Below are 57,671 nucleotides of genomic sequence, written 5' to 3'. Positions count from 1 at the left end.
CCTTTGATAGATTTCCTGCCGCATCACCCTACCTCCTTTTAGTCCTTATGAAAGAATGTCGGCGTCTTCTTCTTTGAAGGAAACTGTTGTTTCACACCTTGATATTGCCCGATCAATTGCTTGATATTTTCAAGCGCTCCATTCAAATGATGGATATGGCCCTGCAGTTTTTGCAAATCTAACTGATTTGCCATTCCCATCACCTTGTTGAACATTTCTTTTCCTGTCTCTTCTGATTCCTTTTCTGTTTGCTCAGCCTCTACCTCTGTTTCTGTTTCTGTTTCTGTTTCTATTTTTGCATTCTGTCCATTTTTATATGCTTGCCAGCTCGGATCCTCTTCACCCAACAGCACCCACTTTTCATAGTATGGCTGCCAACCTGCCTGATTCTGCCTAACTTCTTGAATCAGCTTAGGGTGCTGCTGAACAAATTGTCTGAATTCCTGAATAGAAGGATGCAAATTCGTATCTGACATTACATTCATCTCCTAACCAGATAAATACCCTCTCTGACCAATGTATGAAAGACTTTAGGAAATGACACAAAAAAACGGGATTCCTCAGCGGAAACCCCGTTATTGTAAAAGAAAATTCTGCGTATAGTAGTAACGATACACGCCTACACCAAGCTCTTCATATGATGCGTCGAGCATTGTTTTGCGATGCCCTTCACTATTCAGCCAGCCAATCATTGCTGCAGGAGCATCTGTATAGCCAGCGGCGATGTTCTCACCTGCACTTTGGAATCTGACTTGACCGTCAGCCAACCGATCTCCAAGTTCCTCACCACTTGGCGTCACATGAGAGAAATACTGTTGCTTCTGCATGTCTTCACTATGGCCAAGCGCAACAGCGGCTACCTGATCATTCCATTCGAGCGGCGGGACATCAAAATATGACCGCATAACATTCGTTATATCAATGACCTGCTGTTCCATTCCTTCCTGCACCTGCTGCCATTCTTCATCTGATAGCTGAGGCTGCTCAGGCAGCTGACCTGTATATGTTACATCATAAGGCCGCTCCATTACGAGCTGATCATCAGTCAGAACTCGCACTGCAGTCAGTTCATCCTCAAATGTATCGAAATAAAACTGAGCGAACAAACCATCACCAATCTGGGCAAGAGGCTGTATCTGCTGATCCTTTTCCTTCAGCTTGAATGTATATCGATTGCTATCATATCGGAATGAAACTTCTTCTTGAAGCGGATAATCCTGTTCTACTTCCTCCCGGCTCTCACCAAGCTTCGCTTTTGCAAGAGATGCTTCACCGACAGCAAAGGCAGAGATGACTCGCCCATCTTTTACACCATACTGTGCATAAGCATCACCTTTATCATATATATACCATTCATAACCATAAGAAGATTGATCAATCCGATCTGGTTCCCCTTGATCCTTTTCTAATGTATCAGGCGCTTGATTTATCCAGCGTTCTATATCACCATTCGGTTTCTGGGCAGCTTCCGCTTTTGGTGTTTGCTCTGTATCTCCTGACTTTGCATCCTGGGCAGGAGCCAGATAATCATCCTTGTTCCAAAAGAACAGCACGCCTGCTCCAACTACGAGTAACAATAATACGATTCGTAAGCTCTTCATGCATCCTGCCCCCTTTCCATAAGTTGCACTTATTATAATACAAAATCCAATTCGGAGATAGTCGACTCCTTCGACAAGCTTCACATACCATCTGCGGGAAGCAGTTGTCCATAAGTTCGGAACTGAATCAATCCTCCTACCTGACCAAGCTTTTTGAAGCCGCATCTTGTTAGGACTTCTTGCTTTTCTTCCTCCTCTGGCTTACAGAATGCATGTATTGTCTCGATGCCATGCTTCAGCAGCCAATCGCAAATGCTGATTATTGCTTCATCTTCGTATCTTTTACCTTGCATCTCCTCACGAATATCAAAATATAATTCAGCTTGAGCAGCATCTTGAGGAGGTTGTTTAATAAATACGTCCCCGACCATATCCTTTTGATATTTTGTATGTAAAATCCATGGTCCAAAACCAAAGCTTGTCTGTCCAGTTTCAAATTCCTCCAGATAAAGAGGCAGCTCTGCCTTCAGGGCATTTTTCGGCCAATCCGTCACATACGAAATTTCCTGTTCATAAAAGAAGGTAACGGGAAATCGAACGAGCTGCTTTCCCATCTCCATTGTTATAGCTTTCATAATTAAACGCGGTGTTTCCATATCCATTTACTTTCCCTCTCTCCGATGCACATTTATGGTTCTTATTCCCGCTACTTCCTACTACATAAACACAAAAAAACACCTCCATATGGAGGTGTTTTTTATTAGAATATCGCAGGAGTTGTGAAAACCACAAGTGCGATAAAGAAAATCATCAAGTAGTTCAGGCTAAAGACGAACATCCATGTCGCCCACTTCAAATCATTTTTCATAAAGAACCCAGCTATACCGATTGCAAGCCAGCCAACGTTTAATACACTGGCGATGACAACAAATACAGTTCCTAGAGAAGTTAGGTAGAATGGAAGCGGAAGCAAACATGCTGTATAAACGACAATCTGGCGCTTCGTAATACCAAAGCCGTATACAGAAGGCAGCATTGGGATATTAGCAGCTTTATAATCATCTGCTTTTTTCATAGCCAATGCTAAGAAATGCGGCGTCTGCCAGATAAACATGATAGCGAAAACGATCCAAGCTTCTGTGCTCAAACCGCCATCGATAGCCGCGTAACCGATTAGCGGAGGAACCGCACCGGAGAAGCTTCCGATTGCTGTATTAATTGTATAACGACGTTTAGACCACATCGTATAAAGTACAACATAAGCAAACCAGCCGAAAATACCAATCGCTGCAGCTTGCCAAGTTGTCAGGAATAGAAATCCTACGCCAAGGACTGTAAATCCAATTCCCATCGTAAGTACAACAGAAAGTGGAATCGTACCTGTTACCGTCGGACGTTTTTTCGTCCGTTTCATCACATGGTCGATATCACGATCGTAATAGTTATTGATTACACATCCGCCAGCAATGACCAAACCGCTTCCGAGCATCATGTAAATGAACGTCGGGATATGGTCGACGAATTGTTGGTTCGTCATATACAGCGCGAGCCAGAAACCGCCGAAAGCCGTCAATAGATTTGAATTTATAATACCAGTTTTTATAAGCGCCTTAAAGTCTGTCCACAGACTAGTAGTAGAATCGGCCTGTTCAGCACCGTTCAATACTTGTGAAGAAGTTGTTTCGATCTTTTCCACACCAGCACATCCTTTCTGCTTGGTTAACCATAATTCTTGTATTCTATCACACTTTTAATATTGTAACACGTCCAGCTGCGTCAATCGAAACGGTTTTTGACAATTTGCTGAACTAATACCTTATCTTCTCACTCCATTCATTGAAGTGGAAAAGCACAGGTCATAAAATTGACAAGAAATTTGTCCTTCTATAAATAGATTTCATGTTACGATAGGCTTAATGTTTTTATCCTAGCTATAAGTTTGTATATAAGAGGTGTTTATACGTGAAATTATTGAAAACCTTATCTGTGATCAGCACCATAGGTATGCTGTTCATCTTGCTTGGCGGTGCCCTTGTTACCAAGACGGGCTCAGCTGATGGCTGCGGACAAAGCTGGCCGTTGTGTGAAGGGGCATTAACCAACATTACGCCCGAGCTTATTATAGAAGTTGCCCACCGATTTGTTTCTTCAACAATGGGGATCGTCATTCTGTTACTGGCAATCCTCGCTTGGCGTAAAATCGGTCATATTCGAGAAGTTAAGTTCTTGTCCATCGTGGCAGTAGCCTTTCTTGTAATACAAGCATTAATTGGAGCAGCAGCTGTTGTTTGGCAGCAATCCGATACTGTATTGGCGCTGCATTTCGGGATCTCGCTTATTTCATTCGCTTCTGTGCTTCTGCTTACTCTCATAGTATTTGAAGTGGACAAGAAGTTCGATGCCCGCGCGCTTGTTATCCGAAAAGGAATGCGAATTCAATTTTATCTGCATACAATTTTCATTTATTTGGTTGTCTATACCGGAGCGCTTGTACGTCATATGAATGCAAGCCTTGTTTGCGGAGATTTCCCTCTATGCTCGAATGCAGATCCAGGTCTTTTCGGATTGAGCACAGCTCAAATGGTACAGATGCTTCACCGTGGCGCAGCTATGCTAGCGCTTGTCTGGTCCTTAATCATCATGATTCAGGTGCTTCGTCGTTACAAAGGACATGCGGTGATGACTAAAGGCTGGATCATCAGCTTTTGTCTTCTGTCCGCACAAGCAATCGTCGGTATGCTTGTCATTTTCACTGGAATGAATTTATTCGTGGCTCTCATGCATTCGTTGATTATCAGTGTCTACTTCGGAATCATGACTTACTATATCATGCTGTCCTTCCGAAGCGCGAAATACGAAAAAGAACTATAAAAAAATCCACTGCCATCTTAGCGGCAGTGGATTTTTTTTATTCAAATTCTACAAGCAAATCTCCAACCTGAATCGGTTCTCCATCTTTAACGTATACTTCTTTGATCGTTCCATCTAATGGCGCTTGTACTGTTGTCTCCATCTTCATCGCTTCTGTAATAAGGAGCTGTTGACCCTTTTGTACTTGCGCACCGCCAGCGACCAATGATCTGATAACTGTTCCAGGCATTGTTGCACCAATATGCTTCTTGTTCTGTTTATCAGCTTTTGGTGTCGTCTTTACTGTGGCCTGAACTTGTTCATCACGCACTAGAACCTCGCGAGGCTGTCCATTAAATTCGAAGTAGATCGTCCGCATTGCATCCGAACCCGCTTCGCCAATTGCGACAAGCTTTACGATCAAGGTCTTTCCTGGTTCGATTTCAATTTCGATTTCTTCATCCAGCTTCATACCATAGAAGAATGTTGGTGTTGTCAGTACAGACAAGTCACCATAAGCTTCTTTGAAGGCTGCGTATGTTTCAAATACTTTCGGATACAGTGAGTAAGCAGCAACATCCTGTTCCGTGATGTCAGCTTCCACTTTCTCATCCAATTCACTTCGCAGCTGATCAAAATCGACAGGAGGTAACAATTCGCCAGGTCGTTCCGTAATTATTTCACGATCCTTTACAATCACCTTCTGTAATTCTTTCGGGAAGCCGCCATATGGCTGTCCGAGGTAGCCTTGTGCGAATTCTATGACAGAATCCGGGAAATCAAGAGCTGCACCTCTCTCAATGACACTAGTTTCATCCAAGTCGTTTTGAACCATGAATAACGCCATGTCACCTACAACTTTAGAAGAAGGTGTTACCTTAATAACATCTCCGAAAAGATCGTTTACCCTTCTGTACATTACCTTCACTTCATCCCAGCGATCACCTAATCCAACTGCATTAGCCTGCTGCAGCAGATTGCTGTATTGCCCGCCTGGCATTTCGTGCAGATATACTTCTGCATGCGGAGCTTTCATGCCGCTTTCGAAGTCACTGTAGCGGTTGCGGACATCTTCCCAATAAGAACCAAGCTCGTCATAATTTTCAACATTGATGGACGGTCTGCGCTCCATCCCCTGCATTGCGTGATAAAAAGAGCTGGCGCTAGGCTGAGAAGTTAGACCAGCCATTGAACCTGCAGCAACATCGACGACATCAACACCAGCTTCTACAGCCTTCATATATGTCAAGACACCATTACCGCTCGTATCATGCGTATGCAAATGAATCGGAAGTGATACGGTATCCTTCAAAGCGCTGACCAGATCATATGCAGCCTGTGGTTTTAACAACCCTGCCATGTCCTTGATACCGATAATATGTGCACCTGCTGATTCGAGTTCCTTTGCCATCTTCGTATAATAAGCTAGATCGTATTTTGTCCGGCTCGGATCCAGGATATCTCCACTGTAACAAAGCGCAGCTTCTGCCACCTTATTTTGCAGTCGTACAGCTTCGATAGCGGGCTTCATATTTTCAATCCAGTTCAAGCTATCGAAGATACGGTATACATCAATGCCAGCTTCGGCACTTTCTTTGATAAATTTCTCTACAACGTTGTCCGGATAGTTTTTGTAACCGACAGCATTGCTTGCACGAAGCAGCATTTGGAATAACACATTCGGCATTTTCTCCCGTAGTTTAGTCAATCGCTCCCAAGGATCTTCCTTTAGGAAACGATAAGCTACGTCGAAGGTAGCACCGCCCCACATCTCGACAGAAAATAGGTTAGGCAATAGTTTCGCAGTTGGCTCAGCAATTGTTAATAGATCCTTCGTTCTAACACGTGTAGCAAGAAGTGATTGGTGAGCATCACGGAAGGTTGTATCTGTTAGCAAGACTTCTTCCTGCTCTCTCAGCCAGTCGGAAAGCCCTTCAGGACCATGCGCGTCCAGAATCTGCTTTGTTCCGTTTTGATAATCAAGCCCTTTTGAAAGCTTTGGAATTCTTGGATTCGGAAACTCAGGTTTCTCAGCCTTTCCACTGCCATCAAATCCATTAACAGTTGTATAGCCGATATACTGGAGCATTTTTGTTCCTCTATCCTGCCGTTTCGGGAAGTTGAACAATTCCGGTGTTTCATCGATAAAGCCGGTTGTATAGTCTGCAGACAAAAATTTGTCATGCAGGATCACGTTTTCCAAAAATGGGATGTTTGTCTTAATGCCTCGGATACGGAACTCTCGAAGGTTTCTTTCCATCTTGTACGCTGCTTGTTTGTAATCCGCTGCCCAAGTCGATACTTTTACAAGCAAGGAATCATAGTAGGAACTAATGACGGATCCTTGGAACGCATTCCCGCCATCTAAACGAACACCAAATCCGCCACTGGAACGATAAGCCATAATTTTCCCGGTATCTGGCATAAAGTTATTAAGCGGATCCTCCGTTGTCACACGTGCTTGAATCGCATAGCCGTTTGTTCTTATCTCTGACTGTGCAGGGATATGAAGGCGTTCATCTGAAAGGCTGTACCCTTGAGCAAGCAAAAGCTGTGTTTGAACGATATCTACTCCTGTAACCAGCTCGGTGATTGTATGCTCTACTTGAACACGAGGATTAACCTCGATGAAATAGAAGTTGTTATCCGCCACAAGAAATTCAACTGTTCCAGCATTCAAATAGGAAACATTTTTCATTAATTTAACAGCCGCATCACAAATAGCAATTCGAAGTGTTTCCGGCAAGCCGACACTTGGAGCTACTTCAATAACTTTTTGATGCCTTCTCTGTATGGAACAGTCGCGTTCGTATAAATGTATAATATTTCCGGCACTATCCCCAAGGATCTGTACCTCAATATGTTTTGGATTTTCAATAAGCTTCTCAACGTACACTTCATCACTGCCGAATGCAGCTTTAGCCTCTGATTTCGCTCGCTCATAAGCTTCGGCAAGTTCATCCGCCGAGCGTACGACACGCATGCCTCGCCCGCCGCCGCCCAAAGAAGCTTTGATGATGATTGGAAAGTTATGACTTTCGACGAAAGCTTTAACTTCGTCCAGCTCTTGGACTGGTCCATCACTTCCTGGGATGACTGGTATTTCTGCAAGCAACGCCTGCTGTCTCGCCTTCACTTTATCCCCAAACATGTCCAACTGTTCGCTGCGCGGGCCGATAAAGATGATTCCTTCTTCTTCACAGCGTCTTGCAAAGTGGATGTTCTCAGAAAGAAATCCATAGCCTGGGTGAATAGCGTCTGCACCGGAAGTTTTCGCAATTTCAAGAATATTTTCGATGTCAAGATAGGCATCAATCGGCTTTTTCCCTTCGCCGACTAAATATGCCTCATCCGCTTTGAAGCGGTGACTGGAGGATTTGTCCTCTTTTGAATAGATTGCAACTGTATGTATTCCAAGCTCGACACAAGCCCGGAATACACGTATCGCAATTTCCCCTCTATTTGCTACTAGAACTTTGTTGATTCCCCTTAGTTCGTCCATCGTTCTCCTCCTCTAGTCTTTTCCCTGGTTTGTGTAGTAGTACTAGTGGTGCGGATCCTCTGTCGATTGGAGGGACGTCTTCCCCGCTTATCTTGCGTGAAGGTGCTTTCTGACACGATCAGCTCTTGAGAACGTACATGCTTGGCAATGTTATTCAATATACCCATAGAAGCGAATAGAATCATCAAGGATGTACCACCGTAACTGACAAATGGCAGTGTAACACCTGTGATTGGCAATAGACCGGTGATTGCGCCCAGATTGATGAAGGTCTGGATCCCCACCATCGACGAAATGCCTATTGCCAATAAAGAACCGAAACTGTCTCGGCATTGTCTGGCGATATAAAAACCGCGTAATACAATGATCGCAAGCATCGCCAATACGGCAGCAACTCCGATAAATCCGAGCTCTTCCGCTATGACAGCCATAATGAAGTCTGTGTGCGGTTCCGGCAGATAACCTAGCTTTTGGATGCCTTGTCCCAATCCATCTCCGAAAATACCTCCATTTCCGATAGCTAGATAGGATTGTACAAGCTGGAAGCCTCCGTCTTGAACATTATCTTCACTGAATGGCTGATAAGCTCCAGTGAATCGCGAGATACGTTCTTCGTTGATCATGTGCGGCATTACAGCGAGTATAAGTCCGACACCTGCAGCAATCAGAAGGCTCAAATGTCTCAAACGTATACCTGCACTGACTATAATCGAGCAAGAAATTAGGAATACAATAGAAGCTGAACCAACATCCGGCTGAATAACAATCAGGCCAAGTATAAGCCCTAATGCAATAAGTGGCGGCAAAACACCTTTTGAGAAACTGTCCAGATATTTCTGTTTCTTCGCATATACTGCAGATAGATAGATGATCATACCCACTTTAGCCAGCTCTGCCGGCTGCAGGCTGAAGAAACCAAGATTAAACCAAGATCTGGATCCGTTCACTTTACCTGTGAACAAAACCAATACAAGCATAGCAATGATAACCAGCATGATCGGCTTAATCCATTTCTGGAACTTCTGATACGGAACAAAACAGAAAAATGCAAAGACTGGCATCGCTAAAGCAATCCAAATCAATGTTCTGATAAAGAAGGAAGTGGCTGGCTGATCAAATTTGACAACCGCTACCGTATAACTTGCACTATAAACCATTACTGCGCCAAATGCAGTCAGCAGCAGCGGAGTGAATAGCAAAGTAAAATCGAAATTACGCAATCTTTTTTTCATCTTAAAGCTCCCATAGTATGTATTTTACACTCGTTACAAATCGCCAGATTCATAGAATAATAAAAAAACCCCGCCGAATTAAAGGGCAATGGGGTTTCATCTTTCGTATGGGATGCCCGTACAAGCAATTGCAGGCGGTCTCCAGCGGTTAAGGACGCATAGACCGCTGTGCTGCCTCATGCAGCACATTCAACTGCCTTTCCAAGTTTTCAAGAAGCTCTTTTCCATCTTCTTCTTTCACGAGATTCAATCGAATTGCAAAATCTATCTCACGTGACAAACCAAACATTTGTGTATCGAGTACTTCTTCATAAAGCGGACATTGCGGCATCGTCAAATTGTCCATCTGTACTTTGATTAGTTTAAGTATTTTATCAGCATCCGCCAAAAGAAGGGCATATGCTTTCTCTTGATTACTAACGGTGATCTCAGATATCAATATTATCCCTCCGTTAAACAGACTTCTTCTATACAATTCTAGCGGTAGTCCTGCTAAATTGCAAGACACGTCCAGGTAATATTTTTGTCGAATCGTTGTCAATTGTCACAATCTTTATGTTAAGCTATATCTATAGATACTCTGGAAAAGGAAGTGTCGCTATATGGTAATCACCCTGACAGGCAGAGTGGATTTTCCACTCACACTTGATCCATCCGTCTGGATTTTTGATGATCGCAAAATCCTTTTTGAAAACGCTTTTAAAGAAGTTGAGTCAATTCCCGTTGCGGAAGAAAAGCACTGGGATCGCTCTATTTATCAGCAAAAGATGAAGCCGCCTATTAATAAGAGTCTTACAAAGGCTGAAAGAAAACTGGCACTCGAGAACAGTTATGTAATGCCTATTTCCGATTTTCTCAAAACAGCCAGTATACAAGAAGATGCCACGCATGCGGTATTTCTGACAGACTCTGGTGAAGAAATCGCACCTTTGGACGAGCTTAAGGCAAGTATGTTCCTTTTCGCAGTAGATGGGCGCAGTATTAAAGAATCCGGACCTGCTCACTGCTACCTGCCCAGCAGGAAGGAAGATCCTATCAAAGCAATTCGTCAGATAAAAATCTGCTAAGGTTCCTGTTTAGAATCTACTATGATCGGATATGACTGATAGAGACTTTCTGTAAGATACACACAATGGCTTATCGTATGGTAAACTGAAAAAGTATTATACTCTCCTGAGGTGATAGCATGCGTGTAAAATGTGTACTTTGCGATATAGTCGAAGAAATAGATGATGGAAGTCCGCATGCAAAGAAACTGCGGAATCGGCGCAATAGCATGCATATATGCAACGATTGCTCGGACCGTATCTCAATACGGACGAAGGAACGAAAAGCGACCGGGAATTTTAATTTATACCGGGAAAAGAAGACAGATGAACCTTTAATTTAATAAATGAGGTGAAACGATGTCAAAGGGATTAGCTTTACTGACTGCAATATTAGTAATTGCTTGCTTCGTAGCAGCAGGTGTGACGATCAGCTACCAAAACTATGGCTTAATGACAGTCGCGATCATCGCCGGTTTCTTCATTATGGGTGCCGGTATCTTCGCTAAACGAAAAGGACAGTAAAAAAGACGGGCTAACCCGTCTTTTTTTATTTCAATTCGATGTAATCCTTGATCAATTCCTCGTGGATGCTGCTATTGGCTGCGACTACTGTCGTCTTATTCAGGAAATCGACGGGCTCACCTGTTGCATCGGTCAGTTTTCCTCCTACTTCCTGAAGTATTACAAATCCTCCAGCATAATCCCATGGCTGCAGACTGAAGGTTAAGTAAGCATCCGTAATCCCCTCAGCCAGAAAAGCAAGCTCCAACGCTGCTGATCCATATGCACGAGTTCCCATTGCACGATAGACGAGCTGCTGCAGCTTTTCTTCATTCACCCGACGGTTCGGGCAGAGCCAGAAATGGTTCAGCTCGATAATCGATTGATCAAGCGTCTTTTCGGCAAGCTTTGGCAGCTGAAAATCACCTTTGAACGCTCCTTCGCCGCGCTTTGCGTGATAAAGCGTATCTTCCATTACATTATAAATTACCCCGATTTCCGCAATACCGTCATGTATGATTCCTATTGAAATAGCAAAATTTGATTTCTGATGGACAAAATTCATCGTACCGTCTATCGGATCGATTATCCAGACTGTACCTTTCGTTTCGGAAACAGCTTCTCCGATACCTTCCTCCCCTAACACTTTATGTGATGGGTAGTTTTCACGTATTTTAGCCAAAAAGAAAGACTCAACTGCTTTATCCATCTTTGTTACAAGATCTTTCGGGCTTGACTTTGTCATGATCTCCAATGGTTCATCCATCTTCTCTTTGATAAGCTGTCCTGCTTCCAGCACCCACTGTTGCGCTTGCTTATGCAATGTATGCTTCATTGATTGCTCCATCATGTGCCCCCCATTCTTTCCACTAGCTTATCACAAATAGTTCACGATTCGAACCGATTCAATTGCTCGCTGAGTACACGAAGCTTCGCTTTTGCTTCCTTCACAGCTTTGTCATCTTCCTTTTGCATAGCATCAGACAAAGTAACTAGAAAATAATCGATTTCAAGACGTATAGCAGGCACCTTCTCCTGTGCTTCCCTTTTACTTAAGGCCTCCATTACATCACCCATCTTGATCTCCTCCTATCTATTTATACCATCTATCAAGTTGTTTCTTTTTACCACTGCTATGCGGTTTGTAAACCTTTCCTCACTTGCATTTTAACTATTGGACGGGTATGATGAAAGGAGATTTCGGCAAGGAGTGACACTAATGACCGCATTATTCACAAAAGAAGATTTCGATGTTTTTACAATAGATGGTTTAGATGAAAGAATGGAAGTTCTGCGCAGCCGCCTTTCTCCAAAATTGGAGATGCTTGCAACAGAACTAGCTCCATACGCAGAGCAAGTGACAGACCATGATATGTATGTCCATGTCGCTAAGCATGCGCGACGCACGAAGAATGCACCGAACGACACATGGTCCGCCCTTGCTTCGAGCAAACGCGGATATAAGAAGTTACCTCATTTTCAGATTGGGCTGTGGGGTACACATGTTTTTGTCCAATTCGCACTTATTTATGAAAGTCCGTTAAAAGAAACTGTTGGCCAGAAGATGACAGAAGCGAAAAAGCATATTTTAGAATCTATTCCTTCTCACTACGTCTGGTCAATGGATCATATGAAACCCGATGCTGCCCCTATTTCAGATGAGCTATATGACAAAATTACAGATCGTCTGCAGCATGTCAAAAAAGCTGAACTAGTTTGCGGAATTCATCTGCAGCCTGATGATCCGGCGCTTGCTTCTAAGGAAGCTTTCCTTAAGGTGTGTCAGGATGTCCTAAAACATACAGGTATTCTTTACGAACAGGCTGCCTATGAGCCCGTATAACGCATAAAATCCCCTTCCTGTATAAAAGGAAGGGGATTTTTTACATATTGATTTTTGCACCCTGTGAAGCGGCCTTTGCTTTCTGAACTGCTCTATAGCTGGAGTAACCGGAATCTTTTTGAAACTTGGCATCCAGCTGCTTTTCTTCTGATTTAGAAGGTACAACTTGCTTGAAACGTTCGTATGCAAGCAGCAAATCTTCCCGTACAATTCCATCTTCATATGTACGCTCCACTAATGAGAAGAAATTCACTACGTCAATGATCTCTGCTTTCGACCACGTTTCATCTATTGGATAGCTGTAATTCATTCTATCCCTCCTTTTCCCTGGATAATAGTGTAACACGAAAATAACTTTCCATGCGATGCTAGTAATCGTGGTGCAGTTTTGCTATAATTCTTTTGTTTTTAACATATAAAGAGGTGTCAGCTAAGATGTTTTCACAAGAACAAGCACCACTATTCGAGGGTGTGCGTAAGCATGCCGCGAATAAACCATTGCAGTTTCATATACCAGGACATAAAACCGGAAAAGGCATGGATAAGGAATTCTCCGAATATATAGGTGAGAATGCCCTTTCCATCGATTTGATAAATATAGAACCTCTCGACGACTTGCATCACCCACACGGGATGATCCAAGAAGCACAGCAGCTTGCGGCCAAAGCCTTCGGAGCAGACTATACATTCTTTTCCGTACAGGGAACAAGCACTCCGATTATGGCAATGGTCATGAGTGTATGTAAACCAGGGGACAAGATCATTGTACCCCGGAACGTCCATAAATCTGTAACCAGCGCGCTCATCTTCTCTGGAGCGATACCTGTCTTCGTGCATCCTCAGCTGGATCACACACTTGGCATATCACACGGTATCACTCCGGAAGCTGTTGAAAAAGCACTGGAAGCAAATCCGGATGCAAAAGCTGTACTCGTCATCAATCCGACTTACTTTGGTGTTGCTGCCGATTTAGCACATATCGTAGAAATATCCCACCGTTACGAAGTCCCTGTTCTTGTCGACGAAGCACATGGTGTTCACATTCACTTTCACGATGAAATGCCAGTTTCAGCCATGGCTGCAGGAGCAGACCTCGCTGCTACCAGTGTCCACAAGCTTGGAGGTTCACTAACACAAAGCTCCATCTTGAATCTGCGTGAGGGATTGGTACGTCATGAACAGGTTCAGACGGTTCTTTCCATGCTCACATCAACGAGTACCTCTTATATTCTGTTAGCATCATTGGATGCAGCGCGCCGCCAGCTTGCTACCAAAGGCCAGGATATGAACACGCACAGCATACAGCTGGCAAACGATGCACGTCAAAGCATTAACGGCATAGAGGGCCTGTATTGTGCTGGTGAAGAGATTCTTGGCTCAGAGGCAGCTTTTGCTATGGATCCAACTAAGCTGCTTGTGTCTGTAAAACAGCTCGGTATATCCGGCAGCGAAGCAGAACGCTGGCTGCGAAAAGAAAAAAATATCGAGGTTGAACTTTCCGACTTGTATAACTTGCTGTTTCTGATTACACCAGCTGATACAGTTGAAGAAATCCAGCAGCTTATCGATGCATTGACAGATTTGGCAGACCTTCATCAAGCAGAAATTTCAGCTACCGAAATAGAGGTATCTGTACCAGAAATACCTGTCTTATCCTTAAGTCCCCGTGATGCTTTTTATGCAGATACAGAAGCAATCCCGCTTGCAGAAGCAGAAGGTCGAATCAGCGCAGAATCCATCATGGTCTATCCGCCAGGAATCCCGATTTTCATTCCAGGTGAAATCATTAGTGCCGAAAATATCAGCTATATTAAACGAAACCTCGATGCAGGTTTGCCGGTGCAAGGTTTAATGGATGAATCAATTGAATACATTCGCGTTATCAAAGAGCACCATGCCTTTCAATAAAAAAACTCCCCATATGGGGAGTTTTTTTATGAAGGTCGCTCAATTGTTTCCGGATCAACAAGCTCATAGCCTTTATCTCTCAAGCCTGTCACAATGTCCGGCACAGCTGCAGCTGTCCATTCTCGATCATGCATGAGCAAATTTGCACCATTTCCTAATAGTTCCGTGTTTACCATTATATCTGCTAAAGCGTCACTATCCTGGTACTGACTCTCCCAATCATATCCGTAAGTCCAGTTCATTACTGTCATTCCTTCATCTTCTGCCAGCTGCCTGCTGTAATCCGTATTCTCTCCAAAAGGAGCTCGGAAGAATTCGGGTTTCTCACCAATGACCTCTTCAACCTGTTCGTTCACTTTGATAATTTCTTCTTTTGCTTCTTCTTCAGTCAAATCATTCAGATTGGCATGACTGTATGTATGGTTTCCGATCGCAAACCCCATGTCATGGATTTTTTTCAGTGTTTCTTTCTCTTCATCAGTTGTCAGGAAGTGACCATTAACGAAAAAGATCGCTGGTGCATCGGCTTCCTTCAATGACTCTGCAATTTCTAAAGCATGCTTATCCGGTGCATCATCGAATGTCAGCAGTGCAACCTGTGAATTGGCATCATCGATCGGAACTATGGAAGAAACTTCAGAAACCTTATATTGCGGTTCTTGCTGCTCCTCCTGTTTCTCTGTCTGCTTCTCCTCAGCTTCCTGCGGTTCAGCGTTCTCTCCCTCCGCGTTCTCCTTCGTTTGTTCCTGCTCGGAAGATGCACTCTTCGTACTTTCCGTTTGTTCCGATTCACTGTTAGTCTCTTCTGTACTAGCACATCCGCTTATCAGTACAGCGGATAAGCAAATGAGTGTAGGAAATACTAAAAATCTCTTCACTAGAAACCCTCCAATTTGACATAATACTGCCATTATAGAGGAAAGTTTTGGAGTTGTAATGCAAGAAGGTCATATCGTGTCGAGTTTAGTAGAAATGTACTGGTCGGGGTTTACTAATTTGTCGTAATGGGTAGGAACATGAAGTAGAGATTGATATAATGATTATTTACGCAAATTATATGAGCTTTAAAGCAGAAAGGATCTTTTTATGAAGAAAACTACAAGCGTTTTTTGGTGGGGTATGGGTATCGTAATTGCTTTCTTGATTTGGGGAAGCATTCCAGCATCTGTACTTCCGAACGGAAACGTAAATAATGTAACGACAGTCGTCCAATCTTTCCTTGTGGATCGCTTTGGATGGTTCTACTTAATAACCGCGACGCTTCTCCTCGGATTTGCATTCTTCTTAATTTTTTCCAAATACGGGAAAATCACTTTAGGTAAACCAGACGATAAGCCAGAATATAGCTATTTGACTTGGTTCGCCATGTTATTTAGTGCCGGCATGGGTATAGGTCTTGTATTCTGGGGTGCTTCAGAGCCTATTAACCACTTTAATTCCCCTCCATCTATTGTAGATGAAGCTAGGACAGGTGAAGCAGGTACAACCGCTATTGCTTACAGCTTCTTTCACTGGGGTCTGCACCCTTGGGCAATTTATGCGATCTTAGCGTTAGCTATTGCTTATTTCACTTTCCGAAAACAATCCAGAGGTGGTGTCATAAGTGCTATTCTGGAACCTATTTTCGGAAAACGTGTATATGGACCGCTTGGTAAAGTGATTGATGTTATTGCCGTTTTTGCAACTATTTTTGGGGTGGCTACCTCACTAGGTCTTGGTGCAATTCAGATAAGCGGCGGTATTTCCTATTTGTTTGAAGGAATTGAACCAACATTCACTACGGAACTGCTTATTATCATTATCGTAACAGTACTCTTCATCGGTTCAGCACTCAGCGGTTTGGATCGAGGAATTAAGATACTCAGTAACGCCAATATTATCTTTGCCTTGTTATTAATGATTGCAGTTCTATTATTAGGTCCAACCAATTTCATTTTGAACTCTCTTGTCACTTCTTTCGGACAGTACGTTCAGCATCTTCCTGAATGGAGTTTGCGCCTGACACCATACGATGCAGACAATTCGTGGATTGGAGATTGGACTTTGTTCTATTGGGCTTGGTGGATTGCATGGGCACCATTTGTCGCCACCTTCATTGCCAGAGTATCAAGAGGACGGACAATAAGAGAATTTGTCACTGGCGTACTTCTTGTTCCGACAATCTTCGGTGCAATTTGGTTCGCTGTTTTCGGATCTACAGCTATCAACATGGAATACTTCCAAGGCATTGATCTTTATACCGATATATCATCACTTGGTGAAGAAGTAGGATTGTTCGCTATGCTAACACAGCTTCCTGGAGGAATCATTCTTTCCGTCTTGGCATTGCTGCTTATAGCAACGTTCTTCATTACTTCGGCAGATTCAGCTACATTCGTTTTAGGTATGCAGACAACCAATGGTGATTTAAATCCTTCTAAGACAGTTAAATTGATTTGGGGATTAGTTCAATCCGCGACAGCTGCAATACTATTGTGGGTTGGCGGAGCGGACGGTTTGGGCGCATTACAGACTGCATCGATTATTGCAGCCTTCCCATTTGCGATAATATTAATCTTAGTAGTCATATCACTTATTATCACCTTTAAAAGAGAAGCAAAACGACTAAACCTAGATAAAAAAACAGAACCACAGAGAAAGAAGACAGGAGATTAATTCTCCTGTCTTTTTCTTTTTGCAGGATTTCTCTCAATTTTTATTGAAGTTTAGATTGCAGAAGAGGTGATTTAATGGAACAAATACAAGCCGCTATCATTCAGGCTAGAGGAAATGCATATCAAATAGGAAAGAAAACGGCAGCTGCTTATACTGAGAATCCAATTCTCCAGCAATTCAGCCAGCTTTCTTTCCTGCGAAACGATTATGAAGAAATTAAAGCAATATTCTCGAATTATGCTCCACATTTATTAGATGAAGTGAAGGGTCTGGCAGATGGTTTAGGTATAACGCAACAGGAAGCGGCGGTATTGTACAGCGGCTATAATATGCCAAGGCCACAAGCTCTTGGATGTTCCGCTTATGTAGATCAGTATCAATATGTACGCAATTATGATTTTAGTCCTACTCTTTACGATCATTGCCTTAGCTTTATTGCACCAGAAGAAGCTTATGGATCAATTGGCTATAACCTTCAGCTACTTGGCAGACATGATGGAGTAAACGAAAAGGGATTGGCAATTGGTCTGCACTTTGTCAGTAATTCAGGATACCAAAAAGGCTTGTCTGCTTGGTCTGTTATTAGAATGGCACTTGATATGTGTGAGACAACTCAGCAAGTTATTGATCTATTCAAAGAGCTGCCCCATGCAGCTTGCTACAACTTCTCAGTTGGAGATGCAAAAGGTTCACACGCTGTCATTGAAGTCTCTCCAAAGAAGATTTGTGTGCGGTCTTCAATAGCCGGCTTAAGCTGCGTTAACCACTTTAAGCACGGCGATTTAGAAGCATTTAATCGACATGATATGACGAGTTCAGCTAAACGGGATAATTTCATTCTAAATACGGATACATCCAAAATGACACAGAAGGAATTATTTAATTTATTTGCTAATCCAGCTTCTCCCCTCTTTTTTGATGACTATGATCATCTATTCGGTACTTTACACACCTTCGCTTATTCTTTTCAAACGAGACAGTTAATAACAGCCTTAGCTCGAGGTAATCTGTTGGAAATAGACATAGAGGATTGGTTTGCGGGAAGAGATTTAAAGATTGATACATTATATGGAACAATAAAAAAGAGCCTACCCCCTGAAGGATAGGCTCTCTCTTATTATTTTACGATATGGATAGGTGTGCCGATTGCAACTTCAGCAGCTTCCATAGTGATCTCACCAAGAGATGGGTGAGCATGGATTGTAAGTGCAATGTCTTCAGCTGTGATTCCAGATTCAACCGCAAGGCCAAGCTCAGCAATCATGTCGCTCGCGTTAGGACCAGCGATTTGAGCACCAAGGACAACACCGTCTTCTTCACGAGTGATAAGTTTCATGAAACCATCACTGTCGTTAAGAGATAGCGCACGACCGTTTGCAGCAAACGGGAATTTAGAAGCTTTCACTTTGTAGCCAGCATCTTTAGCAGACTGCTCTGTATGACCTACAGAAGCAAGTTCAGGCTCAGAGAAGACTACCATCGGAATACCATTGTAATCGATAGCAGATGGTTTACCGCTGATTGCTTCAGCAGCGATCTTACCTTCGTAAGATGCTTTGTGAGCAAGTGGCGGGCCTTCTACGATATCACCGATTGCATAGATGTTCTCGATGTTAGTACGGCATTGCTCATCGATTTCGATAAGTCCGCGATCAGTCATCTTAACTCCAACGCCTTCTAGGCCAATTTCAGCAGTGTTAGGACGACGACCAACAGTTACAAGTACATAATCAGCATCGATAGTTTCTTCTTTACCTTTTGCTTCATAAGTAACTTTTACGCCGTCAGCAGTTTCTTCAACGCCTTTAGCCATAGCTTCAGTCACAATGTTAACGCCTTTTTTCTTCAGTTTACGGGAGACAAGTGATGTCATTTGCTTCTCGAAACCACCAAGGATATCTTTCAATCCTTCAAGGACAGTAACTTCAGTACCGAAGTTAGCATAAGCAGTACCAAGCTCGATTCCTACGTAACCGCCGCCGATAACAACTAGTTTCTTAGGAATCTCTTTAAGGTTAAGAGCACCTGTAGAATCTAGAACACGATCAGTGTACTTGAAGCTAGGAAGCTCGATAGGTGTAGAACCTGTCGCGATAATACAGTTGTTGAATGTATAAGTCTGAGAGCTCTTCTCATCCATTACTTTAACAGTGTTTTTATCAACGAAGTAAACTTCACCACTAACAACATCTACCTTGTTACCTTTCAATAGACCGCCAACACCAGAAGTAAGCTTGTTTACAACACTAGCTTTCCATTCTTGTACTTTAGAGAAGTCTACTTTCGCACCTTCAGTAGAGATACCAAGATCCGCATCACCATGAGCATATTCCACTTTGTGGCCAGCTTGGATCAACGCTTTGGAAGGAATACAGCCGACGTTCAAACAAACACCGCCAAGGTTTCCTTTTTCTACTACTGTTACTTTTTGCCCTTCTTGTGCAGCGCGGATGGCAGCTACATAGCCGCCAGGTCCCGCACCTACCACAAGAGTATCTAATTCGATTGGGAAGTCTCCTACTACCATTTGTTATCCCTCCATCATGATTAGTTGTGGATCAGCCAATAGACGTTTCAAGTGGTTCATTGCTGTTTGAGCAGTCGCACCGTCAACGATTCTATGGTCGAAGCTTAGAGAAAGTGCAAGCACTGGAGCTGCAACGATCTCGCCGTCTTTAACGATTGCTTTTTCAGCAATGCGTCCAACACCTAGGATAGCTGCTTCTGGGTAGTTAATTACCGGAGTAAACCACTGACCACCAGCAGAACCGATGTTTGAGATTGTGCTAGAAGCACCTTTCATTTCGTCCGGAGCAAGTTTACCATCACGCGCTTTAACAGCAAGCTCGTTAATTTCCTGGGAAATTGTGAAGATAGATTTGCGATCCGCATTTTTCACAACTGGTACAAGAAGACCTTTTTCAGTGTCAGCTGCAATACCGATGTTGTAATAATGTTTTGTGATGATCTCGTCTGTCGCATCATCGATGGAAGAGTTCAAGATCGGGAAGTTTTTCAATACAGAAACAAGTGCTTTTGCAACGTATGGAAGATACGTAAGCTTGATTTCTTTTTCAGCAGCAACCGCTTTGAATTTCTTACGGTGTGCAACTAGCTCAGTTACATCTACTTCGTCCATCAATGTAACGTGAGGAGCTTTAGATTTAGAGTTAACCATCGCTTTAGCGATTGCGCGACGGATTCCACTCATTTTCTCTCTGGATTCAGGGTACTCATCACCAGAAACAACAGGAGCAGATGTTTTCTGTTCTGCAGCTGGCTCAGAAGCTTCAGCTTGTGGAGCAGCTTTAGCAGCGCCACCGTTCTTGAAGCTGTCGATATCTTCAGCTAATACACGGCCGCCTTTACCAGAACCAGATACTTGTTTGATATCTACGCCTTGCTCACGTGCATATTTGCGTACAGAAGGCATAGCGATGATTAGATCGCCAGATGGAGCTTCGCCAGCTTCAGCTTTAGGACCTTCTTCTTTGATTTTTTCAACAGTTTCGTTGGATTCAGTACCATTAGCTTGGATGGAAGTCTGTTCTTGCTCTGCTGGAGCCGGAGCATCTCCGCCATCAGCATCGCCAGCTTCACCGTCGAAAGTGATAAGTGTATCACCAACGATTGCTACTTCACCTTCGCCTACAGAAATCTTGCTAACTGTACCCTCGTAAGGAGATGGAATCTCTACTACTGCTTTATCGTTTTGGACTTCGCAAAGTACGTCGTCCTCTGCTACTGTGTCGCCTTCTTTGACGAACCATTTTACGATTTCACCTTCGTGAATACCTTCACCGATATCCGGCATTTTGAATTCGAAAGCCAAAATAATTACCTCCTGATTCTGCTTTTAGAAATTGATTACTTCGTTTGCTTTTTCCACGATGTCGTTATGGTTTGGAAGCCATACTTCTTCTGCTTGTGAGAAAGCAAATACAGTATCTGGTGCCGCGACACGCATTACTGGCGCTTCAAGATGAAGGATTGCACGCTCTTGGATCTCAGAGATCAAGTGAGCTGCGATACCTGCTTGACGCTGTGCTTCCTGCACAACTACAACACGGCCAGTTTTCTTAACAGATGCAAGAACTGTATCTAGATCGATCGGGCTTACAGTACGCAAGTCGATAACTTCAGCGGATACATTGTTTTTCTCAAGTTCTTCTGCAGCTTTCAAAGAAGCTTGAACCATTGCGCCATAGGCGATTAATGTAACATCAGTACCTTCACGCTTAACAGCTGCTTTACCAAGTTCAACAGTGTATTCCTCTTCAGGAACCTCTTCACGGAATGAACGGTAAAGTTTCATGTGCTCAAGGTAGATAACTGGATCGTTGTCGCGGATCGCAGAGATCAAAAGACCTTTTGCATCGTAAGGGTTAGATGGGATAACCACTTTAAGACCAGGCTGTTGTGCCATAAGCCCTTCAAGGGAATCAGCGTGCAACTCAGGAGTGTGCACACCGCCGCCGAATGGCGCACGGATTGTTACTGGAGCGCTTTGCGTGCCGCCGGAACGGTAGCGCAAACGAGCCAATTGTCCGCTGATTGCGTCCATAACTTCATATACGAAGCCAAAGAACTGGATTTCAGGTACCGGACGGAAGCCTTCGATCGCAAGACCTACAGCCATACCGCCGATTGCAGATTCTGCAAGTGGTGTATCGAATACGCGGTCTTCGCCGAATTCAGCTTGCAGACCTTCAGTCGCACGGAATACGCCGCCGTTTTTACCAACGTCTTCCCCGAAGACCATAACGTTTTCGTCATTCTTCAGTTCCGTACGGAGAGCATCAGTGATTGCTTGGATCATTGTCATTTGTGCCATGACTTACTTCGACTCCTTTTCTTTGTACACTTCCAATTGTTCTTCAAGGTTAGAAGGAAGTACTTCGTACATGTTGTTAATCAAGTCGGATACTTTCATTTTCGGATAGTTATCCGCATCTTTGATCGCAGCTTTGATTTCTTCTTTCGCTTGATCGATCACTTTGTTTTCTTCTTCTTCAGACCATAGGCCTTTAGCTTCCAAGTACTTGCGGAAACGGACCAATGGATCTTGTCTTTCCCACTCAGTATCCATTTCTTCTGTACGGTAGCGAGTTGGGTCATCACCAGCCATTGTGTGCGGGCCGTAACGGTAAGTTAGTGTTTCGATCAAAGTAGGACCTTCGCCATTGATCGCACGCTCACGAGCTTGTTTTGTAGCTGCATATACAGCAAGTACGTCCATACCATCTACTTGGATACCAGGGATACCAACTGCAACTGCTTTTTGTGCCAACGTTTTCGCTTTAGTCTGTTTCTCACGAGGAACAGAGATTGCGAAGTGGTTGTTTTGTACAACGAAGATTGCAGGTGCATCATAAACTGCTGCAAAGTTCATACCTTCGTAGAAGTCACCCTCTGAAGTACCGCCGTCACCTGTGTAAGTGATCGCAACGGATTTTTTGCCGCGGCGTTTCATACCTAATGCAACACCAGCTGCTTGTGTGTACTGAGCACCAATAATGATCTGTGGGCTTAGCGCGTTCACACCTTCAGGGAATTGGTTTCCATGGAAGTGACCACGAGAAAATAGGAATGCTTGATAAAGTGGAAGACCGTGCCAGATAAGCTGCGGTACATCACGGTAACCAGGCAGGATGAAGTCTTCTTTCTCCAATGCGAAATGCGTACCAAGCTGGGACGCTTCCTGACCTGCTGTAGGAGCATAGAATCCTAGTCTACCTTGTCTATTCAATGCAATGGAGCGCTGATCAAGGATGCGCGTATACACCATTCTGTGCATTAATTCCTTCAATTCTTCATCTGACAAATCCGGCAAAGCTTCTTCGTTTACAACTTCGCCATTTTCGTTAAGGATCTGAAGCATTTCAAACTGTTCTTCAATACCTTCTAGCGTACGTTTCAAAGCTAGTCACCTATCCTTCCTAGAACTATATTTACTGTAATAGCCTTTCCAAAAACACAGGAAGTACCACAATAGTTTACTGTACCCGCTCCGTCCCCCGTTTAACCGGTTACAACAGAAGTACACAAAACTGTTACATAAATCATGATAACAAATAGTGATACAATTCATGTCCTGTTATAGTTTAGCTTATCTTGCCGGAAAACGTCAACATCTTAGATTAGATATTGCTAATAATTTATGAAAACGGTATTAAAGAAATCTTCAAAATTCTCGGATTCTCAACTGTACTACACATTATTTTAATACTGTATCAGTACAATTAAAAAAACCCTCCTCTCATTTCGAGAAAAGGGTTTTTCCTTATTCGTTCTCTACATTCAGACCCGCAGCTTCATAAAACTGCTGTTTTTGTTCATTAAACGCTTCTGTCTGTGTATTGAATTCCTCATTGGCCGTTTTGATTTCTTCATAACCTGCATTAATCTTTTCGATTTGGCTGGTTAATTCATCCTGCGTAATGTCATCTTGCTGGAACATGTCATACAAAGTGTTATCTTCATCCAACGCTTTCGTATATGCTTCATGGAGTTTGTCATATGCACTATATCGCGCCTCCATCGTATCATAAAGTGTCTGAGCCTTCTGCTTTGCATCATCACTTTCTAGCTCATCAATGATAGAATCCACTTCCTTAAACTCAGCTTCTGCCTCATCCAAGCTTTCTTTTTCCTTCGCAAGCGCATCTTTACGTTGTCCGATCAAGTCAATTGCTTCCTGGGACTTACTTTTGATTTGATCCAGTTCATCCGTACCCAGCTGCAAAATTTCGTTGTATAAGTCCTGTTCTTTCTTTTCCAAATCTGTCAAAGACTCTTGTTGCTCGACATATCCCGATTCCAGAGATACAGTCTCCTCTAAATGATTGTAGACCTGCTCCTCCGGTGATGCATTGTTACATGCAGTGAGTCCCACAGCGCTCCCCATCAGGAGTATGCCTAATCCTAACTTGCGCAAAACGTATCCTCCTCTGCCATGTTACACACAGCTTCTATGTATTCTCCTACATTGTATACCAAACACAAAATTCGCGAAAGAAATACGATAAACGATTCTGTAAACTGATTCTGGTGTCATACAGACATTCTTGTGATACACTATAGAACGGAAAAGTAACAGTGCAAGGAGTGATCAGCATGATTACCATGGAAGATATTATCCGAGAAGGCAATCCGATTCTTGAACAAGTTGCTAAAGAAGTGGAGCTGCCCGCATCGGATGAAGATAAACAAACGTTGACAGATATGCTTGAATACTTGAGAAATAGCCAGGATGATGATTTGGCCGCAAAATATGATCTTCGCCCCGGCGTAGGTTTGGCTGCACCTCAAATCGGTATTTCAAAGCGCATGATAGCTGTTTATTTTGAAGATCCTAACGGCACCTTTTATGAATATGGTCTTTTTAACCCAAAAATCGTCAGTCATTCTGTCGAACACACTTACTTGATGAGTGGAGAGGGCTGCCTGTCGGTTGATCGTGAAATACCCGGATACGTACCTCGCTATTCCCGTATTACAATTAAGGCAGTCACTCTGGAAGGCAAGGAAGTCAAATTGCGCCTGAAAGGCTACGCAGCTGTGGTCTTCCAACATGAAATCGATCATTTAAACGGAACAATGTTTTATGATCGTATTAATAAAGAAGATCCTTTCGCACAGCCGGATAACTCTAAACCGATAGAATTATAAAAAATGCGCACTCTCAAAGAGTGCGCGTTTTTTATATCAACCCAGCCTTTTTCAGACCAAGCGCAAGTCCGTCCTCATCCACATGTGCTGTCTGGATGTCAGCGAGCTCCTTCAATTCTGGTACTGCATTCCCCATCACAATACCAGTACCTGCAAATTCAATCATCTCCAAATCATTCAATCCATCTCCACAAGCATATGTTGATTGTACAGAAAGACCTGCTGCTTCCAGCAACTTTATAACTCCGATCTTCTTGGAACCGTCACCGGGCAGTACATCACAGGAGAGCGGATGCCATCGGATGAACCGTACATGCTTATGATGATCCGCATAAACATGTAGGTCATGCTCTTCACAAAATAGGAGCGCTTGGTAAATCGGTTCATGATGAAAATAGTCTTTATCAATTTCCGGATATGTAAACCCTAAAGATGCTAGACTGTCACGTACAAATCCATTATCAGTTTCTGAAGCCTTCATGATCGTATCTCCCATAAACACCATCGCATGCTCTTTCTCGGACGCTTCATTATATAAATGAAGCAAATGCTCCCGTTCTATCGGATTACGATGGATGACTTCCCCTTCGAAGACGACGTACTGACCGTTATAGCTTACAAAAGAAGTAATACCAAGCTCTTTACGGATATCCTCAAACATGAACGGGGCCCGCCCTGTCGCTATTGCAACGTAATGACCATTATCCTTCAGCGCTTGAACAGCTTCCTTAGTTGCCTGCGGGATTTCACCCTTTGTGTTCAGAATTGTGCCATCGATATCCAGGAATACGATTCTTTTCTCCATAGTTCATCCTCCTCTTAGTCTTTCCTGCCCTTGCATCTTTCTTCTCTACTTCTTATAATCGAGTATAAGTTATGCAGGTTCGTCGAAAAATATCTTTACATGAATCCCAAGAGAAAACAACCATCCCTTCCTTTTATCGGCAGTTTTTTTGAAAGTATGCTGTGTTTTTGTTTTCATCTTAGCGTTTTCATACTATACTGTAAGTAAGAGGGATTGGACGGGTAAACGTTTTTTCTTGCTTTTCTGCGAAACGAAAGGAGTTGCTTCGTGTGCTCAAGCGTTTGAAGGAAAAGTTAAAGAAACGGTGGAAAGATTTATTTGGCCAAAAACGACGAGTGCCTACTACGTGCGGACAAGATCTAACTGAATAGCAATACGTCAGCAATTCGGTTTTTACACAGACTTGCTCCGTTCGTTATGGATATAAAAGCAATTGTCAACCATAAGAATAGGAGAGATAGATATGGTATTTAAAGTATTTTATCAAGAAAACCCATCCGAAATTCCTGTACGTGAACGCTCTAAGAGCTTGTACATGGAAGCGGAAAGTATTAGACAGGTACGTAAAACACTAGCAGATCGTGATATCAACATCGAGTTCATCCAGCCGCTCGATGAAGCACATCTTGCATATGAGAAACAATCTGAAGACTTCAAATTGGAGCAAGCGAAATGAAATTCGTAAAAAATGACCAAACAGCTGTTTTTGCCATTGGCGGACTCGGAGAAATCGGCAAAAACATGTATGGTGTCCAATTCCAGGATGAAATTATCATAATCGATGCAGGAATCAAATTCCCTGAGGACGAGCTTCTCGGTATTGACTATGTTATTCCTGATTTCACATACATCGTGCAAAACCAGGATAAAATCAAAGGTTTATTCATTACTCACGGTCACGAGGACCATATCGGCGGCGTACCTTACCTCTTAAAAGAAGTGAACATTCCGATTTATGCAGGGAAACTTGCAATGGGAATGATCAAAAATAAATTGGATGAGCATGGCCTTTTGCGCAATGCAAAGCTTAACATTTATGGAGAAGATGACATTATCAAGTTCAGAAAGACTTCTGTTAGCTTTTTCCGTACAACGCATAGTATTCCAGAATCATTCGGTGTAGTCGTTAAGACCCCTCCTGGCAACATCGTGCATACCGGTGACTTCAAATTTGATTTCACTCCGGTCGGACAGCCAGCTGACATAGCAAAAATGGCTGAAATCGGCAAAGAAGGCGTACTTTGCTTACTATCTGACTCTACAAATAGTGAAGTACCAGGATTCACTATGTCTGAACGTGTTGTCGGTGAAAGTATCAATGATATTTTCAGACGTGTCGACGGCCGCTTGATATTTGCTACTTTTGCTTCCAATATCCACCGGTTGCAGCAAGTAATCGATTCAGCTGTGAAAACAGGCCGTAAAGTTGCCATCTTCGGAAGAAGTATGGAAACAAATATCAACCTCGGTATCGAACTTGGATTTATCAATGCACCGAAGGAAACGTTCATCGATTCGCATCAGATTAATCGTCTGCCTGCGAATGAAGTCGTTATTCTATGTACTGGTTCTCAAGGTGAACCAATGGCTGCACTTTCTCGAATTGCTAACGGCACACACCGTCAGATTCAGATTCAGCCTGGCGATTCGGTTGTCTTCTCGTCTTCCCCGATTCCGGGTAATGCGATTAGTGTAAGCCGTATTATCAACATGCTGTATCGCGCAGGAGCGGACGTCATTCATGGTGCATTGAATAACATCCATACTTCTGGTCACGGTAGTCAAGAAGAACAAAAATTAATGCTTCGTTTGATGAATCCGAAATACTTCATGCCGATCCACGGTGAATACCGCATGCTAGTCGAGCATATGAAGCTTGGCAAGCTTACTGGTATTAGCGAAGAGAATTCCTTCATCATGGATAACGGTGATGTATTGGCATTAGGCAAGGATAGTGCTGCCATTGCAGGTAAGATTCCATCTGGTTCCATCTATGTGGACGGCAGCGGTATTGGTGATATCGGTAATATCGTATTACGCGATCGCCGCATCCTTTCTGAAGAAGGACTTGTCATTGTCGTTGTAAGCATCAATATGAAAGAATTCCGCATTGCTTCTGGTCCGGATATCATTTCACGCGGTTTCGTTTACATGCGTGAATCAGAAGACCTTATCAATGAGGCACAAAAAATTGTTTCTGCCCATCTAAATAAAGTGATGGAAAGAAAAACAACTCAATGGTCTGAAATCAAAAATGAAATTACAGATACAATTGCGCCGTTCTTGTTTGAAAAAACGAAGCGTCGCCCAATGGTACTTCCGATCATCATGGAAGTATAATAAAAAGCCTGAGCTTATCGCTCAGGCTTTTCTTATTTCAAGAGACGTTTAACTGACTCTTTCATATTTGGAAGCTCTATTTTCCCGGTAGAGAAGAATTCTTTAATCAGATATTCTGTATATTTTACAGCCTGCTGATAGGAAATTTTTCCTGGCAGCGGCGCCATATCCTCAATTACCACATCAATTATCGCCGGTTTATCGGATAAGAATGCTTGTTTGATGCTTGTTTCCAAGTCTTCAAACTTCTCAACTCGGTAGCCCTCCCCTCCGCAGGATTGAGCGAATTGAGCAAAATTCATCTCTCCCATTTCAATTCCGTAGTTGGAAGAACCAATCGTCGCCTGTTCAAATTTGATCAAGCCAAGCTGGCTGTTATTAAGAACAATCACTTTCACTGGCAGATCGTATTTTACCGCCGTGACAAAATCCTGCATATTCATACTAAAGCCGCCGTCCCCGCATATAGCTATTGCCTGCTTATCTGGATATGCCATCTTAGCTGCAATGGCACCAGGCAGTCCGCAGCCCATTGTTGCAAGTCGACCCGATACAATGAATTCCTGTTGTGTCAAAGGCAGATATCGTGTAGTCCAAACAGTTACATTCCCTACATCAGATGAAATGACGGCATCTTTCTCTATATTCTTTTCTAAAGCATACATAATTTGAGGAGGCTGTATTGGTGACTCCTCTCTTTTCTTTTGCATTTGAAGCTGCGTGTGCCATTCCTTCATTTTTGCTTGATATTTTTCGATATAATCCGTCTCAACCTTTTCCTCTGTTGTTCTTGTCAATTCCTCTAACACTTCTTTAGCATCTCCTGGCAATCCGACCTCTACAGGATAGATACTTCCGATTGCACTTGCCTTATTATCGATTTGGATTGCAGGTAAGTTATCAGGCAGGAACGAACGATAAGGGAAGCTGGTACCTACAAGCAGCAGCAAATCAGCCTCATTGATTGCCTCATAAGAAGGCGTTGTCCCGATTTGACCATGCTGACCCAAGCAATAGCTATGATGGTCAGGAATGATTCCCTTTGCAAGAAGGCTTAAAATTATTGGAGATTTTATATGCTCTGCAAATGTGAGAAGCTCTGTACGAGCATGCTTCGCCCCTTTACCCGCTAGGATAATTGGTTTTTTCGCTTGATTGATCAGCTTGACTGCTTCCTCAAGATCCTGTCTAGCAGGAGCAATTCTCGGCTTTGCATAATTAGCTGACGTTTTACCGGGCTTTTCGGGATGCTTCTCAGCGAACAGGTCATCCGAAACTACAAGTACACTGACACCTGAGTTAGCATATGCTTCCCGGATTGCTTGATTCAAAAGATCGGGCAACTGCTCGAATGACTCTGCCCTCTCATTGAACACAGCTACGTCTTCAAACATTTGCTCGAGCTTAACTTCCTGGAAAGCGCCGGTACCCAACTCATTACTAGGTACTTGTCCAACAATAGCAAGAACAGGTGCCTTATCTTCCCGCGCATCATATAATCCATTCAGCAAGTGGACAGCTCCTGGTCCCGCAATCGACAAACAGACCCCAAGTTTTCCAGTAAGCTTGGCATAGGCAGCAGCTGCAAGTGCCCCGGCTTCCTCATGACGGACTTGGATGAATTTTAGTTCGTCCTCTTTCTTATGTAAATCACTGATGAATTCATTAACCGAATCGCCCGGTATACCGTATATGTGATCTACACCCCAATCAACTAATTGATCAGCAAGGACTGCTCCAGTTCTTCTTTCAAACATAATAACATCTCCCGTTTCAATTTTTTCCTCCTAATGTATGTAACCTTTTTTGGGCATAAAAAAACCCAAACAGTTCAACTGTTTGAGTTTAAAGGGTCAGTCATCTGCTAGGGAACGTTCAAATCGAGCCAAATCTCGATCTGCACCAATGACGATCAAGACATCTTCAGTATCAAGCTCTGCATCCGGCGAAGGGCTTACATTTATTTCACTCGCCTGCTTGATGGCAACGACGTTACAGCCATATGCGGCTCGAATGTCAAGTTCTATAAGAGTTCTGCCAGCCATTTTCTTACCGGCACGCACCTCCACGATACTATGCTCATCACTAAGTTCCAAGTAATCAAGAATGTTATTGCTGATGATTTTATGGGCGATTCTTCTTCCCATATCACGTTCTGGATGGACTACGTGATCGGCACCTATTTTACTCAGTACTTTTTCATGGTAATCATTTTGAGCTTTGACAGTTATTTTTTTGATGCCAAGTTCTTTTAGCATGAGTGTTGTCAATATACTCGCTTGGATATTCTCACCAATTGCCACGATCACATGCTCGATATTTCGTATACCTAGCTCTTTTAATACCTGTTCATCCGTCGTATCCGCAATAACAGCATGAGAAGCAATATTGCGGAATTCATTTACTTTATCCTCTTCGATATCAATTGCCAGCACATTGAATCCTTCTCGGCTTAATTCCATACAGATGCTGCCTCCGAAGCGGCCTAATCCAATTACTGCAAATTCTCTTTTCATCGTACTTCCTCCACTATTTCATAAACTAATCCTAGTCTATCATAAACAGTCAAGGTTGTATTATTTCTTTCCTTTTACATATTCTGCATCGAATAGGAACATCCGCATGACAAATATCAAGGAAGGAATCAGCATGAGCAAGCCACCACCGAAGGCAAGAAGAAGAGCTGTACCCATTGCCGGAAGTGTTGCGTCAGCTGTCACTTGGATCTGATCATATAGTATATATGGCATATGACCGATGCCATAACCAAGAAGTGCAAAGAAGAATTGCAGCATCACACAAATGAATGAAAGCCCATAGTTTCTTTCTTTGTAAATGAAATAGACTGCGCCCAAGAAAAATAGAACTGACAGACCGAACATCCACCATAGATCAAGCATATTGTTATAGTGCTCTGGATTTTGTCTGCTGATTGCAATGAACGCCGTCAAACTAGCAATGATTTGCGGGGCCGACCAGAAAAGAGCGTACGACCGCAATATTTTTCGTGCAGGTTCATCTCCTGCTTTATTAGCATAGTAAGTCAGGAAGTTAGCACTGATATACAGTACAGAGACGATTGCAAGAAATACGACAGCCCAGGAAAACGGGTTTGTGAGCAGCTCTGTATAACGTAAGTGTATACTGCCACCCTCCTCGCGTAAAAAGCCTCCTTCTGATATCGTCAGTCCTGTTGAAATGGCGGCTGGAATAAGCAATCCACTTGCACCATAAAGGAATGTGTACAGCAAGCTGCTGCGTGAGCCGTAATTCTCGAAGGCGTAAAAGGATCCCCTTATACCTATCAGGACGAGTATGATCGATCCTGGTATAAGCATGGCAGATCCGTAATAATAACCAGCATCCGGAAAGAAACCAGCCAGTCCATAATAGAAGAAGATAAAGAACACATTCGTGATTTCCCAAACAGGAGATAGATAGCGGGAAATCAAGCGGTTCAAGATATGATCCTTCTTCGTCTGCTTGGCATAATACGCAAAGAAACCGGCACCAAAATCAATCGATGCGATGATCAGATAAGCAAAAAGGAAAAACCATAATGCTGACAGCCCTAATACTTCGTAGCTCACCTCTGATCACCTCCAAACAATGTATCTGGAAATCGCTGTTCCCATTCTTTCTGAATCGGATTTTTCTTATACAGCCTGACAAGAATGAGAGTGACGAATGTTCCGAGCAGCACATATAAAACTAGGAACATGGCAAAGGCGTAATGCACATAAGGAGAAGAAACTGCTCCTTCTGCGACTCGCAAGTATCCCCGCATGATCCAAGGCTGTCGCCCTACCTCGGCATAAATCCATCCGAATTCGAGAGCAAGCATAGCAAATGGTGCATTCACTACAATTGCGCGTAATAACCACTTATTATATTGGTCTCTTTTTTTCCAAAACATGAACACAAGGAAAAGCATACTGATCATGATGCTATATGCTCCAAGAGTGACCATCAAATCGAACATATAATGTATCCACAGAGGTGGTATCAGATCAGCATCGACCCTATCCAAACCGATGACCTCACTATTGAAATCACCGAAGGACAAGAAACTGAGAATCTTTGGCAGATGGATTGCTCCCTTGATTTCATTGTCTTCTGTCAATCTCCCGAAGAGGATAAGATCTGCGCCTTTCTCCGTTTCGAAATGCCATTCAGCCGCTGCTAGCTTTTCGGGCTGATAAGTCGCTAGGAACTTAGCAGATGTATCCCCGGCTATGGCTGTGAATATGGAGAAGACCAATGTCACAATCATTGTCAGCTTCAATGCTTTCTTGTAGTATTTGTTATTGCCGTACTTTAGAATGAAAAATGCTGTTAGTGCAGCAAGAATGGCTCCGCACGTCATGTATGAAGAAGTTAGTACATGGAAGACCTTCGATGGTGTGGCCGGATTGAGTATCGCCGTCAGTGGCTCAACAGACGTGATCGTCCTGCCTTCAAGCGTGAACCCTTGCGGCGTATTCATGAAGGCATTCACACTTGTGATGAACACAGCGCTCATCCCACCGCCAATAATGACTGGCAAGGAAAGATACCAATGTGTATATCGTCCTTTAAAACGGTCCCACGTATAAATATAAGCGCCGAGAAAAATAGCTTCAAAGAAGAATGCAAAAGTCTCCATAAAAAGGGGCAAACTGATGACATGACCTGCTATCTGCATGAATGTCGGCCACAGAAGAAACAGTTGCAGACCAATTGCTGTACCAGTTACTACTCCTACAGCTACAATAATGACGAATCCTCGCGTCCACCTTCTTGCGAGTAAAATATAACTTGGATCTCGCTTCCTGATACCGACATACTCGGCAGCACTGATCAACAATGGAACGCCAACTCCGATTGTCGCGAAGATAATATGGAAGACGAGCGTCATCGAAGTAAGCATGCGGGCTAAAATGACACTATCATAAGCAAACAATGTGTATCCCTGCTTTCTGTAAAGATAATCGCTCCTCTTGTTATGCCCAGAGAAAATAAAATTACCCAAAAGAAAGAGCGTACCTCTTGCGAGATACGCTCTTTCTTATTTTTCGTCTGATTGAAATTGGGTTTTTACCAATTCGTAATACTTGCCTCTCGCATCCATCAGCGTCATATGATTGCCTTGCTCTAAGATACGGCCTTGTTCCAGTACAATGATATTATCCGCTTCCCTGATTGTGGAAAGACGATGCGCAATCATAATAGCTGTTCGCCCCTGCAGTAAGGTTTTCAATGCATGCTGAATTTTCAGCTCAGTTTCTGTATCAATGCTGGCTGTTGCTTCATCAAGAATGATGATGCGCGGATCTGCGAGCATAGTACGAGCAAAAGACAGCAGCTGCCTTTCTCCAGCTGACAGGATATTGCCTCGTTCTTCCACTTCTGTTTCATATCCATCGGCCAAGCGCTGGATAAAATCATCCGCCCCGACAATACGTGCAGCTTCCCTCACTTGTTCGTCTGTTGCTCCTGGATTACCAAAACGGATATTCTCCATGATAGTACCTGAAAAGACGAAGGTATCCTGCAAGACGACACTGATTTGCTGCCTCACATCCTGAAGTCTTACATCTCGTAAATCCTCGCCATCTATTTTCACAGCCCCAGCAGTGGGATCGTAAAATCTGCTGATTAAATTAGCGATCGTCGATTTCCCTGAACCTGTATGACCGACGAGTGCAACTGTCTGCCCTACTTCCATATGCAAATCGATTTCTTGAAGTGCAATCCGATCAGAGTTGTAAGCAAATACAACCTTCTCGAACCGTATATCCCCTTTTATGTTCGGAAGAGGCTTTGCATCCTTCCGATTCTCCACGTTCGGTTCTTCATCGAGAAATTCAAAAATACGTTCCGATGATGCCATTGCTACAAGCAGCTGATTATAAATTTGGCCTAAACGGGAGATTGGCTCCCAAAACATCCCTAAGAAGAAAGCAAAAGTAACGAAAGTTCCAATCTCAATTTGGTCCGACAGAATCAAATGAGCACCATATGCAATTAGGATAACTGTACCGACAGCATTACTCAGTTCTACGAAAGGACCGAAATACGCACTCTTTTTCGTCGCAATTCGTTCACTTTCGAAGTTATCCCGGTTAAGCGCTTCGAAATAATCTGTGTTTTCCGGCTCCTGGGCATAAGACTGCGTCACACGGATGCCTTGAATCGCTTCGTTCAAATGTGAATTCATGCGTGATTTTTGCATTCTTACTTGCTGCCAGGAACGTCTAATGCTTCTCCTAAGCCTTGTTGAGATGAAGAACATAAGTGGCAAAATGATAAGAACTGCCAGTGCCAGCTTCGGGCTGAGGAAGAACAAGATGGCTATGATACCGATCAGCATGACGGAATCGGTTAACAGATTGATAATTCCATTCGTGAACAGCTCTTGTAGGGAGTTAATATCATTAAGAACCCGCACAAGTATGGAACCTGCGGATCGGGTATCGAAAAAACGATGCGAAAGATGCTGGATATGACTGAACAATGTTTTTCGTAAATCAAAAATGACATGCTGTCCAAGGATGTTCACCCATTTGATTCGCAGTATATTAGCCACATAGTTAAGCACATACAGCACTCCGATAACAGCTACCAAATAGATAAGGAAGCGGGTGTCCCCTGATGAGATGGCCATATCAATCGCAACTTTACCGATAAGAATCGGAATGAGCAAACGTATAAGTGTGGAGAGCAGCATCGTAACAATCGATCCAGGCAACAGTGTTCTGCTATATGGTTTCATAAAACCAAGCAGCCGCCTGATTTGTGCCCAGTCGAAAGGCTTCTCCATCGCCTGATCCTGTGAATAATGAAATCTTTTTGTGTGCTTTTTCTTATTGTATTGCAGGTTTTCCATAGGCTCCCCTCCTTACTGCGCTGAGCGCATGATTGCTTTTTGATCCTGATACTGAATATCATAAATACGCTGGTATAAGCCGCCATTACGCAGCAGGTAATCGTGTGTCCCTCGTTCAGCAATTTCTCCTTCATCCAATACAAGAATCTCATCAGCATGTTTAACAGATGAAATACGGTGCGCGATAATGAACGTTGTACGGTTTTTCATTACTTCTTTCAGAGCTTTCTGTATCTGCACTTCTGTCTGCATATCAACAGCACTCGTCGCATCATCTAAAATCAAAATGCTTGGATCGATCAGCAGTGCCCGTGCAATTGCAATTCGCTGTTTCTGACCTCCAGACAGACCCATTCCTCGTTCACCAAGCAGCGTATCGTACTGATCAGGCAATTCCATGATAAAGTCATGGGCCTGCGCACGTTTGGCTGCATCCACTATTTGCTCGAAGCTGACATTATCCGGATTTCCGTATGCAATGTTCTCCTTAATTGTCGTCGAGAAGAGAAATGCCTCTTGTAGTACGAAGCCGATGTGCTGTCTCAGCGTTCTTAAATCATAATCCTGTACAGGCTTGCCATCTATGTAGATATCGCCTGATGTAGGTTCATAAAAACGAGTCATTAACTGGGTTATACTCGTCTTTCCTGATCCGGTACCGCCCACGAGTCCAATGATTTTTCCTGGTGGTGCATCGAAGCTGATATCCTTCAGAGCCAAATCATCATCCTTGGTATATTGAAGCGAAACCCTGTCAAAGGTTACATGCCCGCTTATTTGTCTCGTGCTGATTGGCTGTTCCAGCTGTTTAATATCCTCTTTCGCTTCTAGAACTTCCAGCAGCCTTTCTCCCGAAGCTTTCGCTTGAGAGAACATATTGATAATGAATCCAAGATTCGCTAGCGGGCCGAGGATATATGAGACAAGGCTGAAGAATGCGACAAGTGCGCCTAATTCAAGCTGCCCAGAAATCACAAGATACCCTCCATAAGAGATGAGAACCACCATACAAATATTGCCGATCAATTCCATGAGTGGGAAGAATTTCGCCCACACCTTGGATGTGAAAATATAGTTATCACGGTAGGTGGAATTATTATCTGTGAACCGATCAATCTCAAATTCCTCACGTGATAAAGATTTAACAGTATTCATTCCGCTGATATTTTCCTGTACCCGAGTATTAAGCACCCCAAGGGAAGTTCTGATATTACGGAAAGCAGGATGCACACGCCGATCGAAACGATAGACAACCACAGCTAAAAACGGCATGGAAATCATCGTAACAAGTGCCAGCGGAATGGAATAAGCGAACATCACAGCAAGGCTGATCACAATCAACAAAACAACTCGCAGGAATTGCCCTACCCCTGCCGACAGAAAAAAACGGATACCCTCTACATCTGCTGTCAGTCTGGACATCAGATCTCCAGTGCGCGCATTATCATAATACGTAAAGCTCAGTCTCTGCAGCTTCTGGTAAAGACTGTTCCGCATCCGGAAAACAGTTTGAACTCCGAATAAATCACCCAGATACTGCTGCAGGAAATTGGCTATCCCTTTAATAATCATTAATAAGACGAATCCAGCTGAGATAATCGGAATAAGATTGTACTGATTACCCAGAACTACGTCATCAATCGTAATTTGTAACATGATTGGATAAACAACTGTAATGGCTGTCACAATGGCGATGAATAGAAGCGATAAGTAGAAGTTGCGCCGGTATGGCCAATAAAAGTCCTTCAATTTCTTGAATATATGCAAACCCTTCTCCCCCTCCAAGATTAGTCGCATGTTCTAATATATCGGGTTCCGAACTAATTTACCAGCTTAAATTAACGATTATTTAAAAAAGTTTGAATTTATGTTAAATAAAAAAAGCATCGTTTACACGATGCTTCGATAATGCTCTTGCAGGAATCGTACATATCGCTCCAAATCCTCTGTCTGTTGAAAACTAGCTTGTGCCATCTGAGCACTTCCGCCACCCTTACCTCCAAAATCAGAGAGGGATGTACGGAATAGATTTCCGCTATGGAATTCATCTAAATTGTGCGTTAATACAAGTTTTCGTTCAGCAGAATCTGACAATATGACAAACTCCTTGCCTGCTTCGAGCAGCTTGGCTGCCATTCGCTGCAAAGCCTTAACATTTTTCCCTTCATAACAACGAGTTGCAATTGGAGCTTTTGTCTGGATGAGCTCTTTTAATTCTAATTCTTCAAGTCTTACTTCCAGCTCTTCCGCTTTTTTGACAGCGGATTGCAAATCAGCTGCTTGTTTCTGAATCCTGTCGAGAACTTCCTGGCTATTTGTTTGGAATTGGTCTGCAGCTTTTTCCACAATGCTAAACATATTTCTAGTAGTTTCTAAGGCGCGCTTACCGCATTGGAAATAAATACGCTGTCCCTGCTTTTGTTTTTCTGTTTTAAGGATTTTGATCAACCCTATTTGACCAGTTGATAAGACATGAGTACCGCCGCAAGGATTGTATTCCACTCCATCAATTTCAACAATTCGAACGTCTTCTGTTACAGATGGCTGCTTGACAACAGGCAGTTCGGCTAGCTGTGCAGCTGTCACATAGTAGCTGGTAACCAGACGGTTATCATAGATTAGTTCATTTACCTTTTGTTCTGTTAATTGCAGTTCAGCTTCTGTCAGTTTGTCACCAGATAAATCAATTGTCACAGCTTCCTGTCCTAAATGAAATCCGATTGTTGGTCGATCTAAAACGAGACGAAAAGCAGCAGAAAGAAGATGCTGTCCGGTATGCTGCTGCATTAAATCGAAGCGATAATCCCATTCTATCCGGCATTCGACCTTTCCTTTGATGCTGGACTCCAAACCGTAGTATGGCACAGCATCCTTGCTTTCAATAACTTTGACTTCCAAATCGGCTATTGTACCTCGATCTGCAGGCTGCCCGCCCCCACCAGGGTAAAATGCCGTTTCTTTTAGTGAAACATAATAGAGTCCATCTTTTTCATATGTATCGTCAACTTCCGTCTCCCACTTCTCACAAAACGCGTCTTCTCTGTATAGCAGCTTGCTCATATCGATCATCCTTTATGCTCTGATAGAGCAAGCTTACCATGAATCACTTATAAGTAGAAAGTCTGCTTAACTGTATCTTATCGCATCTAGCTGATTTGTCAGCATTGTCGTGAAATTACCGCCAGACTGTAAATGTCGTACCCTGCCCTTTCTGTCCAGTAAGACAATGCAAGGCAGTTTTTGTACTCTGAATGTATTCTTCATCTGATGTCTTTGATCGAGATAGACAGGCAGATCTATATTCTTTTGAAGCAAATAGTCATGTATTACTTGTATATCTAGGTCCGATGTTGAGCGAGGAACATGAACTAATAGAATGTCAAAAAACTGTCTTTCGTGTTTTGCGAAATCCAGAAAAACAGGCATTTTTTCTTTACAGATTGTACAGCTAACAGACCAAAAGTAAATGATTAATGGCCGACCGCCGGCTATTTGCTGAGGTGGATAAAGCCAATTTGATGCCTGCTGGTCAATTGCATCTGGTAGTTGTGGCATCATAATGGAGCATCCTCCCTCTCAAGCACCTCATCACCAGGCTGCCAATTCACACCACATGCTTCTCCTGTTTGAAGAGCCTCCAATACACGCAGCAATTCTGACGTCTCTCTCCCTACCAAATCAGCATGCATTAAATAATAACAAATCTCGCCTTCTGGATTGACGATAATCGTAGCTCGTACAGATGTGTAGCTTTTCCCCTCCAGCACACCGTAAGCTTGTGACACGTCACCCGTGAAATCCGAAGCTAGCGGATAGGTGATATGCTGAATGCCATTCTGCTCCCGAGGTATTTTCTGCCATGCAGCGTGAGACATGAGACTATCTGTAGAAATTGCAACTACCTCAGCATTTAATTCACGTACCGTATTAATCTGATCTGCTAAATCATTCAATTCGGTAGGACAAACTGTACTGAAATCACGAGGATAAAAAAAGAGCACTAGCCATTTCTTCGTATTCTGTTTCAAGCTGATGGTTGCCGTCTTACCATCAGGCATGACAGCTGGCAGCTCGAACTGAGGTGCAACACTTCCGATCATGGGCTCTCCCCCTTCATTTATACCTGTGTCACTATATGCATAGAAGCAGCATGTGTTACAGAGCGTTTCATCTTTGACTATTCCGGGAACTCTCCTAGGAGCAGAAAATTGTAAAAGGAGACATGGTATGAACTTTCTAACAGACGGACTACAATTCAACTACGATGGCTTAATCGAAAAATCCGTGTCAATCGGCCTGCAGCTGCTGCTTATCGTAATCGGTTATTTCGTATTGCGAGCTGTCGGAAAAAAACTGATAAGTACCAGCTTGAATAAAGCAAGTTCCAAACAGCGTATTTCAACAAGCAGAATGATAACTTTAGAGAAATTGCTTATCAATACATATGGGTATACCTTGATTTTCCTTCTCATTGTTATGATATTTGGAGTATTCGAAATCCAAATCGGACCGTTGATAGCAGGAGCTGGTATTATCGGACTTGCCATCGGTTTCGGTGCTCAAGGTTTGGTGAGTGATATCGTGACTGGATTCTTCATCCTTTTGGAGCGTCAAATTGAAGTTGGAGATGTTATTACCACATCTGGCTACAATGGTGTTGTAGAGGAAGTAGGATTACGGACGACGCAGGTGAGAAGCTTCGATGGTACGTTGAATTTTATCCCGAACCGTAATATCAACGGAATAAGCAACCACTCTCGCGGAAACATGCGCGCTATGGTTGATATCGGCATTAGTTATGAAGATGATATTGATCATGCTCTCAGGGTTCTGCAGGAAATATGTGATACCTTCCAGCATGACGAACGTTTCCGTGAAGGACCAGATGTTATTGGTGTAGAGGAACTGGGAGCCTCTGAAATCACATTGCGGATCATCGGTCATACAGCCAATATGGAACAATACGGAGCAGAACGTGATATGAAAAAGGCAATCAAGGAAGCCTTCGACAGAGAAGGAATCGAGATTCCTTATCCACATCAAGTTTTTCTGCAGCGAAAAGTAGAAAGCGCAAAGCAATAAGCTTTGCGCTTTTCTTATGCGTGATTTATATAAGCTAAAACGGCTTCGACTCCATATTCCAATGCCTTTTCATCAGGCTGCAGCTTACTATGATGCAATCCATAAGGCGAATTGACTCCTAACCAAAACATAAAGCCGGGAATTTCCTTCAACATATAGCCAAAATCCTCCCCAGTCATTGCCGGTGGAGCTTCCTTATACATCAAAGACGTTTTTGCTATAGCTCCTTGGAATGCTTCCACCTTGGTTCCGTCATTATACACCTGGTAATAATTCGAACCATAATCAATTTCAATCTGACAATTATGGCTGATCTCCAGTCCTCTTGCCTGCTGCTCGATATGCTGCTTCACCAAGGCAATAGCTTCCGGATCCATCGTTCTGATCGTTCCTTCTAAGCGAGCAGTCTCCGCGATTGTATTTTGCACAAATCCACTTTCCATCTTCCCGATTGTTATAACGGCACTTTGCAATGGATCCAAATTACGCGCTACTATCCCCTGCATATTAGTTACAAAGGTACTAGCCGCAACAACCATATCTTTCGTCAAATGCGGATATGCAGCATGTCCGCCTTTCCCTTTGAAATCAAGGAAAAGCTCGCTTGTATTAGCGAATAGCAAACCCGCTCTGGAGGAAACGGTGCCTACTGGCAGCTCCGGAGCAATATGAAGAGCGAATATTTCATCCGGCCACCACTCTTTCAAAATACCGCTTTGCATAAGCGGCAGAGCTCCTCCCGGACCTTCCTCTGCAGGCTGAAATATGAATACGATGTTTTGTGCAGGCTGATCTTTAGCACAAGCGGTCAATGAACCTAAAGCAATTGTCATATGCAGATCGTGCCCACAGGCATGCATACGGCCTTCATGCTCAGATTGATATAGAAGCCCGGTGGCTTCCGTAATCGGCAATCCATCGATATCAGTACGATAAGCGATCGTTTTTGATCCGACGGACCCGGCCACTCTTACGACAATACCAGTCCGCCATGTTTTTATTTCTAAATATTCCTGCGGAAGTTCGTGAATGTAATCCAGCAAATATGCCTGTGTCTTTTCTTCCTGGAATCCAAGTTCGGGTATACGATGCAAATCCCGTCTGATCTGGATCAATGTATCTTCCATGCAATCACCTGCTTTATTTGATAATAAAAAAAGGAGCAGCAGCTGCTCCTTTTTCCTTGTTAGTTCAATTTACGAAGTTCCTGACGAATCTCTGTTTTTGCTTTCGTCTGATCATCGATTTCTTTCAATACACGTGCTGGTGTTCCGCCAACAAGTGTATTTGGAGCTACATCTTCTGTCACGATTGCGCCAGCAGCAACAATCGCTCCTTTTCCTACTGTAACGCCTTCCAATACAACAACGTTAGCACCGATGACAACATCATCTTCAATTACTACTGGTTTTGCAGAAGGTGGTTCGATAACACCTGCCAAGACAGTACCAGCTCCGATGTGGCAGTTCTTACCAACAGTTGCTCGTCCGCCCATTACGACGTTCATATCGATCATTGTTCCTTCACCAATTACAGAACCGATATTGATTGATGCGCCCATCATGATAACAGCACCATCACCGATTTCCACTTGGTCACGGATGACAACACCTGGCTCGATGCGGGCATTGATACCCTTCAAGTCCAATAGAGGAATTGCAGAATTACGACGGTCATTCTCGATGACATAATCCTCAATTGCTTCTGTATCTTTCAAAAAGCCTTCCAACTCGCTCCATTCGCCGAATAGAACTGCTGTGTTCGCTTCAGGGAAAGCTTTTACGCTTTCTGGGTAAGCTAGAGTGTCCAGGCCTTTTCCTTTTACATATACTTTAACTGGTGTAGATTTTTTACTATTCGAAATGAAAGAGATGATTTCATTTGCGTCCATCATTTTCACGGTTTTTGCCTCCTATGTAACAACGTATGGAATTACTTTATCAAAACTTTTACTAATCAACAAGCTTTTTCGAGCATGACTGGCTGTACCGAAAACACGTCATCAGACATTGGTCTTATCGCCAGTTGGATGGTAATGCACTTGTTCGTGCAAGTACCTGTTCATTTTTTTGAGAATCGCCCTTCGAGTCAGAATGCCCTCGAAATATCCTTCCTCATCAAGCACACAAAGAAAAGCGTGGTTCACCACAGCCTTCAATGCTGTTAGAAATGAATCCGACTTCTTCAATACAGGTACATCTGGCAGCATCGTTTCCGACACTTTAATTTCGGAAAGCTTCTCCATCTCGAATCTCTCCATACCGAGAACTTCATTCAGGATTGCTGTCTTCGATATCATGCCCTGCAGTCTATACGTATGATCAAGTACGGGAATGACCGAATAACCTGATTTAACAAGCACGAGCAAAGCGTGCTCCAACGGGTTATTCAATTGAACGTGAGCAACTTTTTCAGACTCGATCATCAAGTCCTCTACCGTTATTCCGGTGAGTTCCTGCAACTCTAATTTTGCCATTCGATCTCTCCTTTTGTCAGCGGCAATAGAAGGAGGTCAATCACCTATACCAGTTTACCACAACCCACTGCAGGCTACCAATTTCGACAACGTCCGCAAAGTGTCACATTTGGGCATCTGCACCATAAAATATTTCCAGGATTGACTTTGTTTTTATGGTGAAAAGCTAGAAAAAGCATTATACTGAAACAAAGCAGAAATGAGGTAAATAATTGGAAACTTATATTTTCACGAAAAAAGAGGAAGCAGCCCACTCCATCACGCATGGGTTCGGTGCTTTACTGAGTATCGCAGCGCTCGTTGTTGCGGTAGTCTTGGCCAGCTTTACTAAGGATCCATGGATCATCGTCTCTGTTACGATTTATGGTACGACAATGCTGCTCATGTATCTCTCTTCGACAATCGTCCACGCTTTGCCTGAGGGAAAAGTGAAGGATATTTTCCAGATTATCGATCACGCAGCTATCTATCTTTTCATCGCCGGTACCTATACACCCTTACTGCTGATCGGCCTCAGAAGCTCACTCGGTTGGACCATTTTTGGCATCGTTTGGGGCATTGCACTTGGAGGAATTATCTTTAAGATTTTCTTCGTCAAGAAATTCTTGATCATGTCTACAGTCTTCTATCTATTGATGGGCTGGATGATCGTCCTCCTATGGGAACCAATGCTTGCAGCTCTGCCGCATCAAACGATTCTTTATCTGGCTATTGGCGGCCTTTTCTATACAATTGGTGCTGTGTTCTATGTTTGGCGAAAGATCCCCTACCATCACGTTGTATGGCATTTATTCGTGCTGGCAGGCTCGGCATTCCATTTCTTCGCCATCCTGTTCATTATCTAATTAAAAAAGGCATTCTCTCCATTGAATTGGGGAAGAGTGCCTTTATTACGGCTAAAAGAAGGTGCATGTTTGTTATGAATAAGAATTGGATTTCAGCAGCTGCGGGAACTATTGTTGCCGGAGTTGGCCTTGGATATATGTATGCACGACATATAGAACCAGCAAAACTGGTGACTAAGTCATATACACTGACTAGTGAAAGGCTACCGAAATCTTTCCATGGCCTAAAAATTGTTCAATTCAGTGATTTGCATTTAGGTTATCATTATTCCATTAGAAAGCTTAGACGTTTAGTTCGTCATATTCAAGAACAGCAAGCAGACGTCATTGTATTTACTGGTGATTTTGCCGATCGTCCGATCCGGCTGAAATGGAAGCAAGAGATTGTCGATTGCTTAACGACACTTCAGGCTCCATTCGGAAAGTACTGGATATATGGCAACCATGATTATCGTGACGAAAGTGAAGCAATTGTTGCGAAGTATATGGAAGCTGGAGGATTCACTGCCCTGCACAATACAGCTACATTCCTAAAACGTGGACAGGAACATATCGTTCTGGCTGGCATTGATGATGTCATCCGAAGTACACCGAACCTGCATGCAGCCACTCGTCATAGCGATGAAGATTCCTTTACCATCCTGTTGGCGCATGAACCGGATTTAGCTGAAAATATCAGACATTTACCTGTTGACGTTCAATTATCCGGCCACTCGCATGGCGGCCAGGTGCGAATTCCTTTTTACGGCGAAGTGATTGTACCTCCATATGGCAGACGATATGTGGATAGTCATTATGAAATCGGCTCACGGCCCTTGCAGGTTTTCGTCTCCAGAGGTGTCGGCACGACTAGGATGCCAATTCGTTTTGCATGTCCGCCGGAAATATCAATACTTACCCTGCAGCATGGACCAAAGCATGTCGAGCTTAAATAAGAAAGAGCTTGCCAAGCGTACAGCTTTTCTGTACTATAGTACCATTCTCCGATAGGGTCAATTCCTACAATAGGAGGTTTACTCGCATGAAAGTGAACTGGACATTAGAGGATATAGCAAAAGCGTTGTTCGTCGTCAATCGGCACGCAAAAACAGCTTCTGATCCAAGCCACTTATATCAATTAAAGAAACAAACAGTAGCAAAACTGCTGGAACAGAACAAAGCAAAGAAAATCGGCCTGCATTTCTCTGAACACCCGAAACTCAGTAGACAGCACTCCACTATGCTGGTACAAATAGCAGACTATTACTTTCATATCCCGGCTGCAAAGGAAGATTTCAAAACACTGCCGCATCTTGGAGAATTGGACAAGACTTTTCGGAACCCGAGGCCAAACCTCTCCCTTTCTCAAGCAAAGCGAATTCTTTCCAGTTATTTGAAATTACCTCAGCAGGATACAAGACCCAAACAGCAGACACCTGTGAGCAGATCGGCATATTATACACCATCCTCACTTGGTCAGTTTACCTGGCCAGAAAAGAACAAGCGTCGCAGCTAAGCTGTACGCTTGTTCTTTTTTTTTCCTAAAGTAGTAAATAACCTAAATAAGATAAGCACGCTGCAAATCAAGGTCATTACCAGGAGAAGATTTTCTTCTAAAGATTCCCACTGCAGCAAATCGATACGATGTAAATAACCCAATGCAGCATGCGCACATAATACAGATAAAATATAGTACCACTGCTTCCTTACAAGCCACCTGATACTGAAGAATATAACTGCAAATACAGACAGAATGCCTAACAGACTCATTATAGGTAAATTCATCAACGCCATACCTCCTTTCCATAGTTTCGACTAAAAATAAAGCATCTAAACAAAAAAAGAATCCCTTTAGCGGTCGGGATTCCTTTGTTTTCTAACACTATGTTATAATGTATCAATCGTTATTCCATATGATCAGTCGGAATGCCATATCTATCATCGAGCGACTCTTCAATCTTAAGCATTGCCTGATCGTCCTGTAATAACTCATTTTTGTTTTGCGTGATTAATTCTTCTAAAGAAAGCTTGCGGGGTCTCATAATTATTAGCCTCCCTATATATTTTCCTTTAGCTATTCCCAATACTATCACGTTATAATCAAAATTGTTTGAACATTATGTTAAGAAAGTATGACAATGGAGGATCTCAGATGGAACATCTTATCAATCCGCGCGTTACAAACATACAAATCTCCGGCATTCGCCGCTTTTACAATCTTGTTGCAGATAAAGAGGATATGATCAGTCTGACGATTGGTCAGCCCGACTTCCCTACTCCGCTTCATGTCAAGGAAGCAGGTATCGAAGCCATCCGTTCTGACAAGACGACGTATACACCTAATGCTGGTCTAATGCCTTTACGTCAGGCAATCAGTGAATTTTACACAAAATACGCTCCACTATACCGTCCGGCAGAAGAAATCATCGTCACAGTTGGAGCATCACAAGCTATTGATATCACACTGCGGACTATCCTGCAGCCAGAAGATGAAGTAATTTTACCCGGTCCAGTTTATCCTGGTTATGAACCGCTTATTTCGCTGGCAGGAGGAAAGCCAGTTCTGGCGGATACAACCGGAAATGGTTTTAAATTGACGGTATCCATATTGAAACAATACATTACACCGAAGACGAAATGTGTCATTCTCCCGTATCCATCCAACCCGACTGGAGTAACACTTACATATGATGACTTGGAAGAGATTGCGGACTTTTTAGCTGACAAGGATATATTCATATTATCAGACGAGATCTACAGCGAGTTGACGTACGATGACACTCATGTATCGATTGCCAGTTTCCCACAGGTTAGGGATAAGACGATCATTATTAACGGCTTGAGTAAATCCCATTCCATGACCGGCTGGCGAATCGGATTTACTTTGGCACCCGCATGGCTAAGTACGCATATGCTTAAAGTTCATCAATACAACGCTACTTGTGCAACTTCTGTCAGTCAGTATGCTGCAATCGAAGCGCTGACGAATGGTTTGGAAGATCCAGTCAACATGCGCGAAGCATATCGTGCACGCAGGGACTACTGCTTGGAGCGCTTGGAAAACATGGGATTGACTGTTGAGAAACCCAATGGTGCTTTCTATATTTTCCCGAAATTCCCGATCAAGGAAATGACGTCATTGGAACTTGGTTTGGCACTAGTGGAGAAAGCAGGTCTTGCTATCGTTCCAGGAGATGCATTTTCTCATCTTGGAGAAGGGTATATGCGGCTTTCTTATGCGTACAGTATGGAGCTGCTTCAAGAAGGCATGGACCGACTGGAACGTTTCCTATCTTCTAATAAGCTGCTATAAGAAAAAGGACAGGTCGGGGTACCTGTCCTTTTTTATATCTTTCTTTTTGCTTCATATAAATTCAGCAGCTTGTCCAATTCCTGGCTTTTTGCAATGGATTCACTGCTTGTAAAACCTTTCTCAAATGCTACTTCTGCCATTTGCTCACGCAGTACCTCAATCTGCTGCGTCAGCCTATTAAGATTGATTAGTTTGTTTGAGTGCTGCAGACAATATCTGGCGTGTTCAGGCAATATCATTTGATCACCATTATCCCTCATTAGTTACAAATCTTTTCCATTACTTATCATGCCAAAAGATCGAATGAAAGTAAAGTTTATCAAGCACTTTTCACACTTTTTACATAAGTAACTGACAAGCTTCCTCCTTCTTTCCTATCATTCGCCAAAAGACGACGGAACGAAATTAGATCTTTATTCATAAAGGCGGCAGTCGTCATGTTTACAGATCAATAATACGCGATAGAAATAGTATTGGAAAATGGGCTAACGACTATACCCCTTTTAGCTCTGCGCCATATAGTAAGATGTAAGCTTTAGGAGGTGAAACAGAATGGGTTACGGATACGGTGGCTTCGGCGGTTTCGGCGGCGGAGGCGGAGGTTACGAGTGTGGTTGTGAAAACAAAGGCGGCTACGGCGGCGGCAATGGTTGCGGCAATGGCTTTGCTTTGATCGTAGTACTTTTCATCTTGTTGATTATTGTTGGTGCAGCGTTCTACTGCTAATACCAAAAAAAAGACGGCATCCTACTAGGATGCTGTCTTTTTTTTTAACCAATTATGATTCGCTCTTTAGGATAGTGGAAGTTAGCTGTCTGTGAATTTCGCTGCAAGGAATACAAGAATGTCAGGATACCTACACGCCCAAGAAACATGAGCAACATCAAAACAACCTTACTTGCATCACTCAGCTCCGGTGTAATGCCTAGACTTAAGCCGACCGTCCCGAACGCGCTGCATACTTCAAATAGTATTTCAGTCAGCGAAAATGGCTCAATGGAGACAAGAATCACAGCTGAGGTGAATACTAATATCATGCCGAAGATCGTCACATTAATTGCCTTGAAAAGATCTTCCGGGTGAATCTCCCGCCGTAAGACAGTAATTTGCTTGTTCCCTCTGGCAAAATGGTAAAGCGCAATAACAACCAATGCCAAGGTGGTAGTACGGATACCTCCTCCTGCACTGCTTGGAGAAGCCCCGACAAACATTAGTGCAGACATGAACAGCTGATTTTGTTCTGTTAGCTGCGCAATGTCCATTGTTGCAAGTCCACCGCTTCGAGTGGTCACCGATTGGAAAAGGGAGTAGAACAGTACCTCGTGCCAGGATTTCCCCACAAAGAAATTCCTGGAATCAAGCAATGCAATAATGATTGCACCAGCAAAAATAAGTACCATGAAAGTAATTGTTGTTAGCTTTGCGAATAAAGAAAACCGGATAAAAGTGCGCTCATCCTTAGAAGCAAAGATATACTGCTTCACCTCAATCAGAACCGGGAAACCAATTGCTCCTAGAATTATGAGCAGCATATGTACGAATTGTACGAAATAATCATGTCGAAAAGGAATAAGTGACTGTCCAGTTATATCAAATCCACCATTGGTCGTCGCGCTAATTGAAGCAAATAAACCTTGAAAATAAGCTTCACCCGCTGTAGGGAAATATTGCAGATAATAAGTACCTAGCACAAGAAATCCAATCAGTTCTATCGACAAGACAACAATCAGGATCTGCCGCATCAGATTAACCGCTCCGCGAAACGATACTTGATTCTGATCAACCATGATCAGTCTCCGTTCCTTGAAACCGATTTTCTTACCGAACAGCAGCCATACAAACGTCCCTAGAGTCATGACGCCAATTCCGCCTAACTGCATCGTGAAGGCTATAAAAATGATACCAGTTGTGTTGAAATATTCATGAATCGGGACAGAAGCAAGTCCGGTAACGCTAATGGAGCTGACAGCCGTAAATACTACATCAACGAAGGATATATCAGTTCCTTCTTTATGAGCCACTGGCAATGCCAATAAGCACGTAGAAACAACTACAGCAGCTAAATAAAACAAGATGATCAATCTGGTTGGCGAAATGTTATTCAGCCATCGCCAACGCGGGTCATAGGTACGCATAAAAGAGCTCCTTTAATTGCACGTTTCGTTTCAAATGTAGTCTATTATAGCAGGCATATTGGAGAATAGCTCGCTTTTTCAAGCGCACTCACTCCGTGGTTCCGGCTCCGCTGGTCAAAATCTCTTCCTCTTTCATTCCTTCTTGACGCATCCTTTTTATTGAAGCGAACAGTTCTAATTTTTCTTCCCTTGCAAGCGTGCCCTTCATGATTACATTTCCTTCTTCACCTAAATCATTCACTTCCTGTACTTGAACAAGGAACATCGCCGGGCGGTTTTCTGGTTTCGTGATTCGCACTTGGGCAAGTAGTACTATGCGGTCTTCAGATATTTCTTGTACACTTTCCAAATCCGCTTTGCCGAGAACCGCTTCCAGCACCCATTCGTTATCTTCTTCCTTATTGATGATTAACCCCTCTGACAATTTCATTTCTTTCTCATTTAATGACACTTGATCTGTCGGATATAAAGTCAGCTCTACCAGTTTAAATGTTTTCATAAATAACCTCTCCTTTTAACATGTCCAATTAAGTCTTTTTCTCTATCTTATCAGAACATTTCCGATCCGTATGTATTGTGTATAGGATGTTTTCTGTGCAAAGAGCCCGGGTACAGAGTTAGGATATTGCCAGGAAGGATGATACTTATGCATAAACTTGATTTGATCGTAATAGGCTCGGGCGTAAGTGGCCACAGCACGGCTTCAGCAGCTAGAAAAAAGGGGTGGACTGTAGCCGTTATTGATAATAAACCATTTGGAGGTACATGTCCTCAATGGGGGTGTGATCCAAAGAAAGTGCTGATTGAAACAGTCAAAATCCAGGATGCTTTTGAGCGGATGAAGGGTTTTGGTTTGACTGGAGATGCACAGCTAGATTGGAGCAAGCTACGCGAACATAAGGAGACATTCACGAAACCTATTCCCGAATCGACTGTCGAAGAATTCGAAAATGACGGCATCGAGGTATACCAAGGACACGCACAATTTATTGATGATCATACAATTGAGGTTAACGGAGAAAGACTTCAAGCTGCGTATATTCTAATTGCTTCAGGGGCTTCCCCCACTAAATTGCCGGTAGATGGATTCGAAAATCTCGTTTCAAGTGATGCTTTTTTTGAGCTCGATGAGTTACCTCAAGAATTGGTGCTAATCGGCGGAGGATATATAAGTTTTGAATTCGCACATATTGCTGCCCGTTTTAATAGAAAAGTAACAATTATTCATCGTGGAGAACGTCCTCTGGAAGGCTTTGATGAAGACGTCGTCAATCATTTGGTCAACTACAGCAAAAAACTTGGCATCGATATTAGAACGAACACGGAGCTAGAAGCTGTAGAAAAGCAAGGGAATGCATTTATCGTTTCCATCCGTTCTGAAAACAACATAGAACAGCTAGCTGCTGACATCGTCATTCACGGTGCTGGCAGAGCACCGAATGTCCAAGATATGGGGCTGGATCAGACATCCATTTCTTATAGCAAGAAAGGAATCAAAGTAGATAAAAATCAGCAAAGTATATCAGCACCGCATATTTACGCTGCAGGTGATTGCGCTGATGACGGAAAGCTGCCCCTTACACCTCTGGCTTCAGAAGCTGGAAGCCGCGTTATTCAACACATGTTGGAAGAAAAACAACAGGATGATTTCAACCATGTTCAGCCTTCCGTTGTTTATACAATCCCCGGAATTGCTTCAGTTGGCGTAACAGCAGACGAGGCTGCAAAATTACAGGACAAGTATACTGTCATCAAACAAGATTTGAGCTCCTTCTTCACAAATAAAACGACTAGACTGGAAGAAGGGTACAGCAAAATTATTTTAGATAAAGAAAAGCAAACTATTGTCGGTGCGTATTTATATGCAGCTCATGCTGAACATTTTATTAATGTCTTTACATTGGCAATTGAGATGGAAGCACCGGTTAAAATGCTGCAGTCTTTGCTTTGGGCTTATCCGACAGCGGAGAGCGATATTCCTAGCATGCTTCAGTGAACAAGTAAAAACCGCCATATCTGGCGGTTTTCTTATGCTTTATATGCTTTTACATAATATACTTCTTCATTAAAGTCTCCTTGCGTCACTTCGAATCCAGCCTTAGTCAATTTATCTGCAAGCAGATCCGCGCTGTGATCTCTGCTGTAGCCGAGCGCTACCATAATACCCTTTTCAATAGTAACTCTGTACATTTCCTGTGCTGCAAGCTCGGGGTCATCTGTATTGTCCAGCACAAATGCCGCCAGGCCTCGTTGGAAGGAAGCGTCGGGAAAATTCAGCCTGCCTAATCCGCTAGGCATCCGGTCGATATTCGTCAGCGTTTCCTCCTCTGCACGAAGAGCTAATTCTTCTAATAAAGTTTCGTCTTTCTCCAGGGCTGTGACGCGATCTTTTGTTTTATGTGCGATAGGAATAACCAGTTCCCCATTTCCAGCACCAAAGACTATCACTTTTTCTCCGCCTTCTATTTCCAACAGCTCCACCACTTCTGCTGCGGAAACCTCTGTTGTTTTATTCGCCATACGACTCTCTCCTTTTGAATCAATTAGTTCTGTATTGCCCTTCCAATTCGAAAGCTAAACGTATCTTCCCTATGCTCTCACGTATTAACACTTTCTATCCTACATCTAAAAAGGACAGCTGATACATCCAGCTGTCCTTTCAACTCGTATATTTGCCAGTTTGAATTTTGCGGTCAATAAAGTAACATAGGTCTCCTATTTTCGGATAGCGTTCGAATTCCATATTAGCAGGAATCTCTGCATCAATCAGTGGGATATCCCAATAACGCAGCAATTCATAATAACTTCTCAAAAATAGCTCGCGATTACCATTATATATTTCAGACAAACCAGAAGCTGTCGTTTTGAAAGCATATTCAGGGAGTACATTCTCCGTATGTTTATCTATATATTTAACGACAGTAAGATAGATTTCGTATTCGATGCCTTTCATTTTGGCGACCTGACATAAACATTTCTTAGTTTTAACTTGATCCATATCAATAATATCTGCCATATTGTTTCCTCCTCACCCGGACTGGAAACCTCGATTTACATTCAGTTTATCACAACACACAGCGTCTGTAAGCCGATTTTCAGATAAATAGACATACTATATTGAATTTTTGTAATTATTATTGTTGGTTTTATTTTCTAGCCAGCGGGTAGACATTTAGTACATCAAATTAGCTAAAAAAGGAGAATTCAACATGAAACCATATTTAAAAGAGTACACAAACGATGAAAAGATCCAAGAAGACATTCAACTTTTAAGCACAAAAGGGGTAAACAAAGATAACATCTATGTATTGTCACATGATGATGACAGAACGAAACGTGTATCCAGTAAAGTGGATGCTAATACGATTGGATTATCCGAGATGGGAGCTAAAAGTGCTGTTGGCAGCATGTTCAGTAAACAAGGTGATGAACTACGTGCGAAATTGAAGGAAATCGGTTTTTCTCAGGAAGAAGCTGAGGATTTTGAAGAGGATCTCGATGAGGGGAAAATCTTCTTGATTGTCACAGAAACAGACAACGTCGAAGGCTTGCTAATCTAAATAGAAAGGCACTGTCCAATGAGACAGTGCCTTTTTTTATTTCTTTGGTAAGATGAGTTTCGGCTGAGCCAAAACCAAAATGAGAATAACGATAATGCTGGCTATAAAGCTTGGCAGCAAGTAGGAGCCATTGTATATAAGTGAGTATGCCCAAACCGTTTGCCCCGGAGCAGCTGCAGATCCGAAAAAGACCATTCCGCCTACAAAGTGCGAAGCGAACCGCCCGATACTGCCAATCAATGTTCCGATGATTAAGAATCCAATAAGCTTCGCTCGGTTATTCTCTTTTGCCGCTTTACGCGCTGAACCAGCCGTTACAGCTGCCAGTCCAACTAAAGTGAAGGCCAAAGGATAATCTAAGAAACCTTGGACAACATGTATTATATAAGGGCCGGTGACTAATTGCAGCAATCCTACAACTAACCCTGTCGTAAGACCGCCTTTCCACCCCCAGCGAAACGCCATTAAGAAAATTGGCACCATTTGCAAGGAGATACTGCCTCCCTGCGCCCACGCTTTAAATGAAAATAAGTCCAGTACGAATGCGAGTGCGGCGAATATTGCCACCTCTACTAAAAATAAAACCTTGCTTCTTGATTGCATATTTTTTCTCCTCTAATAAAGAATGCAACAAAAAAACAATGCTGCAGAGGGGTCCCTTCCGATGGCCCAGTGTGCATTGTTTCCCCATCAAAGAAGCTACATCCCTACGCGAGTGCTAACTCACAGGTTCAAAGGGTCTGGACAAATGTCCATCTCAGCCGAAATGGCTCCCCCTGCAGGCTTATTTTTACCGTTTTGTTTTCTGTTGTCTATCCATTATATAGAAAAATGAGAGCGCTAGCAAGAAATATTAATATTTCCTATATATGAAATATCATCCAAGTCCTAATTTTAGCAATTTTATTACTTTTACTTCATATAACGAAATTGTTTGAATTCGAGAAAAACTATGACGTATAATGGACAATGTTCTTTAAAAAGGGAGGATTAAAAATGGATACACCAGCTACAATCCCACAAGGGAAGAAGCATCCAAAGGGATTGTATCTTCTCTTCTTCACGGAATTGTGGGAAAGATATAGCTATTATGGAATGCGCTCTGTATTAATGCTTTACTTGACTGCTGCAGTAATAAGCGGCGGCCTAGGCATGGATACACAACATGCTGCCTTCATTTATAGTTTATACGGAGGAGTCATTTACTTTACGCCAATTATCGGCGGCTATCTTACAGACAAATTCATTGGACTTCGTACAGCAATCACGATCGGCGGTATTACAATGGCGATCGGAGATTTCACAATATTTCTATTCAACAGCCAATTAGGTCTATATATAGGAATACTTTTCTTGATCATAGGTAATGGATTCTTCAAACCGAATATTTCCACTTATGTAGGTGATCTATATGATCCAAGAGATAAACGGAAGGACGCTGCCTTCACAATCTTCTACATGGGAATCAACTTGGGAGCATTTTTCTCCCCATTAATAGCTGGTTTTCTTGCAGAAGATTTATTCCACTCAGTAGACGCTGATGGTATTGAACACTTTGGTTTTAAATGGGCGTTCTTGGCTTCTTCCATCGGTATGGTTGTCGGCCAGCTGATCTTCAGCTTGTTAGGTAAACGCTACTTAGGTGATATCGGGACAAAACCTGCTCGGACTAATGTAACAGCTAAGAACGTTCCTGCTGCAAAAATGACTAAAGCAGAAAAGAAACGGACAGGTGCTGTACTAATCCTGTTTGTCTTTGTTATCTTCTTCTGGGCTGGTTTTGAACAAGCCGGTACTTCCCTGACACTTTATACAAGGGATTTCATTGATAGAAATGTTGGCGGTTATACGATACCTGTCTCCTGGTTCCAATCTGTGAATCCGCTATTCATTGTTATCCTTGCACCAATCATATCTGCTGTCTGGTTGAAACTTAGTAAATCAAAACGCGGAGATTTGCGGACAACAACAAAAATGTCCCTTGGCATGATTCTCCTGGGAATAGGGTTCATGGTTTTGGTTCCAGCAGTACTTTATACTGGCAGTGACGAAACAGATATTGTACACAAAGCTAATATTCTGTTCATCATCTTTACCTATCTGTTCCACACTATAGGTGAGCTTTGTCTATCACCTGTAGGTTTATCGATGATAAGTAAAGTAGCACCTATCAAGATCGCTTCTCTATTAATGGGTGTCTGGATGGCAGCATCCGGTATCGCCAACATTATCGGCGGTCAGCTTGCTGCATTAACAGCAACACTCGGTTATGTGGAAATATTCAGTGTAATCGGTGCAGCGGCAATCGTAGTAGGTATCATACTGCTAACGATTTCCAAAAAACTTCAGTCCATGCTGGATGCAAGAGACTAAACTTCAGATACACATATACACAGTTCCTTTTTGGAGCTGTGTTTTTTTATATGCATTCCTCTTTCTTCGCTTTGAAAACTGCTTGCGAACGGTTTTGAGCTCCCAGTTTATCCAAAAGTTCTGAGAAATAATTCCGGACTGTTCCTGGTGATAAAAACAGTTCAGCTACTAAAGTGAGTATTGTCATAAAAAAAGACCACTCAATTGAGTGGTCTCCCTTATTTATTCTGCAGTCAATCTCAAGAATTCCTCGATGTCCTGCTTGCAAACTGCAATAGCTTTAAGCCAGAATGCCTTATCGGTCAAATCCTCCTGCAAATGCTTCATCGCTAAGTCCTCAACCGTCATGCGGCCAGTATCCTCAAGCAAAGCATTATAGGAACGTTCAAAGTCTTCCGGATTCTCTGCCGCTTTTGCGTAAATACCTGTGCTGAACAAATATCCGAATGTATACGGGAAATTATAGAACGGTACGTCGGTTGCGTAGAAATGCAGCTTGGACGCCCAGAATGTCGGATCGTACTCATCTAGCTGATCATTATATGCTTCTTTCTGAGCATCGACCATCAACTCACGCAAGCGTGCAGCGGATACGAGTCCATTTTTGCGTTCTTCATAGAATCTTGTCTCGAACAAAAAGCGCGCATGGATATTCATGAAGAAAGCAATGCTACGTTGGATTTTTTCCTCGATCAACGCGATTTTCTCATCCTTCGTCGCTGCTTCTCTTACTGCAGCATCGGAGACGATTAATTCTGCCAATGTGGAAGCTGTTTCTGCTACGTTCATAGCATATTGCTGGTTCAGCTGCTCTACATCATTCATTGCGTAGCTGTGATACGCATGACCTAATTCATGCGCAAGTGTCGACACGTTGGAAGCCGTTCCGCTGAAAGTCATGAAAATTCGGCTTTCTTTCTTGTCCGGGAAGCTAGTACAGAAGCCACCAGGACGTTTGCTATTACGGTCTTCTGCCTCAATCCACCGCTTCTCAAAAGCTTGCTGTGAGAAATCTGCCATCTGACTGCTATACGTGCGGAAATTCTTCACAATGAAGTCAGCTGCTTCGTCGTATGAAACATGCTTCGTTGCAGAAGAGAGCGGTGCATCGATATCATACCAGCTCAATTTTTCAAGACCGAGAATCTTCGCTTTGCGCTGCAGGTATTTTACGAATGAATCCTTCTCATCCGAAATCGCTCCCCACATAGCATCCAGCGTTTCTTGAGACATACGGTTGTAAGCCAGCGGCTCTTTCAACACACTGTCCCATTTGCGATGCTTATATGTCTGCAGACGGAAACCAGCCAGATGATTAATCGTTTCAGCAAAGAAATCTTCTTTTTCTGTCCAAGCTTCCTGCATTCTAGCAAACACATGCTGTCTTACCTGGCGATCTGGAGCATCCAATTTGTTGGCTGCTTGACCAACGGAATAGGATTTTTCCTCCCCATCGATTTCCAATGGCACTTGGATACTGCCGACAATTGTGTCATACATGCCTCCCCAGCCATGGTAACCGTCAATCGCCAAATCATTCAACAACACTTCCTGTTCAGGAGAAAGCTTTTCAGCAGCCTCTTTTTTACGTTCATCAAGAACGAAAGCATAATTGATTAATTCCGGCTGCTCCAGCATCTGCTCCCATGTCTGCTGCGGCACTTGTGTGATAACCTGATCCACTCCAGTAAGCGTTCCGCTGTAAGCAGCCATAAGTTCATCTTTCTTCCCAGACCATTGCTTAGCTTTTTTATCTGTAACATCCTGGGCTACCAGACACTCAACGAATGCAACAACCTCGAATACATGTTTAGCAGATGTTTCCCACTTCTCCACGATACGCACCAAGCCGGCCGTATCTTCGGCCTGATCCGGTACTTGAAAGGCTTCCAAAGCCTGTTTCCAATCTGTTAAGGCTTGATCTGCTTTCTCTGCGAATTCCGAAAGTGCAGAAGAATCACTGCCACCAGGGAAAATCGCATCCAGATCCCATGTTTGTCCGTACTTATTTGTCATATGTATACCTCCTTAAAACTACCTTTCTATTATACGCCTTGGTATATTGACTGAAAAGTTTTAGTGTTCGATATTTTTCAGCAATACTCTCAAAAGGAAAAGGCCCCAGCATCTAAGCTATGGCCTTTCACTATTATACAAAACGTGTACCATTCAGATTACGAGTTTCCGCTGATGCGGAAGTGATGCTTGAAACTGGGACTACGTTTACACTTATCGTGTACGTTACGGTTCCAGTTGTTGGAACCACGTCTACAAACGTGTTCGACACACTAAGTCGCTGGGTACCTGCATTCTGACCAGTTCTAGTAATAGTAACCTGATCAAGAATCGTAGCACCTCTTCGCAATGTAGTTGTTATATTTACTGACCAGTTGGCTGTTGTCACAAGAGAAATTTGCGCAACTGAATCCAGTTTTTCGTTGTTACCTGCCACTACTGTTGGTGTAATTGTATTGATTGTAGTATCCGTATTAAGGGTTAATGGAAGAGTTGCCGTCACTTGGTTTGCTGCAAGAGCGCTAACAGAAGGCAAAGCGCTACCTGTGTTTCCAGTTGCTCCGGTGATTCCGGTTGGACCTGTAAGTCCTGTTGGTCCTGTAATCCCTGTTAACCCTGTTGTTCCGGTGATTCCAGTTAACCCTGTTGGACCAGTCAGTCCCGTTGGGCCCGTTAACCCTGTTGTGCCGGTGATTCCAGTCGCTCCGGTTTCTCCCGTCGCCCCAGTAAATCCTGTTGATCCGGTTTCTCCTGTCACTCCCGTGAGTCCGGTTGATCCTGTTTCTCCTGTCACTCCCGTGAGTCCTGTTGATCCGGTTACACCAGTAAGTCCAGTGGACCCTGTTAATCCTGTCACTCCAGTGAGTCCTGTTGCTCCGGTTACTCCTGTGAGTCCCGTTGCGCCAGTTTCTCCTGTTATTCCGGTTAGTCCCGTTGATCCGGTTTCCCCTGTTACTCCTGTGAGTCCTGTTGATCCGGTTTCCCCGGTTACTCCTGTGAGTCCTGTTGCTCCGGTTTCTCCGGTTACTCCTGTGAGTCCCGTTGATCCTGTTTCTCCCGTTACTCCAGTAAGTCCCGTTGATCCTGTTTCTCCTGTTTCTCCAGTGAGCCCCGTTGCGCCTGTTTCT

58 protein-coding genes, 4 pseudogenes and 1 riboswitch (1 of these 63 running past the window's edge) are annotated in these 57,671 nt (G+C 43.1%); of the genes and pseudogenes, 20 read left to right on the top strand and 42 right to left on the bottom strand.

The window, feature by feature from the left end; genetic code table 11:
• From CHH58_RS02135 to cyoE, 5 genes are all read right to left on the bottom strand, one after another.
• Positions 1–24, bottom strand: partial view of a YlbE-like family protein gene (locus CHH58_RS02135; protein WP_095230991.1) — the beginning only. The gene continues 210 nt to the left of window position 1, outside the view; the window shows 24 of its 234 coding nt (coding positions 1–24); the start codon lies at positions 22–24; the stop codon falls past the left edge of the window.
• 14 nt (positions 25–38) lie between these two features.
• Positions 39–476, bottom strand: a complete 438-nt coding sequence (locus CHH58_RS02130) for a YlbD family protein (protein WP_170937494.1) — start codon at positions 474–476, stop codon at positions 39–41.
• A gap of 99 nt (positions 477–575) precedes the next feature.
• On the bottom strand, positions 576–1,601 hold the full coding sequence (locus CHH58_RS02125) for a CAP domain-containing protein (protein WP_170937493.1): 1,026 nt from the start codon (positions 1,599–1,601) through the stop codon (positions 576–578).
• An 80-nt stretch (positions 1,602–1,681) separates the two neighbouring features.
• Positions 1,682–2,203 carry a GNAT family N-acetyltransferase gene (locus CHH58_RS02120; RefSeq protein WP_095230994.1) on the bottom strand — a complete coding sequence of 174 codons (522 nt, stop codon included), beginning with the start codon at positions 2,201–2,203 and terminating at the stop codon, positions 1,682–1,684.
• Between the two features lie 98 nt (positions 2,204–2,301).
• Complete coding sequence (cyoE, locus tag CHH58_RS02115) at positions 2,302–3,237, bottom strand: heme o synthase (RefSeq protein WP_095217503.1); 936 nt, start codon at positions 3,235–3,237, stop codon at positions 2,302–2,304.
• A 266-nt stretch (positions 3,238–3,503) separates the two neighbouring features.
• On the opposite strand from cyoE, the gene CHH58_RS02110 reads away from it, so the two are divergent.
• Positions 3,504–4,412, top strand: coding sequence for a COX15/CtaA family protein (locus tag CHH58_RS02110; protein WP_283162793.1), 909 nt, complete (start codon positions 3,504–3,506; stop codon positions 4,410–4,412).
• A gap of 37 nt (positions 4,413–4,449) precedes the next feature.
• Here the strand turns inward: CHH58_RS02110 and pyc are convergent, their stop codons facing one another.
• The 3 genes from pyc to CHH58_RS02095 form a co-directional block, all read right to left on the bottom strand.
• A complete protein-coding gene (pyc, locus tag CHH58_RS02105) occupies positions 4,450–7,893 on the bottom strand; it encodes a pyruvate carboxylase (protein WP_095261954.1) in 3,444 nt (1,147 codons plus the stop codon).
• The gene (gene ftsW, locus CHH58_RS02100; RefSeq protein WP_095230996.1) at positions 7,881–9,125 is read right to left on the bottom strand and encodes a putative lipid II flippase FtsW; all 1,245 of its coding nucleotides are present in this window, start codon (positions 9,123–9,125) and stop codon (positions 7,881–7,883) included. Before ftsW ends, pyc begins: the two co-directional genes overlap by 13 nt.
• 148 nt (positions 9,126–9,273) lie before the next feature.
• Positions 9,274–9,564, bottom strand: coding sequence for a YlaN family protein (locus CHH58_RS02095; RefSeq protein ID WP_038559874.1), 291 nt, complete (start codon positions 9,562–9,564; stop codon positions 9,274–9,276).
• Positions 9,565–9,727: 163 nt separating this feature from the next.
• On the opposite strand from CHH58_RS02095, the gene CHH58_RS02090 reads away from it, so the two are divergent.
• From CHH58_RS02090 to CHH58_RS18285, 3 genes are all read left to right on the top strand, one after another.
• Complete coding sequence (locus tag CHH58_RS02090; protein WP_095230997.1) at positions 9,728–10,192, top strand: hypothetical protein; 465 nt, start codon at positions 9,728–9,730, stop codon at positions 10,190–10,192.
• A gap of 119 nt (positions 10,193–10,311) precedes the next feature.
• Positions 10,312–10,515: a YlaI family protein gene (locus CHH58_RS02085; RefSeq protein WP_095230998.1), complete on the top strand. Its 204-nt coding sequence runs from the start codon at positions 10,312–10,314 to the stop codon at positions 10,513–10,515.
• A 16-nt stretch (positions 10,516–10,531) separates the two neighbouring features.
• A complete protein-coding gene (locus CHH58_RS18285; protein ID WP_164072046.1) occupies positions 10,532–10,696 on the top strand; it encodes a DUF5325 family protein in 165 nt (54 codons plus the stop codon).
• Positions 10,697–10,721: 25 nt separating this feature from the next.
• On the opposite strand, the gene CHH58_RS02080 is transcribed toward CHH58_RS18285, so the two are convergent.
• Both CHH58_RS02080 and CHH58_RS02075 read right to left on the bottom strand, forming a co-directional pair.
• Positions 10,722–11,522, bottom strand: a complete 801-nt coding sequence (locus CHH58_RS02080; RefSeq protein WP_095261953.1) for an inositol monophosphatase family protein — start codon at positions 11,520–11,522, stop codon at positions 10,722–10,724.
• A 41-nt stretch (positions 11,523–11,563) separates the two neighbouring features.
• Positions 11,564–11,752 carry a hypothetical protein gene (locus CHH58_RS02075; RefSeq protein ID WP_095261952.1) on the bottom strand — a complete coding sequence of 63 codons (189 nt, stop codon included), beginning with the start codon at positions 11,750–11,752 and terminating at the stop codon, positions 11,564–11,566.
• 142 nt (positions 11,753–11,894) lie between these two features.
• On the opposite strand from CHH58_RS02075, the gene CHH58_RS02070 reads away from it, so the two are divergent.
• The gene (locus CHH58_RS02070) at positions 11,895–12,518 is read left to right on the top strand and encodes a YktB family protein (protein ID WP_095261951.1); all 624 of its coding nucleotides are present in this window, start codon (positions 11,895–11,897) and stop codon (positions 12,516–12,518) included.
• Between the two features lie 40 nt (positions 12,519–12,558).
• Here CHH58_RS02070 and CHH58_RS02065 read toward each other — a convergent pair whose 3' ends face one another.
• Positions 12,559–12,828 carry a UPF0223 family protein gene (locus tag CHH58_RS02065; RefSeq protein WP_095231002.1) on the bottom strand — a complete coding sequence of 90 codons (270 nt, stop codon included), beginning with the start codon at positions 12,826–12,828 and terminating at the stop codon, positions 12,559–12,561.
• A gap of 125 nt (positions 12,829–12,953) precedes the next feature.
• Between CHH58_RS02065 and CHH58_RS02060 the strand changes: the two genes are divergently transcribed.
• Entirely contained in the window at positions 12,954–14,426 is a 1,473-nt protein-coding gene (locus CHH58_RS02060; protein WP_095231003.1) for an aminotransferase class I/II-fold pyridoxal phosphate-dependent enzyme, read from the top strand.
• 26 nt (positions 14,427–14,452) lie between these two features.
• On the opposite strand, the gene CHH58_RS02055 is transcribed toward CHH58_RS02060, so the two are convergent.
• Positions 14,453–15,304, bottom strand: a complete 852-nt coding sequence (locus CHH58_RS02055; RefSeq protein ID WP_249275009.1) for a polysaccharide deacetylase family protein — start codon at positions 15,302–15,304, stop codon at positions 14,453–14,455.
• 208 nt (positions 15,305–15,512) lie between these two features.
• On the opposite strand from CHH58_RS02055, the gene CHH58_RS02050 reads away from it, so the two are divergent.
• The gene (locus tag CHH58_RS02050; protein WP_095261081.1) at positions 15,513–17,081 is read left to right on the top strand and encodes a glycine betaine uptake BCCT transporter; all 1,569 of its coding nucleotides are present in this window, start codon (positions 15,513–15,515) and stop codon (positions 17,079–17,081) included.
• 74 nt (positions 17,082–17,155) lie between these two features.
• On the top strand, positions 17,156–18,187 hold the full coding sequence (locus tag CHH58_RS02045; protein WP_095261950.1) for a C45 family autoproteolytic acyltransferase/hydolase: 1,032 nt from the start codon (positions 17,156–17,158) through the stop codon (positions 18,185–18,187).
• An 11-nt stretch (positions 18,188–18,198) separates the two neighbouring features.
• Here CHH58_RS02045 and lpdA read toward each other — a convergent pair whose 3' ends face one another.
• The 6 genes and pseudogenes from lpdA to CHH58_RS02020 form a co-directional block, all read right to left on the bottom strand.
• Positions 18,199–19,608 carry a dihydrolipoyl dehydrogenase gene (gene lpdA / locus CHH58_RS02040; protein WP_093879919.1) on the bottom strand — a complete coding sequence of 470 codons (1,410 nt, stop codon included), beginning with the start codon at positions 19,606–19,608 and terminating at the stop codon, positions 18,199–18,201.
• Between the two features lie 3 nt (positions 19,609–19,611).
• Positions 19,612–20,295: pseudogene (locus CHH58_RS18860) on the bottom strand (2-oxo acid dehydrogenase subunit E2); the annotation flags it as partial.
• Positions 20,296–20,381: 86 nt separating this feature from the next.
• Positions 20,382–20,913: pseudogene (locus CHH58_RS18855) on the bottom strand (biotin/lipoyl-containing protein); the annotation flags it as partial.
• A gap of 24 nt (positions 20,914–20,937) precedes the next feature.
• On the bottom strand, positions 20,938–21,915 hold the full coding sequence (locus CHH58_RS02030) for an alpha-ketoacid dehydrogenase subunit beta (protein ID WP_038559838.1): 978 nt from the start codon (positions 21,913–21,915) through the stop codon (positions 20,938–20,940).
• Positions 21,916–21,918: 3 nt separating this feature from the next.
• Positions 21,919–22,962, bottom strand: a complete 1,044-nt coding sequence (pdhA, locus tag CHH58_RS02025; RefSeq protein WP_170937536.1) for a pyruvate dehydrogenase (acetyl-transferring) E1 component subunit alpha — start codon at positions 22,960–22,962, stop codon at positions 21,919–21,921.
• Between the two features lie 402 nt (positions 22,963–23,364).
• On the bottom strand, positions 23,365–24,018 hold the full coding sequence (locus CHH58_RS02020) for a YkyA family protein (protein ID WP_095231008.1): 654 nt from the start codon (positions 24,016–24,018) through the stop codon (positions 23,365–23,367).
• A gap of 179 nt (positions 24,019–24,197) precedes the next feature.
• Here CHH58_RS02020 and def point away from each other — a divergent pair, with 179 nt between their 5' ends.
• A complete protein-coding gene (gene def, locus CHH58_RS02015; protein ID WP_095231009.1) occupies positions 24,198–24,752 on the top strand; it encodes a peptide deformylase in 555 nt (184 codons plus the stop codon).
• 31 nt (positions 24,753–24,783) lie between these two features.
• Here the strand turns inward: def and CHH58_RS02010 are convergent, their stop codons facing one another.
• Positions 24,784–25,557: a Cof-type HAD-IIB family hydrolase gene (locus tag CHH58_RS02010; RefSeq protein WP_095261949.1), complete on the bottom strand. Its 774-nt coding sequence runs from the start codon at positions 25,555–25,557 to the stop codon at positions 24,784–24,786.
• A gap of 463 nt (positions 25,558–26,020) precedes the next feature.
• Between CHH58_RS02010 and CHH58_RS02005 the strand changes: the two genes are divergently transcribed.
• Together CHH58_RS02005 and rnjA are read left to right on the top strand one after the other, a co-directional pair.
• The gene (locus CHH58_RS02005; protein ID WP_095231011.1) at positions 26,021–26,233 is read left to right on the top strand and encodes a DNA-dependent RNA polymerase subunit epsilon; all 213 of its coding nucleotides are present in this window, start codon (positions 26,021–26,023) and stop codon (positions 26,231–26,233) included.
• Positions 26,230–27,897, top strand: coding sequence for a ribonuclease J1 (rnjA, locus tag CHH58_RS02000; protein ID WP_038559819.1), 1,668 nt, complete (start codon positions 26,230–26,232; stop codon positions 27,895–27,897). Before CHH58_RS02005 ends, rnjA begins: the two co-directional genes overlap by 4 nt.
• Positions 27,898–27,929: 32 nt before the next feature.
• Here the strand turns inward: rnjA and CHH58_RS01995 are convergent, their stop codons facing one another.
• The 9 genes from CHH58_RS01995 to CHH58_RS01955 form a co-directional block, all read right to left on the bottom strand.
• Positions 27,930–29,654 (bottom strand): pyruvate oxidase, encoded by a 1,725-nt coding sequence (locus CHH58_RS01995; RefSeq protein ID WP_095232539.1) that lies wholly within the window; start codon positions 29,652–29,654, stop codon positions 27,930–27,932.
• 96 nt (positions 29,655–29,750) lie between these two features.
• Positions 29,751–30,413, bottom strand: coding sequence for a potassium channel family protein (locus tag CHH58_RS01990; RefSeq protein ID WP_095231013.1), 663 nt, complete (start codon positions 30,411–30,413; stop codon positions 29,751–29,753).
• Positions 30,414–30,473: 60 nt separating this feature from the next.
• A complete protein-coding gene (locus CHH58_RS01985) occupies positions 30,474–31,487 on the bottom strand; it encodes a cytochrome d ubiquinol oxidase subunit II (RefSeq protein WP_095261948.1) in 1,014 nt (337 codons plus the stop codon).
• The gene (locus CHH58_RS01980; protein WP_249275008.1) at positions 31,484–32,839 is read right to left on the bottom strand and encodes a cytochrome ubiquinol oxidase subunit I; all 1,356 of its coding nucleotides are present in this window, start codon (positions 32,837–32,839) and stop codon (positions 31,484–31,486) included. The genes CHH58_RS01985 and CHH58_RS01980 overlap by 4 nt, the downstream gene beginning before the upstream one ends.
• A 105-nt stretch (positions 32,840–32,944) precedes the next feature.
• Positions 32,945–34,765, bottom strand: a complete 1,821-nt coding sequence (locus tag CHH58_RS01975) for an ABC transporter ATP-binding protein (RefSeq protein ID WP_095231015.1) — start codon at positions 34,763–34,765, stop codon at positions 32,945–32,947.
• A gap of 12 nt (positions 34,766–34,777) precedes the next feature.
• Positions 34,778–36,532 carry an ABC transporter ATP-binding protein gene (locus CHH58_RS01970; RefSeq protein ID WP_095231016.1) on the bottom strand — a complete coding sequence of 585 codons (1,755 nt, stop codon included), beginning with the start codon at positions 36,530–36,532 and terminating at the stop codon, positions 34,778–34,780.
• Between the two features lie 123 nt (positions 36,533–36,655).
• Positions 36,656–37,825 (bottom strand): alanyl-tRNA editing protein, encoded by a 1,170-nt coding sequence (locus CHH58_RS01965; RefSeq protein WP_170937492.1) that lies wholly within the window; start codon positions 37,823–37,825, stop codon positions 36,656–36,658.
• A 66-nt stretch (positions 37,826–37,891) separates the two neighbouring features.
• Entirely contained in the window at positions 37,892–38,323 is a 432-nt protein-coding gene (locus CHH58_RS01960) for a TlpA family protein disulfide reductase (protein WP_095261947.1), read from the bottom strand.
• Positions 38,320–38,865 (bottom strand): peroxiredoxin, encoded by a 546-nt coding sequence (locus tag CHH58_RS01955; protein WP_095231019.1) that lies wholly within the window; start codon positions 38,863–38,865, stop codon positions 38,320–38,322. The genes CHH58_RS01960 and CHH58_RS01955 overlap by 4 nt, the downstream gene beginning before the upstream one ends.
• Positions 38,866–38,992: 127 nt before the next feature.
• On the opposite strand from CHH58_RS01955, the gene CHH58_RS01950 reads away from it, so the two are divergent.
• Complete coding sequence (locus CHH58_RS01950; protein ID WP_095261946.1) at positions 38,993–39,847, top strand: mechanosensitive ion channel family protein; 855 nt, start codon at positions 38,993–38,995, stop codon at positions 39,845–39,847.
• Positions 39,848–39,861: 14 nt separating this feature from the next.
• Here CHH58_RS01950 and CHH58_RS01945 read toward each other — a convergent pair whose 3' ends face one another.
• From CHH58_RS01945 to cbpB, 3 genes are all read right to left on the bottom strand, one after another.
• Complete coding sequence (locus CHH58_RS01945; RefSeq protein ID WP_095231021.1) at positions 39,862–40,974, bottom strand: N-acetyldiaminopimelate deacetylase; 1,113 nt, start codon at positions 40,972–40,974, stop codon at positions 39,862–39,864.
• Between the two features lie 59 nt (positions 40,975–41,033).
• A complete protein-coding gene (dapD, locus tag CHH58_RS01940; protein ID WP_170937491.1) occupies positions 41,034–41,747 on the bottom strand; it encodes a 2,3,4,5-tetrahydropyridine-2,6-dicarboxylate N-acetyltransferase in 714 nt (237 codons plus the stop codon).
• A gap of 102 nt (positions 41,748–41,849) precedes the next feature.
• Positions 41,850–42,323 (bottom strand): cyclic-di-AMP-binding protein CbpB, encoded by a 474-nt coding sequence (cbpB, locus tag CHH58_RS01935; protein ID WP_095217472.1) that lies wholly within the window; start codon positions 42,321–42,323, stop codon positions 41,850–41,852.
• 212 nt (positions 42,324–42,535) lie between these two features.
• On the opposite strand from cbpB, the gene trhA reads away from it, so the two are divergent.
• The 3 genes from trhA to CHH58_RS01920 all read left to right on the top strand — a co-directional run bounded on the left by trhA (position 42,536) and on the right by CHH58_RS01920 (position 44,663).
• Positions 42,536–43,168, top strand: coding sequence for a PAQR family membrane homeostasis protein TrhA (trhA, locus tag CHH58_RS01930; RefSeq protein WP_095231022.1), 633 nt, complete (start codon positions 42,536–42,538; stop codon positions 43,166–43,168).
• A 74-nt stretch (positions 43,169–43,242) separates the two neighbouring features.
• The gene (locus CHH58_RS01925) at positions 43,243–44,103 is read left to right on the top strand and encodes a metallophosphoesterase (RefSeq protein ID WP_170937490.1); all 861 of its coding nucleotides are present in this window, start codon (positions 43,243–43,245) and stop codon (positions 44,101–44,103) included.
• Between the two features lie 86 nt (positions 44,104–44,189).
• Positions 44,190–44,663 (top strand): YkyB family protein, encoded by a 474-nt coding sequence (locus CHH58_RS01920; protein ID WP_095231024.1) that lies wholly within the window; start codon positions 44,190–44,192, stop codon positions 44,661–44,663.
• Here the strand turns inward: CHH58_RS01920 and CHH58_RS01915 are convergent.
• Complete coding sequence (locus CHH58_RS01915) at positions 44,660–44,932, bottom strand: hypothetical protein (RefSeq protein WP_095232534.1); 273 nt, start codon at positions 44,930–44,932, stop codon at positions 44,660–44,662. The genes CHH58_RS01920 and CHH58_RS01915 overlap by 4 nt on opposite strands.
• A gap of 119 nt (positions 44,933–45,051) precedes the next feature.
• Positions 45,052–45,189 carry an FbpB family small basic protein gene (locus CHH58_RS01910; protein ID WP_095231026.1) on the bottom strand — a complete coding sequence of 46 codons (138 nt, stop codon included), beginning with the start codon at positions 45,187–45,189 and terminating at the stop codon, positions 45,052–45,054.
• A 110-nt stretch (positions 45,190–45,299) separates the two neighbouring features.
• Here CHH58_RS01910 and CHH58_RS01905 point away from each other — a divergent pair, with 110 nt between their 5' ends.
• On the top strand, positions 45,300–46,460 hold the full coding sequence (locus CHH58_RS01905) for an aminotransferase A (RefSeq protein WP_095232533.1): 1,161 nt from the start codon (positions 45,300–45,302) through the stop codon (positions 46,458–46,460).
• A 32-nt stretch (positions 46,461–46,492) separates the two neighbouring features.
• On the opposite strand, the gene CHH58_RS01900 is transcribed toward CHH58_RS01905, so the two are convergent.
• Positions 46,493–46,720 (bottom strand): aspartyl-phosphate phosphatase Spo0E family protein, encoded by a 228-nt coding sequence (locus tag CHH58_RS01900; protein WP_306452922.1) that lies wholly within the window; start codon positions 46,718–46,720, stop codon positions 46,493–46,495.
• Positions 46,721–47,108: 388 nt separating this feature from the next.
• On the opposite strand from CHH58_RS01900, the pseudogene CHH58_RS18850 reads away from it, so the two are divergent.
• A pseudogene (locus tag CHH58_RS18850) lies at positions 47,109–47,186 on the top strand (YjcZ family sporulation protein); the annotation flags it as partial.
• Positions 47,187–47,230: 44 nt separating this feature from the next.
• Here the strand turns inward: CHH58_RS18850 and CHH58_RS01890 are convergent.
• Entirely contained in the window at positions 47,231–48,595 is a 1,365-nt protein-coding gene (locus CHH58_RS01890) for a TrkH family potassium uptake protein (RefSeq protein WP_095261945.1), read from the bottom strand.
• Positions 48,596–48,683: 88 nt separating this feature from the next.
• Positions 48,684–49,094: a YwpF family protein gene (locus CHH58_RS01885; protein WP_095261944.1), complete on the bottom strand. Its 411-nt coding sequence runs from the start codon at positions 49,092–49,094 to the stop codon at positions 48,684–48,686.
• A gap of 147 nt (positions 49,095–49,241) precedes the next feature.
• On the opposite strand from CHH58_RS01885, the gene CHH58_RS01880 reads away from it, so the two are divergent.
• On the top strand, positions 49,242–50,591 hold the full coding sequence (locus tag CHH58_RS01880; RefSeq protein WP_170937489.1) for a dihydrolipoyl dehydrogenase family protein: 1,350 nt from the start codon (positions 49,242–49,244) through the stop codon (positions 50,589–50,591).
• A gap of 32 nt (positions 50,592–50,623) precedes the next feature.
• Here CHH58_RS01880 and CHH58_RS01875 read toward each other — a convergent pair whose 3' ends face one another.
• Together CHH58_RS01875 and CHH58_RS01870 are read right to left on the bottom strand one after the other, a co-directional pair.
• The gene (locus CHH58_RS01875) at positions 50,624–51,115 is read right to left on the bottom strand and encodes a class I SAM-dependent methyltransferase (protein ID WP_095231032.1); all 492 of its coding nucleotides are present in this window, start codon (positions 51,113–51,115) and stop codon (positions 50,624–50,626) included.
• Positions 51,116–51,254: 139 nt separating this feature from the next.
• The gene (locus tag CHH58_RS01870) at positions 51,255–51,611 is read right to left on the bottom strand and encodes a hypothetical protein (RefSeq protein WP_095231033.1); all 357 of its coding nucleotides are present in this window, start codon (positions 51,609–51,611) and stop codon (positions 51,255–51,257) included.
• A 193-nt stretch (positions 51,612–51,804) separates the two neighbouring features.
• On the opposite strand from CHH58_RS01870, the gene CHH58_RS01865 reads away from it, so the two are divergent.
• Complete coding sequence (locus CHH58_RS01865; RefSeq protein ID WP_095261942.1) at positions 51,805–52,155, top strand: general stress protein; 351 nt, start codon at positions 51,805–51,807, stop codon at positions 52,153–52,155.
• Between the two features lie 36 nt (positions 52,156–52,191).
• On the opposite strand, the gene thiT is transcribed toward CHH58_RS01865, so the two are convergent.
• Positions 52,192–52,758 (bottom strand): energy-coupled thiamine transporter ThiT, encoded by a 567-nt coding sequence (gene thiT, locus CHH58_RS01860; protein ID WP_095231034.1) that lies wholly within the window; start codon positions 52,756–52,758, stop codon positions 52,192–52,194.
• Positions 52,759–52,842: 84 nt separating this feature from the next.
• A riboswitch (TPP riboswitch) is annotated at positions 52,843–52,942 on the bottom strand.
• 209 nt (positions 52,943–53,151) lie between these two features.
• On the opposite strand from thiT, the gene CHH58_RS01855 reads away from it, so the two are divergent.
• Positions 53,152–54,528 carry a peptide MFS transporter gene (locus tag CHH58_RS01855; protein WP_095235107.1) on the top strand — a complete coding sequence of 459 codons (1,377 nt, stop codon included), beginning with the start codon at positions 53,152–53,154 and terminating at the stop codon, positions 54,526–54,528.
• A gap of 46 nt (positions 54,529–54,574) precedes the next feature.
• Here the strand turns inward: CHH58_RS01855 and CHH58_RS01850 are convergent, their stop codons facing one another.
• From CHH58_RS01850 to CHH58_RS01840, 3 genes and pseudogenes are all read right to left on the bottom strand, one after another.
• The gene (locus tag CHH58_RS01850; RefSeq protein ID WP_095261068.1) at positions 54,575–54,715 is read right to left on the bottom strand and encodes a LuxR C-terminal-related transcriptional regulator; all 141 of its coding nucleotides are present in this window, start codon (positions 54,713–54,715) and stop codon (positions 54,575–54,577) included.
• 35 nt (positions 54,716–54,750) lie between these two features.
• A complete protein-coding gene (locus CHH58_RS01845; RefSeq protein WP_095232529.1) occupies positions 54,751–56,544 on the bottom strand; it encodes a M3 family oligoendopeptidase in 1,794 nt (597 codons plus the stop codon).
• Between the two features lie 133 nt (positions 56,545–56,677).
• Positions 56,678–57,671: pseudogene (locus CHH58_RS01840) on the bottom strand (collagen-like protein); the annotation flags it as partial.

It is taken from the genome of Terribacillus saccharophilus (assembly GCF_002272745.1).
Lineage (GTDB): Bacteria > Bacillota > Bacilli > Bacillales > Amphibacillaceae > Terribacillus > Terribacillus saccharophilus_B.
This window is presented reverse-complemented; position numbering and strand designations above follow the sequence as displayed.

Bases quoted from the DNA above. Each gene is read 5' to 3' on its own strand.
- CHH58_RS02130 (WP_170937494.1), bottom strand. From the start codon at position 476: ATGTCAGATACGAATTTGCATCCTTCTATTCAGGAATTCAGACAATTT.
- CHH58_RS02125 (WP_170937493.1), bottom strand. From the start codon at position 1,601: ATGAAGAGCTTACGAATCGTATTATTGTTACTCGTAGTTGGAGCAGGC.
- CHH58_RS02120 (WP_095230994.1), bottom strand. From the start codon at position 2,203: ATGGATATGGAAACACCGCGTTTAATTATGAAAGCTATAACAATGGAG.
- pyc (WP_095261954.1), bottom strand. From the start codon at position 7,893: ATGGACGAACTAAGGGGAATCAACAAAGTTCTAGTAGCAAATAGAGGG.
- ftsW (WP_095230996.1), bottom strand. From the start codon at position 9,125: ATGAAAAAAAGATTGCGTAATTTCGATTTTACTTTGCTATTCACTCCG.
- CHH58_RS02090 (WP_095230997.1), top strand. From the start codon at position 9,728: ATGGTAATCACCCTGACAGGCAGAGTGGATTTTCCACTCACACTTGAT.
- CHH58_RS02085 (WP_095230998.1), top strand. From the start codon at position 10,312: ATGCGTGTAAAATGTGTACTTTGCGATATAGTCGAAGAAATAGATGAT.
- CHH58_RS18285 (WP_164072046.1), top strand. From the start codon at position 10,532: ATGTCAAAGGGATTAGCTTTACTGACTGCAATATTAGTAATTGCTTGC.
- CHH58_RS02080 (WP_095261953.1), bottom strand. From the start codon at position 11,522: ATGGAGCAATCAATGAAGCATACATTGCATAAGCAAGCGCAACAGTGG.
- CHH58_RS02075 (WP_095261952.1), bottom strand. From the start codon at position 11,752: ATGGGTGATGTAATGGAGGCCTTAAGTAAAAGGGAAGCACAGGAGAAG.
- CHH58_RS02070 (WP_095261951.1), top strand. From the start codon at position 11,895: ATGACCGCATTATTCACAAAAGAAGATTTCGATGTTTTTACAATAGAT.
- CHH58_RS02065 (WP_095231002.1), bottom strand. From the start codon at position 12,828: ATGAATTACAGCTATCCAATAGATGAAACGTGGTCGAAAGCAGAGATC.
- CHH58_RS02060 (WP_095231003.1), top strand. From the start codon at position 12,954: ATGTTTTCACAAGAACAAGCACCACTATTCGAGGGTGTGCGTAAGCAT.
- CHH58_RS02050 (WP_095261081.1), top strand. From the start codon at position 15,513: ATGAAGAAAACTACAAGCGTTTTTTGGTGGGGTATGGGTATCGTAATT.
- CHH58_RS02045 (WP_095261950.1), top strand. From the start codon at position 17,156: ATGGAACAAATACAAGCCGCTATCATTCAGGCTAGAGGAAATGCATAT.
- lpdA (WP_093879919.1), bottom strand. From the start codon at position 19,608: ATGGTAGTAGGAGACTTCCCAATCGAATTAGATACTCTTGTGGTAGGT.
- CHH58_RS02030 (WP_038559838.1), bottom strand. From the start codon at position 21,915: ATGGCACAAATGACAATGATCCAAGCAATCACTGATGCTCTCCGTACG.
- pdhA (WP_170937536.1), bottom strand. From the start codon at position 22,962: ATGCTTCAGATCCTTAACGAAAATGGCGAAGTTGTAAACGAAGAAGCT.
- def (WP_095231009.1), top strand. From the start codon at position 24,198: ATGATTACCATGGAAGATATTATCCGAGAAGGCAATCCGATTCTTGAA.
- CHH58_RS02010 (WP_095261949.1), bottom strand. From the start codon at position 25,557: ATGGAGAAAAGAATCGTATTCCTGGATATCGATGGCACAATTCTGAAC.
- CHH58_RS02005 (WP_095231011.1), top strand. From the start codon at position 26,021: ATGGTATTTAAAGTATTTTATCAAGAAAACCCATCCGAAATTCCTGTA.
- rnjA (WP_038559819.1), top strand. From the start codon at position 26,230: ATGAAATTCGTAAAAAATGACCAAACAGCTGTTTTTGCCATTGGCGGA.
- CHH58_RS01995 (WP_095232539.1), bottom strand. From the start codon at position 29,654: ATGTTTGAAAGAAGAACTGGAGCAGTCCTTGCTGATCAATTAGTTGAT.
- CHH58_RS01990 (WP_095231013.1), bottom strand. From the start codon at position 30,413: ATGAAAAGAGAATTTGCAGTAATTGGATTAGGCCGCTTCGGAGGCAGC.
- CHH58_RS01975 (WP_095231015.1), bottom strand. From the start codon at position 34,765: ATGGAAAACCTGCAATACAATAAGAAAAAGCACACAAAAAGATTTCAT.
- CHH58_RS01965 (WP_170937492.1), bottom strand. From the start codon at position 37,825: ATGAGCAAGCTGCTATACAGAGAAGACGCGTTTTGTGAGAAGTGGGAG.
- CHH58_RS01960 (WP_095261947.1), bottom strand. From the start codon at position 38,323: ATGATGCCACAACTACCAGATGCAATTGACCAGCAGGCATCAAATTGG.
- CHH58_RS01955 (WP_095231019.1), bottom strand. From the start codon at position 38,865: ATGATCGGAAGTGTTGCACCTCAGTTCGAGCTGCCAGCTGTCATGCCT.
- CHH58_RS01950 (WP_095261946.1), top strand. From the start codon at position 38,993: ATGAACTTTCTAACAGACGGACTACAATTCAACTACGATGGCTTAATC.
- CHH58_RS01945 (WP_095231021.1), bottom strand. From the start codon at position 40,974: ATGGAAGATACATTGATCCAGATCAGACGGGATTTGCATCGTATACCC.
- cbpB (WP_095217472.1), bottom strand. From the start codon at position 42,323: ATGGCAAAATTAGAGTTGCAGGAACTCACCGGAATAACGGTAGAGGAC.
- CHH58_RS01925 (WP_170937490.1), top strand. From the start codon at position 43,243: ATGAATAAGAATTGGATTTCAGCAGCTGCGGGAACTATTGTTGCCGGA.
- CHH58_RS01920 (WP_095231024.1), top strand. From the start codon at position 44,190: ATGAAAGTGAACTGGACATTAGAGGATATAGCAAAAGCGTTGTTCGTC.
- CHH58_RS01915 (WP_095232534.1), bottom strand. From the start codon at position 44,932: ATGAATTTACCTATAATGAGTCTGTTAGGCATTCTGTCTGTATTTGCA.
- CHH58_RS01910 (WP_095231026.1), bottom strand. From the start codon at position 45,189: ATGAGACCCCGCAAGCTTTCTTTAGAAGAATTAATCACGCAAAACAAA.
- CHH58_RS01905 (WP_095232533.1), top strand. From the start codon at position 45,300: ATGGAACATCTTATCAATCCGCGCGTTACAAACATACAAATCTCCGGC.
- CHH58_RS01900 (WP_306452922.1), bottom strand. From the start codon at position 46,720: ATGAGGGATAATGGTGATCAAATGATATTGCCTGAACACGCCAGATAT.
- CHH58_RS01890 (WP_095261945.1), bottom strand. From the start codon at position 48,595: ATGCGTACCTATGACCCGCGTTGGCGATGGCTGAATAACATTTCGCCA.
- CHH58_RS01885 (WP_095261944.1), bottom strand. From the start codon at position 49,094: ATGAAAACATTTAAACTGGTAGAGCTGACTTTATATCCGACAGATCAA.
- CHH58_RS01880 (WP_170937489.1), top strand. From the start codon at position 49,242: ATGCATAAACTTGATTTGATCGTAATAGGCTCGGGCGTAAGTGGCCAC.
- CHH58_RS01875 (WP_095231032.1), bottom strand. From the start codon at position 51,115: ATGGCGAATAAAACAACAGAGGTTTCCGCAGCAGAAGTGGTGGAGCTG.
- CHH58_RS01870 (WP_095231033.1), bottom strand. From the start codon at position 51,611: ATGGCAGATATTATTGATATGGATCAAGTTAAAACTAAGAAATGTTTA.
- CHH58_RS01865 (WP_095261942.1), top strand. From the start codon at position 51,805: ATGAAACCATATTTAAAAGAGTACACAAACGATGAAAAGATCCAAGAA.
- thiT (WP_095231034.1), bottom strand. From the start codon at position 52,758: ATGCAATCAAGAAGCAAGGTTTTATTTTTAGTAGAGGTGGCAATATTC.
- CHH58_RS01855 (WP_095235107.1), top strand. From the start codon at position 53,152: ATGGATACACCAGCTACAATCCCACAAGGGAAGAAGCATCCAAAGGGA.
- CHH58_RS01850 (WP_095261068.1), bottom strand. From the start codon at position 54,715: ATGACAATACTCACTTTAGTAGCTGAACTGTTTTTATCACCAGGAACA.
- CHH58_RS01845 (WP_095232529.1), bottom strand. From the start codon at position 56,544: ATGACAAATAAGTACGGACAAACATGGGATCTGGATGCGATTTTCCCT.